We start from the raw sequence: 56,827 nt of genomic DNA on the forward strand, positions 1-56,827 counted from the left end.
GCGGGAGAATCGCAGGCGATCATGCAGCCGGAATGGCCGATCGATCCAGAATTCCATTGCAAGCGGCCTGATCACATAGCCTTGCCAATAGGGCGGGCGAGGGATCTCGCCGATCGCATATTTCGCCGCGTGAATCGCGACGGATTTTTCAAGCGCGAAGCGGCTTTCGAGAGGGCGAGATTGCTGGCTCGCCCAGGCGCCGATACGGCTGTCGCGCGGGCGGCTCGCGAAGTAGGCGTCCGCCGCCGCGTCGCTCATCGATTCGACCGGTCCGCGCAGGCGCACCTGACGCCGCAGCGACTTCCAGTGAAAGAGCGTGGCGGCGCGCATGTTCGACGCAAGCTGCATCCCTTTGGCGCTCTCGGCGTTGGTGTAGAAGACGAAGCCGTCTTCGCTCCATTCCTTGAGTAGCACCATGCGCGCGTCGGGCAGACCCTCCGCGTCGACGGTCGCGAGCGCCATCGCTTCGGGATCGTTGAGCTCCGTGCGTGCGGCCTCGGCAAACCAGTCCCGAAACAGGGAGAATGGCTCCGCGGCGGCGTCGAGGTCACTCGGCGTTAAGAGATTCAAGCGATGATTCCGTTTAGGACTGCGCCGCGGCTGCGGTCGACGTTTATAGAAGGTGGGGCATTTGCGTCGGTTTGCAGCGAGACATAGCGCCTCCGTGGCCAATCCTCAAACGCCACGCGCGATTTCGCTGCTGGGGCTCGCCTTGGCGAGCGCGCAGCTCGCGGCCTGCTCGATCGCCATGCCTTCGTCTCCGCACGGTGACGATTTACGCGCGGCCGCGGAGGCGACGGGCTCGATCCGCAAGCCCGCGCCGGAGATCGCTCGCGGTCTGGAGGCGGAAGACTCGCGACGCGCCAAGGCCGCGCTCGCCACCGCGCTCGACCCGCAGGGCTCAGGAGACCGGGTGGACTGGGACAATCCACAGACCGGCGCCAAGGGCGTGTTCACGCCGGTCGGCCAGGCCTATCCGAGCGACGGCCGGATCTGCCGCTCCTTCCTCGCCGAGATCGTGACGAGCCACAATGAGGAGCGCCTGCAGGGCACCGCCTGCCGCGACAAAGCCGCCGAGTGGACGCTGCTCGACGTGAAGCCCTGGAAGAAGGGGTAGCAAGGCGCATTGCGCTTTCGGCCCGCGCGCCCCATCTCCGATTGCAAAAGTCCGTCAGATTTTGCGGATTATGCGGAAAGGGGCAGGCTCATGCGACAAACGCTTGCGATTTTCGGCCCAACTGCGCCCCATTGGGTGGGCGATGGATTCTTCGTTGAGACTCTGCTTTCCCCGCAAGAGCAGGGACAGAGCGCCAGCCCCTTTCTGTTGCTCGACTACGCCGCTCCGAGGCATTTCGCGCCGACGGCGCAACAGCGCGGCGTCGGCGAGCATCCGCATCGCGGCTTCGAGACCGTCACGATCGTCTTTGCGGGCGAGGTCGCCCACCGCGACTCAACAGGCGCGGGCGGGGTGATTGACGCGGGCGACGTGCAATGGATGACGGCGGGCTCAGGGATTCTCCACGAGGAGTTCCACTCGCAAGCTTTCGCCAAAAGCGGCGGCGAGATGGAGATGGCGCAGCTTTGGGTCAATCTGCCGGCGAAGGATAAATCGGCGAAACCGCGCTATCAAACCCTCTCGAAGGCCGAAATTCCGACCGTAGAGCTGCCCGACGGGGCTGGGGTCTTCCGCGTCATTGCCGGCGCCTGCGGGGGCGTGAAGGGGCCGGCGCAAACTTTCACCGAACTCAGCCTGCTCGACGCGCGGCTCGGCGCCGGCAAGCGCGCAGTCTTCGACGTCCCAGACGGACATACGGTTTCGGTTCTTCTGCGGAAGGGCGCCGTGGCGCTCGGCGATGAAGCGCGTCTAAGCCCTGGCCAAGTCGCGGTGCTCTCCCGCGAGGGCGGTTCGGTCGCGATCACTGCAGAGCAAAATTCCGAGCTGCTGCTGCTCTCGGGCAAGCCGATCGGGGAGCCCATCGCGGCCTACGGCCCTTTCGTCATGAACACGGAAGCCGAAATTCGTCAGGCGATTTCGGACTTTCGCGCGGGGAGGTTTGGCGCAGGCCTGCCGGCCTGACGCGCAGCTTCATTTCGAGCGAAGGAGGTTTCGCGTGATCCTGCGTCTGCCTTGGACCAGACGCAGGATCATCACAGCGTCGTCGGCGACCATATATTCGTAAATTACAAGGTAGGGCCTTACGACGGCGATGCGCACGTCGTTTCCCAGCGCGGGCCTGGGGGCTCCGCTCTGAGGGAACTTCAGCAGACGCAAATAGAGCCGGTCGAAAGCCGCCGCATACTCCGACGCGCAGCGCAGCCCCGCTTTTTGCGCGAGGTCCGAAACAATGAAAGTGGCGTCCGCCTGCGCCGGCTTCGAGAAAATGAGTCGTGTTGTCACTTCTCGAGCGTCGAGAGCAGCTTCGCAATATGGGCTCTGTGGTCTTCGAGCGTCACGACCTCGCCGCGTGCGACCGCCTCGCGAGCCTCGTCGACGAGCGGCTTCGCCCAGGCCAGATCGTCCGTCTCGGCGTCGAGCTCCATGAGTCCGACGTCAATAAGCTGGCGCGCGGCCGCTTCGACCGAGGCGAACCGCCCGCCTTCGACATAGACCTGTAGAGAAGATTCCTGCTCGGGGGTCAGTCTGATCCGCATGGTTGGATCCTATCACGGTGGAGGCTCTCGACAAGCTCGCGCGTCATTTCGATTTCGATAGGGAAATCTTTGGCGCTGCGCCTTCGCCTAGGCCCTTTGTCAAGAACCGCCTCGTCCCTTTCTCTCCGCCGCGCCGTCCTTCCCCCGCCTTGCCGGTCCCCGCCGGTTGCCAGCTCGGCACGAGCTGATGCTTGCCGGGGCCAATGAGATCGGCGCGGCCCATAGCTTTGAGCGCGTCGCGCAGAACGGGCCAGTTCTCGGGATCGTGATAGCGCAGAAACGCCTTGTGGAGGCGGCGCTGACGCAAGCCCTTCACCGCCTCGACCTTTTCCGAGGCGCCGTGACGCACGGGCTTCAGCGGGTTCACGCCCGAATGATACATCGCAGTCGCGAGCGCCATGGGCGAGGGGAGGAAGGTCTGCACCTGGTCGGCGCGATATTTATTGCGCTTCAACCACAGCGCCAGATTCATCATATCCTCGTCGCGCGTGCCCGGATGCGCGGCGATGAAATAGGGGATGAGGAAATATTCCTTGCCGGCCGCGCGCGCCGCCGCGTCGAAAAGCTGCTTGAAGCGGTCATAGGCGCCGATGCCGGGCTTCATCATTTTCGAGAGCGGCCCGGCCTCGGTGTGCTCGGGGGCGATCTTCAGATAGCCGCCGACGTGATGCTCGACGAGTTCCTTCACATAGGCCGGGCTTTTCACCGCGAGATCGTAGCGCACGCCCGACGCCACCATCACCTTCTTGACGCCCGGCACCGCGCGCGCCTTGCGATAGAGGGCGATCAGCGCCTCATGGCTGGTGTTGAGGTTCTTGCAAATGTCCGGGAAGACGCAGGAAAGGCGGCGGCACACGGCCTCGGTCTCGCGATCCTTGCAGGCCATGCGATACATGTTGGCGGTGGGGCCGCCGATGTCGGAGATGATCCCCGTGAAGCCCTCGGTCTTGTCGCGGATCGTCTCGATCTCGCGCAGGATCGAGCCCTCCGAGCGCGACTGAATGATGCGGCCCTCGTGCTCGGTGATCGAGCAGAAGGAGCAGCCGCCAAAACACCCGCGCATGATGGTGACGGAGTGCCGGATCATCTCCCAGGCGGGGATCTTCGCGCCGGCGTAGGAAGGATGCGGGGCGCGCGCGAAGGGAAGCTCATAGACGGCGTCCATCTCCGCGCTCGTCAGCGGAATGGGCGGCGCGGTCAGCCAGATGTCCCGCGAGCCGTGGCGCTGCGTGAGGGGCCGCGCGTTGCCGGGATTGCTTTCCTTGTGCAGCACGCGCGAGGCGCGCGCATAGGCCTCAGGGTCGTTCGCGACCTGCTCGAAGGCGGGGAGCCTGACGACGATATTTTCACCCTTCCCGCCGCGGCCCTCATCGGCGGAGTCGAGATCTTCGGCATGCGCCTCCAGCCAGTCTTCAGGCGTTGCCTCCCGCAGCAGCGCGACGCCGCGCACATCCTCGAAATCCTGGCCTATCCCGCCCTTGGCGATCCGATGTGCGACCTCGACCAAGGCCCGTTCGGCGTTGCCGTAGAGGAGCAGATCGGCCTTGGCGTCGAGGAGGATCGAGCGGCGGACCTTGTCAGACCAGTAGTCGTAATGGGCGATCCGGCGAAGCGAGGCCTCGATCCCGCCGAGGACGACGGGCGTCGTCGGATAAGCCTCGCGCGCCCGCTGCGCATAGACGATCGTGGCGCGATCCGGCCGCTTTCCGCCTTCGCCGTTCGGCGTGTAAGAATCATTATGCCTGAGCCTTCGGTCGGCGGTGTAGCGGTTGACCATCGAGTCCATATTGCCGCTGGTCACGCCGAAGAAGAGATTCGGCTTGCCGAGCGCGGTGAAGGCCTGGGCGTCGCGCCATTCCGGCTGAGCGATGATTCCGACGCGAAATCCTTGCGCCTCCAACAGCCGGCCGACGATCGCCATGCCGAAGCTTGGATGGTCGACATAGGCGTCGCCGGTGACGAGGATCACGTCGCAGCTGTCCCAGCCGAGGCGCTCCATCTCGGCGCGCGTCATCGGGAGAAAGGGCGCGACGCCAAAGCGGTGCGCCCAATATCGGCGATAGGAGAAAAGGGGCTTGGCGCTCTGCGGCGCGGGGGCGTGCCTCATGACGGCGGCTGGGGGCGAGAGGAATAAGAAGGAGCCGCTTTGCAGGACAGCATTTCGATGCCCTGGCGGCGCGAGCCCGCCTTCTAGCACGAAACTCCCACCCGCTGCACGCGGCTTTGCCGCCTTGGTCCGCGCTCTATTTGAAGCCCCTGGCGCTGACTTGCCCGCGTAATGAAACGCGGGCAGTATCCGCGCGCCCCGGGTCGAGCCGGGAGTTTTCCAGCGAGAGATAAGAGGGCGTCATGAACACTCCTCCGGCGGGCACACCGATCCAATATCTCGATCGCGCCACCGGCGCGTTGCGCGATCTCGGCATCATGCCGCCGAAAGTGGATTTCACGCCGATCAACGTGCTTCTCGACCAGATCACCGAGCTCGACAAGGACCGCGTCGCCGTTATCGCGCGGACCCTCTCGCAAACCGAGGTCTTCAATGAGGTCGTCCGCGACCAGACGCAGGCGATGGACATCGGCCAGCGTTACGAGGATATCGCGAAGGCCTTCAATTCGATCCGCGACGACTCCAAGGCGATGGTCGACCAATTGGCGGACGGCAAGATCGACCTTTTCGAGCGGGTGGCGAATGTCTGGATGAAGATCGCCCGCGGCGACATCGCCTCGCGCTTCGAGGAAATTCGCAAGACTTATCTCGCGGTGACGAGGTCCACGAAGGACCAGATCGAGCGCGAAGCCAAGATCCTGCAGGCCTATCAAGATTTTCGCGGCGCCTTGAAACAGGCTCAGGTGTTGGCGCTCGAGGTCCTCAAAGAAGCCGACGGCAAGCTCGAAGGGGCCAAAGCTCAGCTCGCGAAAGCCGCGGAGACGCTCTCCCAATATAAGGGTGAGGATCTCGCCGAGCGCGCCAGATTGGAGCTCGGCCGCGACGAGAAGCTGCGCGGGGTGCAGGACGAGGACAAGCGTTATCAGATCGCCAAGGATCTCGCCGACAATTTGACGATTGGCTACAACACGTCGGAAGTGATCATGGCGCGGCTCAATCAGACGACGAGCGCCAAGGAGCGTGTCTATGCGCAGGCCGTGAGCTTCTTCGCAACCAACGACTCGGTTTTGACGGCGCTCAAGGCCTCTTTCACGGGCCTCGCCGGCCTGCACGAATCGACGCAGACGCTCGAGACGATGAAGGAAGGTGTCTCGCGCAGCATCGAGGTGCTCTCCGAGCTTGGCGACAAGGTGCAGGAGGCGGCGTTGCGCGCCGGTTACGGGCCGACCATCCGCTCCGACGCCGTCGTGAAGCTCGTCGACTCGATCACCAATTTCCAAGAAAAGACCTTCGGCATCGTCCAGGAGATGCGCAAGCTCTCCACGCAGAACGCGCATGAGATCGAGGCGGCGGTCGAGGACGGCCGCAAGCGCGTGGAGAAACTGATCCTCGACGGCAAGAATTACGGCCTCAATGTCTGACGCGGCGACGGCGGCGCAAAGCCCCAAGCTCGACGACCTGATGTTGGCGATGGATGTGGTCGATACGCTGCGCCACGATCAACGCGTCGTCGAGCGGGAGCTTTCCGCGAGCCTCAGCGACGAGGCGCTCATCGAACGTCTGCGCGAAATTTACAAGGGGCAGGGGATTCAGGTTTCCGACCAGGTGCTTCAGGAGGGCGTCAAGGCGCTGCGCGAGAAGCGGTTCTCCTATGTGCCTCCTGCGCCGGGCCTCGCGCGCTCGCTCGCGTTGATGTGGATCGACCGCGCGCGTTACGGCTGGATTCTTTTCGGCGTCGTGGCCTTCCTCGCGGCTTTCGCCGCAGGTCATTACTTTCTGGTGACGCAGCCGCAAGAGCAGGCTCGAGCCAGAGAGGCGCAAGAGATCACCGTCACCTTGCCGAAAGAGCTCAACGACGACTTCGCGGATGTAATGCGCGAGTCGAAAGTCGAGCAGGCGAAGAAGGCGGCCGCGCAGATTCTTGCCGACGGTAGGGCGGCGCTCGAACGCCGGGACTTGAGCGGCGCCCGGAAGGCCATCGCCGACATGGCGGCGCTGCTGAGCGAGCTGCGCGCCGTCTATGTGCTGCGTATCGTCAACCGGCGCGGCGAGGCGAGCGGCGTCTGGCGACGGCCACCCAACAATCCGGAGGGCCGCAACGACTATCTGATCGTCGAGGCGGTGACGCCGGACGGGCAGGTCCTGCCGCGCAAGATCATGAACGAAGAGACGGGCCAGTTGAGCACAGTCGACAAATGGGGCTTGCGCGTCAGCCGTCAGACTTACGAACGCGTCGCCGCCGAGAAGCGGCAGACCGGCATCATCGAGAGCAATATCGTGGCCAAGAAAGAGCGCGGCTATCTCGATCTCGACTATACGATCCCGGTCATCGGCGGCACGTTAACCAAGTGGTGAGGCGCGAGAATGCTGTCGGGCTTTGAGGCGCAGCAATCGATCGATCAGGTCTATGCGCAGATTCGAAACGAGGAGGCGCGTCTCGACTCGGCGCTGCGCGCAGCTTCGGACGATGCCGCGCGCCTGCGCCAGGAGCGGCTCAATCAGCTGAAGGCGCTGGCGGGCCTGAAGTTCAAGCTCCTCCAGAGCGGCGCGCTCGCCAGGGATCTCGACGCCGCGGAGCAGCGAGTCAAGGGGCTGCTGGAGCGCGCGCGCGCTGAGGTCAGCGCGGCGTCGCGGCGGCGGGACGACGCGCATCAGGCGATCCTCTCGGCCGAGGCCGCGCGTAATGGTTGCGCGGCGACGCTGGAGGCGGCGGTGCGCGCGCTCAAGACTTTTGAGGCGGACGTCGCGTCCCGCTATGCCGCCGACCCTGGCTGGCTCGCCTTGAAGACGGAATTGGAGACGGCGCAAAACACGCACGACGAGGCGGACAAAAAGGCGAAGCAAGCTGAGGACGACCGCGAGAAGAAGAAAATTCCCTACGAGAGCGACCCGCTGTTCATGTATCTTTGGCGTCGCCGGCTGGGAACGTCCAGCTATGCTTCCATCTTCCTCATTCGGCTCGTTGACGAGTGGGTCGCGAGGCTCGTGAACTATCGCGAGGCGCGCGCCAATTACGCGATGCTGAACGAGATCCCGGCGCGACTGCGCGCGCATGTCGAGGATCTCGCCGCGGCGCTGACGACGGCCAAGCAAAGGGTCGCGGCCTTCCAGCAGGAGAAGACCGCGGCCGCGGGCGGCGCGCCCTTGCAGAAGAAGGCCGCCGACGCCAAGGCGGCGCTTGACGCCGCGGAAGCCGAGGTGTCCCGCGCGCATCAGAGCTTCGAGGCGGCGGAGGCGCAATATCGAGCTGTCGCGGACAACGGCCAGAAGGGCGTCTACGCTCAGGCGATCGATCTCATGGTCGAGAACGACTCGCGCGACGACATCGCCACGCTCTTTCGCGAGGCGGCGCGCACCAAGAGCGACGAGGATCGGGCGATCGTCGAGAAGATCGACCAATTGACCAAGGGGATCGCCAGCGCGGATCGGCAGGTCGGGCAGCTGCGGGGCAGTCTCTCCGAAGCGGCGCAAAGGCGCGCCGAGATCGAGCGCGCGAGGGCTGAGTTCCTGCAACGCGGCTATAACAACCCGGGCGGCGGTTTCGGCAACGAGGCCTCGATCCACGACGTCCTCGGCGGCATTCTAAAGGGCGTGATCCAAGGCGCCGTGCTCGGACAAGTGATGCAACAGGGCTATCGCGGACCGCAGTCGGGCTGGGGACCGCGCGACGATGGCTGGGCGCAGCCGTCCGATTGGGGCGGCGGCCGGTCTTCGGGTCCAGTTTTTCCGGGAGGACTCGACGACGGCGGGTCGATGGGCGGCGGCGGCGACGATTTTTCGACCGGGGGGTCGTTTTAGAGTTCATTCCCCGCCTAGATCACGCTGCGTTCAGGCGGAACCGCCTGAACGCAGCGTGATCGGTTCTAAAAGTTTAGAGCGCGATTTGTGCGAAAAACCGGTTTCCACTTTTTCGCATCGCGCTCTAATGCGCCGCCAGCGCCGCGTCGAGAATCGCCGCTGCGGGCTCGACCACGCTCGCGTCGCGCGTGAAGATCAGCATGCAGCGCGCCGACTTGCCGGGATGCAACGCGCTCGCCGCGGCGCGGTATAGCGCGAGCTGACGAAGCTCCGAGGGCAGGGGCTTTGCGCGGGGTCGCCCCGTCTTGAAATCGGCGATCAAGATCTCCTCGTCCGTCACGGCGAAGCGATCGATGCGCCCGACGATCTCGCGCCTTCCGAGAGGCGTATCCACGCGCGCGACGATGTCCACCTCGGGCGCTGATTGGGGACCGAACAGCGGCGCCAGCGACCCGTCTTCCAGCACGCGCATCGCGGCGCGCGCCGCTTCTTCACGACGCGCCGGGTCAATGCGCGGCGCGCGCAGCGCGAGGAAGCGCAATGCGGAATTTAGGCGTTCCGCGCTCGCGAGCTGCGGCAAATGCTGCAGCATGGCATGCGTGAGCTTGCCGAGCAGCAGCGCTTCCCCCTCCCGGCGCGTCGCCGAGTCGGCCGAGAAGGACAACAGGTCGTCGGCGCCGGCGAGCGCGCTCGACGGCCGCAGCGGCGGCTCTTTTCCGCGTTCTTGCGGCGCGGGCGTGAGCGCGAAGGCGGGGAGCGCCGCGGGCGGCGGCGGTTCCGGGCGCTCATGAAGCCTGCGCGTGGCGGGCGGATTGCGGCTGCGCAAGATGCGCCGCTCTGCGTCGAGCGGGTCGGCCGCCTCTTCGAGGCCCTCCGCCAGCGCTGCGCGGATCATCGCGTGCCAGCATCCATCCGCCATGCCGCGCTCGCCGTGGAAGCCCGCGATATACAGCCGTTCTTCGGCGCGGGTCAGCGCCACGTAAAGGAGGCGGCGATGCTCGTCCTGCTCCGCCTCGCGCAGCTTTTCCCTCGCTCTGGTCGCGGCGGGCGGGTCGCAATCCTTACGCGGCGACCAGAGCAGGCTCGGCGTCCCCGCCGTCTCGTCGTCGAGGGTGAAGACCTTTGGATCGAAACGTCCGCTCGGCGCGCCGCAAGTGTCCGGAAGGAAGACGATCTTCGCCTCCAACCCTTTGGCGGCGTGGACGGTCATCACACGCACGGCGCCGCCAGCCGCTTCCATGTCGCGCTTGATCGAAATGTCGAGCGTCTCGATCTTGGCGAGAAATCCGATCAGCCCGCTGGCTTCTTCGCGCTCGAAGGCGAGCGCGAGCCTCAAGAACTCATCGATCGCGTCATTGGCTTCGAATCCCAACCGCGAGACAAGGCGCTTGCGTCCGCCTTCCGCGCCGAGCGCCCGCGCATAGAAATCGAAAGGCGAGAGATGCGCAGCCGATTGGCGCCACTCGTCGATTTGACGCGCCGCCGCCTGATGCGAGAGCCTGGGAGAATGGCTGAGCGCGTCGATGAGCGCGCCGTCGCGTCGCGGCGCGAGCGCGATGAGATCGTCGTCCTCGAGCCCAATGAGCGGCGACTTCAACAACGTCGCCAATGTCAGATCGTCCTGCGGCAGCAGCGCGGCGCGGCCTAGCGCGCACAGATCCATCACCGCGATATGAGATGCGAGATCGAGACGATCGGCGCCCGCGACCGGAATATGTTCCGCTTTCAATGCGCGGATGACGGCTTCAAAAAAGGTGTCGCGCTTGCGCACGAGAATGAGAATGTCGCCGGCATCGATCGGCCGAGGGCCTTCTTCGCTCTCGACCCATTCGCCTCCCGCATCGTCAAGCAGCCGCTTGACTCTTTTCGCCACTCTTTGCGCGCAGGTCGCGGCGGGATCGTTCGGGGCGACATAGTCGAGCGGCAGACGCCAATCCGAAGGCGCCTCCGTTTTATCGGGGCCGATCGGCTCCCAAATCTCGACGAGACCAGGCGAGTCGCTTTTCCAGGCGATATGCTCCGGCGCGGGTTCGGTGGGATCGAAGGAGAGACCGCGACGATTCTCCGCTCTGGCGAAGACGGCGTCGACGGCTTTGAGAATCTCCGGCGAGGAGCGGAAGGAGAGGGCGAGCCGCACGCTTTCGAAGCGAAGACCCGCGGCCATGAATCGGCTCTCGAAGGCGCGCCGCATCGCATCGAATTTCTCGGGCGCGGCGCCTTGGAATGAAAATATCGACTGCTTCTCGTCGCCCACCGCAAAGAGCGTGCGACGTCGCGTGGGATTTTGCTCCCGCGCGAACTCCGCGACGAGCGCAGCCAGAATCTCCCACTGCTCGTCGCTCGTGTCTTGCGCTTCGTCGACCAGCACATGGCCGATCTGATGATCGAGCCGATAGAGGATCCAGGAGGGGGATGAGCGGCTTAGCAAATCCCGCGCGCGCAGGATCAGATCGTCGAAATCCAACAGGCCGTGGCCAGCTTTCAACGCTTCATAGGCCGTGATGATTTCGCCGCCGAGTCGGTTGAGCGCGAGCGAGCGCTCTAACGCGCGTCCCGCGTTTCGCTTCTCGAGGAGCGCCGCGACGCGGTCGCGCTCGGTCTCCAACAGTTCCAATAGCGCGGGGTCAGCCACGCGGAGCCCCTTGGTGATGATCTTCTTGTCGCCGTTTCCGCGCGGCTCCAGCTTTTGGGTGAGGAAGACGGGCAGATAGTCGTCGAGCGCCGCAGCGTCGGGGGCGCGCGCGATGGCCTTTTCCAATTGCTTGGCGAGCTTCGCGTCATTATCGCTGCCTTGACGCAGTCTTTCGGCGATTCCCGGCCAAGAAGCGATGGGCAGGCCGCCGCTGAGCATTTCGTCCTCGATCGAAGCGAGAGTCTCGTTGCTTTCGAGCCCGAGCCGTCGGCGCAGCGCTTTTGCGCCCGCCTCGCTCGCGGCGTCCATGAGCAGGGCGCGCGCCTTGAGCAACTCGTTGAGAAGATCGCTGAAGTCCCCCTCATTCGTCTCGCGCGCCACAAGCCGTGCGGCTTCCATCAAGGCGCCGTTCTCGCGCATGGCGCGGCTTAGGGTTTCGCGCCGCGCGCGCACGAGGAGCTCCGCGCGCTCGATCTCGTCCAGCACGCGGAAGCCTGCCGGCGTATTCGCCTCGAAGGGGAAGCGGTGCAAGAGGCGTTCGCAGAAGGCGTGAATCGTCTGGATCTTCAAGCCGCCTGGGGTCTCGACGGCGCGCGCGAAAAGCTTCCGCGCGAAATCGCGTGTCCTTGGGTCGAGTCTTGGGCCTGCAACGGCTGCTACGGCCGCGTCGAGTGCGGCGTCGTCGAGCAACGCCCATTCGGCCAACACGTCGAAGATGCGCTTCGCCATGTTCGCCGCCGCTGCCTTGGTGTAGGTCAGACAGAGGATGCGCGAGGGTGGAACGCCTTCGAGCAGGAGACGCACGACGCGCTGCGTCAGCACATAAGTCTTGCCGGAGCCCGCATGCGCGGACACCCAGGCGGAAAGCTCGGGGTCTGACGCGCGCGCCTGCGCGCTCCGCGTCTGGGCGGGGATGGGTCGTCGACTCACGTCTCGTCTCCGCCTTCGCGCGACCATTCCTTGACGCGAGCGAGATGATCATAGTCGCCGTCGCGCCCGGCGAAGGCGACGAAGGGACGCGAGGGATAAGAGCGGCTCGGATCGCGGAACTGTTCGAGCAGCGTCTTGAGCTGTATGCGGTGCTCGATGACGAGCTCGCGAAAGCGAGCGCCATTCTTGGGCTTGATCCATCGCGCGTCGCCGTCGCCGCGCACCCGCACATAGGCGGCGCCTTCGACCTCGCGCCTGCCGACGCCCTCGAAAGCGCCGGCTTCGAGCATCGCGGCTTCGAGGGTGAGCTGCGGCGCAAATCCGACATGCACCTGCTTGTCGCTCGGAGGCTCGCCTGTCTTGTAATCGAAGACGAAGGCCGCGCCCTTGGCGTCGATCTCGATGCGGTCGGCGACGGCGGTGAGGCGGAACTCCGTTCCGTCGAAAAGAGGAAAGCGCCATTCGCCTCTTTCCTCCACATAAATCTTTGTCGCCGCCTCGCGACGACTTCGCTCGAAGCGCAGCATCTGTCGCAGTCCCTCCACCAGGCGCGGCCAGCGGAAAGTTTTGAAATCGGGATCAGTCAGGAAAGGCGCAAATTTTTCTTGCGCGAGCGCCAGGAGACGCTCGTCGGCGTCCGCGCTCAAAGGGCCTGTCGGCTGGGCTTGCACGAAACTCGCGAGCGTTTCATGCACGGCCGTGCCGATCTCCCGCGCGCCTCTTTGGCCGCCGAAAGGATCGAGCGGCGTGAGCTTTAATATGCGCTCCGCATAAAGCGAATAAGGATCGCGGCGCAGTCTCTCGATGCGCGTGACGCTGAGCTGCGTCGGGCGCAGCGCTACTGGCGGTCTCGGCTCTGGCCGCTTGCAAGGCTCGATCGCATCGGGCCTGTCGAGCGCCTTGGCGATCGCGAGCATCGCCTCGCCGCGCGCCTTGCAGGGCGCGAAGTCGTCGCCGGCGAGCGCCTCGAGCCGCGTCAGAAAGCGGGAGGCGACCGTTGGCGATCCATCGCGCTTCAGCGCGCGGCTCAGCACCACGCAAGGGGCGCCCAGCGCCATCTCGAAGTCATGGGCGCTCTGGCCGATGCGGCGCTCCGGCGGGGTCAGCCCCAGCGCCTCGCGCATCGCGCGGTTGAGAAAGGCGCCTGTTTCCGCTTGCGGCGGCCAGACGCCTTCGTCGAGACCGGCGAGCAGCACGAGATCGGCCTCCATGAGGCGCGCTTCGAGGGGGCCGAGAATTTTCAAACGCGGATGCGCGCGGCGCGGACCGCGCACCGTCGCTTCGAAGAGCAAGGCGTCGAGCAACGCCGCGAAGCCCGTTGCGTCGAACTCGAGGCTTGCTCCGGGGCTTCGAAGCCGATCGAAGAGCTCGAGCAGCTCTTCTGCGCCTCCGAGATCGCCGGCTTCGTTGCTTACTGTCACGGCTTCGAGCGCGCGCGCGAGCGCTTCGACCCGCGCCGCAAGCTTCGACTTGCGAGGTAGAGCCGCGAGCGGCGCCAAGGCGTCGTCGAGCCTTGCAAAAAGATCTTCGATCGCCTTCCATTGCACATCATTGACGCGCTGCGCCATGGGATGGGCGCCGGGCGCCTGCGCCATGTCGCGCGCGCGCGCCGCTCTTGCCGCGAAGGTCTCGCCGCTCTCCGGGACGACGCGCAGAACGGCTGCTTCGGCAAAAGGGAGAAGCGCCTCGATCTCTGAGCGCGCGAGGCCGAGGCGCGTTTGCGAATGCGAAAGCAGCGCGGCGGCGTCGAGGCAGGAGGCGCCGTCTTCCGTCATGGCGGCGAGGCGCCTGGCGAGCGAACCGAGCGGCGTCGAGGCGAGCGGCGCGCCGCCGGAATCGTCCACTTCGATTCCAAAACGCGCAAGCTCGGCGCAAACCCGGCGAGCCGCCTGCCGGTCCGGCGTGATCAGCGCTGCCGTGCGCTCCTTCGTTTCCAGCGCCTCGCGCATGAACAGTGCGAGCGCCAGCGCCTCCAGATTCTCATCCGGGGCTTCGACGAGGCTCACGCCCTCGAGCGCTGCAGGGAATTCGGCGCCGAGCGCCTCCCGAAAGCCTCGCCACATCTGTGTGGTGTCGGCGGGACGCAGCGCCTGCGACACGAAGCGGCGCCGCGCCGCGAGCGGCGTGCGAGCGTCCCCGAGCGGCTTGACTTCGGCGCGTTCGACGCCGAGCTGGCGCAGCAGACGCTTCAACATCGATTGCGGATGGGTGAAGGCCGGTTCGCCCCTTTCGCCGATCGCATCGCCGATGTGACGCCAGCCTTCGTCATCGATGTCCTGATCGAGGCCGGGCAGAACCGCGGCGCCGCGCGGCTTTTGCGCAATCGCGGCGAGAAGCCGCGCGGTCGTCGGATTGGAGCCGGTCGAGCCCAGCGCGATGACGGGCTCGGTCCAGCTTCCGGCGGAGATCGCCCTGATTTGCGTCTCGAGCAGCGCCTTGGCGCGCGCCGTGCGATCGGCGGCGCCACGTTCCTCCAGGAGCGCGGGCCATTGGCGCAGCGCGATCCCGAGAAAGTCGCGCGTGATCGCCCAGTAGCGGTCGAAGGACTCGTCCACGCAGCCAAGAACGCTCTCTGTCTCGACGTCCTCGATGACGAATTCGTCGATGAGCGCGCCGAGCTCCTTGGCGAGCGCGCAGGCGTTGACCGCGGTGGGAGCGATGAGGACCGCTTCACCGAGGCCCGCGCCGTCTGGAGAAACGACCGCGCCTTTGAGCGCGCGGGCCCAGGCGAGGATGAATTCCGCGAGCGTCAAGCGGCGGTCGATCTCATCGATCGTCGGCGCGAATGCGTCAAAGGACGCCTCGGCCTCGAAGGAAAGAAGCGCCGCGCTCTCGATCTCGTCGAGCGCGCCGAGCGGCAGGATGCGGGGCAGCAGCGCGGCCGGCCGGTCGAGCTTGAGCGCGAGTTCCACGGCAAGCGCGCGCGCCGCTCTGCGCGTCGGCGTGAAGATTGAAATGCGGGCGAGATCGAGGGGCGCGATCGTGCTGGAGACCCCTTCGACGATCTTGCCTTCGAGCAGCGCCGCAACGAAGGTCGCCAGAAAAGGTGCTCCCGGCGCGATCGTGAAGACGTGCCGCGCCATCGCAAGCCTAAGGAGCGTTGGCGCTCAGCGCGCGCTCGGCTTCCGCTATCGCGGCGACGGAGCCGACGTGCATCCAAAGCCCGCGCGCCGGCAGACCGAAAAGGCGCTCTCGTTTGGCCGCATCGAAAAAGAAAGGCGATAATTTGAAGACCTCTTCCGCAATATTCTCGAAGAGCCGGGGCGCCAATATGCCGACGCCCGTATAAACAAAGCGGCGGCGTCCGGGAGGTTGGTGAAGGCGACCGGATGCGTCGATCTCGAAATCCCCATCCCAATCGACGCCGAGGCTGCTCTGGGTTTCGGCGAGCAGAAGCGCGGCGTCCATTCTTTCGGCGTCATAGAAGCGCGCCAGGGCCCTGATGTTTTCCGCGCCCTCCTCGCGCCAGAAGGCGTCGGTGTTGCAGATATAGAACGGCGAGGAGCCCAGCAGCGGCAGCGCCTTTTTGATCCCGCCGCCTTGGTCCAGCAGCTTTGCGCGCTCGTCCGAAATGACGAGGTCGGGCGATCGCCGGGCCGCGAGATGCGCGATGATCTGGTCGCCGAGATGATGCACGTTCACGATCGCTTTCGCCACGCCCGCTCCGGAGAGCTGATCGAGCACATGGTCGAGAAGCGGCCGCCCACCCACCTGGACCAAGGGCTTGGGCGTGGTTTCGGTCAGCGGACGCATGCGGGTTCCCAGACCCGCAGCGAACACCATCGCCGCTTGGGGCAGGCTGACGGCTTCAGGCGTCATTGGCGAAGAGGTGGGGAAGGTGGGTCGCATACCAGCGCGCTATGTCTTGGAGGGCGGGATGGCGCAGGCCTTTCAGCAGGTAGCGTTGGACGCGCGGCATGTGAGCAAGATATTGAGGCTTGCCGTCGCGCTGATCCAAGCGCGCGAAGATGCCAAGAATTTTCGTCGCCCGCTGCGCCCCGAGAATCGCGTAGGCCCTGGCGAAGCTCGTCATCTCGAAGCTTTCGTCGAGCTGGCGGCGCTTCCTTGCGTAAGAGGCGATCAGGCGTAGCTCCAACTCGTCGGGAACGGTGACTCGCGCGTCCTGGGCGAGCGAGGCCACGTCATAGGCGGGATGGCCTAAGACGCAGTCTTGGAAATCGATCATTCCCACGCGCTGCACGCCCTCGCGCCCGGGCAGCCAGAGAAGATTGGGGGAGTGGAAGTCGCGAAGCGTCCAGGTCGTGCCGGCGGTGCAGCATTCGTTCAGCGCATGCCGCCAGAGCTTGATGAAGACAGCGCGCGCTCCCGAGGGGACGATCGTCTTGGCGGCCCGATCGACGTACCAGTCGAGAAGCAGCTCAACCTCGATCAGGAGCGCGTCGATGTCATAGGGAGGAATCCGGTAGGTTCCGCCGTCGGAGAGCGGCAGCACTGTCGGCAGCGAGCGCGAATGCAGAATCGCGAGCGCCTCGATCGCCCACTCGTACCGTTCCGGAATGGGGCCTTCCGCGTGGACGAGGCCTTCGCGTCCGAGATCCTCGACAATCGCGAGACCGGCGTCGAGGTCGCGCGCGATGATCTTCGGCGCGGAGAAGCCCTGCGCCGCGAGGCCTTCGGCGACCGCGACGAAAGCGCGGATGCTCTCGGCGAGGCGCGCGATGGCGCTGTATGACCTGCCGAAACGGATGGGCGGACCGTCTGGGCGAGCCGGCGAGATCATCAGGATCGCGCTTTCGCCGTTTGGCTTCCGCATGGTCTCGTATGACCTCGAGGAAGCGTCCCCTTGCAGGAAGGCGCGATGCGCGTCATCCCAGCCGGCTTGGCGCAGAAACTCACGCAATGATTTGAACGCTTCCAGGCGCTTCGCGAAGGCGCCGTGACCGGAGATGGTCACCATGCGCGCATTAGGCCCGATTTCGCTTGCATAGCTCAACGCCACGTCGAGGTGGTCGGCGTCCATGATTTCCTTGGAGCGCTCCGGCCATTCGACGAGCACGATCGCATCCTGCACGACGTCTTCCCAACCGAGCTCGGCGAGCTCGTGGACGGCTTCGATGCGATAAAAGTCAGCGTGCACGATCTTTCCGAAATCGCCTTCATAGACCTGCATCAAGGTGAAGCTAGGGCTCGGCGCTTCGATCGTCGGGTCCTTGGCGATCGCGCGGATGAGCGCGCGAGCGAAGGCGGTCTTGCCGACTCCGAGCTCGCCGCTCAAGGCGACGACGTCGCCGCCCCTCAGCAATGAGGCGAGGTCGGCGGCGATCGCTGCGGTCGCCGCCTCGCTGTCCGCCTCGATGCGCCATACGCTCTGCGTGGCGTCGTCGTTCATTGCGACTCGCTTCGCGTCGTCTGATCGGCTTCTCCGACGCAGCTCGCGAACACGCAACTGATCACGACGCCTTCGCCAGCGGCAAAATCGACCTGCATCCTGCCCCCGTTGGCTTCGACGATAGCCCGCGCCTCGCTAAGCGCGGCGTCGCTCTCCTGGACCGCATGGCGATGGGAGAGCTTGAAAGCGACTTCGCCCTCGCGGCGCAGCGCCGCGAAACTTATGGCTTCTCCGGCGCCGGCGCAAGCGAGCGCGCCGCGGAGCAAGGTCTCCAGCGCCCGGTTCACATCGCTCTCGTCGCAATGGATGTCTTCATCCGTGATTGTTGGAAGCACGCGCAGCTTCACGCCCCTGCTCTCGGCTTCGCCTCGCACTGCTTGGGTTGCGGCGTCAATCAGTCGTTTCGCGGAGACAAGCTCGCCCTTCGACTCCGAGGGCGCGTCGAGCGCGCGCTCCTCGCCGGGAAAGACGCATGTCACTGCCGTGCCTTCGCCCAGCGCGGAGTCGATCAGGACTTTGCCGCCATGCAGGTCCATGAAAGCCTTGACGATCGAGAGTCCGATGCCGAGGCCGCGATGGCGGGAGCCCGCGGTGTGCGACTCGAAGCGATCGAAGACGCGCTCGAGCACTTCGGGCGGAATGCCGCGTCCGCTGTCCACGACCTTGAAGATCACGTCGCCGTCCCTGCGCATCGCGGCGAGGGTAACGATCTGGCCGGGACGAGAGAAGCCGATCGCGTTCGAGAGGAGATTGAAAAGAATTTGCCGCACGCGCTTGCTGTCGCCGTGGAAGCTCCCTAGGTCGTCGGCTTCGACGATGCGCAGCTCGATCTGGTTTTCCACGAGCCGGTCCTGCACGCCCTCCACCGCGCCGCGTATCGCCGCGCGTGGATCGACGTCCTCGATCTCGAGCTCCAAGGCGTCCTCGTCGATTGTCGCGAGATCCAAAATGTCGTCGACAATAGCGAGCAGCGCGTCCGAGGATTTGCGCATGTAGCCTAAATACTCGAATTGGCGCGCGTTGAGCGGCCCGGTCGATTCCTCGCCGAGCAAATGCACGAAACCATTGATGTTGGTGAGCGGGGAGCGCAGCTCATAGCTGACATGGTGAATAAAGTCGTTACGCAGCCTCTCGGCGGCGAGCAGCGCCGTGTTGCGTTCGGTAAGAGCCCGTTCGACGTTCACGTCGGCGGAGACGTCGACAAAGGTCAGGAGGCTCGCGCCCTCCGGCAGCGGCTGCACGCTGAGATCGAGGACGAGGCCGTCGTTGCGCTCGACGCGGCGCGTGAAGCCCGCTCTCGACTCGCCAAGGCCTGTCACGACGCCGCGCAGGTCTCTCCACGTGGAGTCGCCTTTGTGCAGCAGAGCGCCGCAGTTTTCGGCGATGGCCTCGAAGCGCGGCTTTTCCGTGAGCAGGCTCGGCGCGAGCCGCCACAGCGAGGCGAAGGCCGGGTTTCCAAATCGCAGGCGACCGTCGGCGCCGAAGACCGCGACCCCCTCGCGCAAAGTGTCCAGCGTCTCCTTCTGCATTCGGTAGAGCGCGTTGAACCGCGACTGCAAATCATAGCGCTCGGTCATATCGTCATAAAGATAGGTCACGCCCCCTTGCAGACAGGGCATGATCGTGACGCAGATCGTGCGACCGTCGGGCATGTGCCAGAGGCGCTGAAGCTGCTCGGGCGAGCGATAGGCCTCGAGAAGACGAGCCTTCCAGTTGCGAAAATCGCCTTCGTCGGGAAGCCGCTGCGCAAGCCGCAGCCGATCGAGGATCTCGCCGTCCGAGGGCCGGGCGTCGAGGAAGACCGGCGAGAGGCGCCACAGCTTCTCATAGGTGGCGTTGCGGTAGATGAGCTGTTGCGAGCCGTCGAAGATCGCGACCGCGATCGGCAGCTGGTCTAGCGTGCGCGCGTGGGAGTCCTTCTGCTTTTGGAATTCTGCGCGCAGGTTCAGGATCTCTTGGCGGTCGAAGGCGATCGACGCGGCGCCTTTGAGAAAGGGAGCCTGGATCACACAAAGGCGTCGTCTTTCGCCGCCGACGACAGCCGTGATCTCGTCGCGCCAGAGAGCGCCTTTCGCGCGCGCCTCGGCGCAGGCGGCTCTCGCCGGCTCATCGAGCAGCTCGACTTGTCGTTCCACGCCGTCCTCGGCGTCTCGCGCCTCCACGGCCTGCGCATAAGCTTTGTTGACGAACACGATTCGGCCGGCGTTGTCGCGCAGCCAGACAGGAGTCGGCAACGCCTCGAGCAGGGCGAGGAGTCCCTCGCTATAAGCTTCGATTTCCGCGCAGCGTTCGCGCAGGCTATCGAGCTCGCGCCGCTCGCCGGAGACCTCGCGCAGCCGCAGCATGGCGCGTCCGCCGACCGCGCGCCCGTCGGCGTCGTATCGCCGCCCGGCGACGCCGGCGAGCGCAATGTGAAAAGCTTCTCCACGCTGGCGCAGCCGCGTGACGCCTCCGTCGAGCGCCTCGGCGGCCGCAGGCGTGAGCCAGGAGCTGAAATCGAGGATGCCCTGCGAGGGGGAGGCGTCGAGGAGCCGCTGCGGGGAGCCTTCGATCTCCGGCTCGCCGGAAGGACCATCCCAAGCGATGAAGACTTGCTGGTCGACGGAGAGAAAAAGCTCGGCGCGATCGCGTTGCGCGCGGGTCTGCTCGAGACTTGCCACAAGATGCGACTCGCGGCGCCGCCAATGCTTTCGTTCGGCAATGTATGCGAGGGCGAGAAAGACCGAAATCAGCGCCAGGCCCAAGGTGAGCGTGGCGCCGTAGAGCTCGACTCCCGGCGTAAGCTCTACGATAGCCCGGAGGTCTTGCGCCTGGGCGCGGCTCGTCCAGCCGCAGGCGGCAAGGAGGAGTGACAAGCGTCGCCCGCGCCGAGGGGAGTCGAGAAGCGCCAATCGCCCTACGATTCGCCAATCGCGTCGGCGCGCGTCTCGCTGCGAGATCATTCGGGTCCGTTCTCCGAGGTCGTTTTGAGGCACGCCTCCACGAACGCCTATGCCGCTCACGCGCGAGCGCGTCCAGAGACTGGGACGACGTCGCCGACGACGGGCTTGACGCCGGCCGCGGAGAACAAACAGCGATCCTGCGGCCCCCGCCCGAATCACCCCAATGTAAAGCGCGTTTTCAAAAAACGGAATCGTAAATCTCCAGGAGCGGCTCCGTTTCTTTGCGGACTTCGCCTTGTTGGCGCCAAGGTATGGCGCCAGCGCGTTTGGGCTTGCGTCGCCATGGCGCCAATTCACCGCGAATTGCGTTAAAGTCGACGTCATGAGCGAAAATGACGATCTCTTCGGCGCTGGCCCGCGCAAGGGCGCGGCCGCTGCCGGCAAGCCCGCGAAGTCCAGACAAGCGGACTATGACGCCCATTCGATCGAGGTTCTCGAAGGGCTCGAGCCGGTGCGCCGGCGCCCTGGCATGTATATCGGCGGGACCGATGAAGCCGCGATGCATCATCTCTTCGCCGAGGTGCTCGATAATGCGATGGACGAAGCGGTCTCGGGCCACGCCACCTTCATCGCCGTGACCGTGGAGCCGGGCGGCTGGCTCACCGTCGCGGATAATGGACGCGGCATTCCCGTCGGCATGCATCCCAAGATGAAGGACAAGACGGCGCTCGAGGTCGTGATGACCGTGCTGCACGCGGGCGGCAAGTTCGACTCCGGCGCTTACCAGACCTCCGGCGGTTTGCATGGCGTCGGCGTTTCGGTGGTCAACGCGCTCAGCGAGAAGCTCGAGGTGGATGTCGCCATCGACCAGCTTCACTATCGCCAGGAGTTTTCGCGCGGCCTTCCGCTCGGGCCGCTACAGAAGCTCGGCAAGGTCCAAAACAAGCGCGGCACCAAGGTGCGCTTCAAGCCCGACCCGCAGATTTTCGGCGCCGGCGCGCATTGGAAGCCGTCGCGATTGTTCCGCATGTCGCGCTCCAAGGCCTATCTCTTCGGCGGCGTCGAGATTCGTTGGCGCTGCGCGCCCGAGCTCATCGAGCCGGGCTCGAACATTCCCGCTGAGGCGGTGCTGCGCTTCCCCGGGGGCCTCAAGGATTATCTGGCGCGCGAGATCGAGGGCAAGGAGCTCGTCACCGAGCAGGCCTTCGCCGGCAAGGTCGAGCGCGAAGGCGGTCACGGCTCGATCGAATGGGCGGCGGCCTGGCTCGTCAATGAGGACGGCTTCGTCAATTCCTATTGCAACACGATCCCGACCCCCGATGGCGGCACGCATGAAGCGGGCTTCCGTCTCGCCCTGCTGCGAGGCTTGAAGGATCACGCAGAGCGCGTGAACCAGTCGCGTCGCGCCAAGGATCTGACGGGCGAGGATGTGATGGGGCAGGCGGCGGCGATGATCTCCGTCTTCATCCGCGAGCCGGAGTTCCAAGGCCAGAACAAGAGCCGGCTGATGAGCGCCGAGGCGCAGCGCGTGGTGGAGAGCGCGGTGCGCGACGCCTTCGACCATTGGCTCGCCGCGGCGCCGCGGCAGGCCGACGCGCTGCTCGAGTTCGCGATCACGCGCGCGGAGGAGCGGCTGAGGCGCAGGGCCGAGAAGGACGTGGCGAGAAAGAGCGCCACGCGCAAGCTGCGCCTGCCCGGTAAGCTCGTCGATTGCTCGAACACGACGTCGGTCGGCTCGGAACTCTTCATCGTCGAGGGCGATTCCGCCGGCGGCTCCGCGAAGGAGGGACGCGACCGCGTCAACCAGGCGATTCTGCCGCTGCGCGGCAAGATCCTCAACGTCGCTTCCGCAACGAGGGACAAGCTCGCGGCCAATCAGCAGCTACAAGATTTGACGCAGGCGCTGGGTTGTGGCGTCGGCTCGCATTTTCGCGAGGAGGATCTGCGCTACGAGAAGGTCATTGTGATGACCGACGCCGACGTCGATGGCGCGCATATCGCCTCGCTGCTCATCACCTTCTTCTATCGGCAGATGCCGAAGCTCATTGAGAAGGGCCATCTCTATCTCGCCGTGCCGCCGCTCTATAAGCTTACGCAAGGCGCGAAGACCGTCTACGCCCGCGACGACGCGCATATGGAAGAGCTGATCAAGAAGGAGCTGACCGGCAAGGGCAAGGTCGAGGTCTCGCGCTTCAAGGGCTTGGGCGAGATGATGGCCAAGCAGCTGAAAGAGACGACGATGGACCCCAAGAAGCGCACGCTGCTGCGAGTCATGATCGCCGGCGAGGAGAGGGAAGAGACGGCCGATTGCGTCGAACGGCTCATGGGCAATAAGCCCGAGGCGCGCTTCGCCTTCATTCAGGAGCACGCGGCCTTTTCGGCGGAGCTGCTGGATGTGTGAGGCGGTTTCCTGCTGACTCACTCGTGTCGCGCGTTCCCTACCCCGCAAGGGGCTACGGCATGCGCACATCTCCAAGCTCTCCAACGCCGTCATGGCCGGGCTTGTCCCGGCCATCCACGTCGGCCCGCTGCGGTATTCTGGGAATCGCCAGAAATTCTCAACCTTTCAGGCTTCGCCCGGAACCGCTTAATTGGCGAAGCCGCAATGCCCGAAATAGCCATCGAGTCTCGAAGGATGGCCACGTGTTCGCAGAAATCTCGCCGAAAACCTCGATGTCACGGCGTGGATGGCCGGGACAAGCCCGGCCATGACGAGCCCTGGAGATGTCTGACTCCCTTAGCCCGTAAGGGCTGAGGGAATACGCGTTAGGAAACGACCAACCGCAATTCGCATGAGCGGCAGGATGGGCGCAGGGGTCTGAGCGGATTGTCGGGAGCGTCGTAGCGGGCTGGCGTTGCGAGGATAAACGATTATGCGAAGCTCGGAATTGCCGGAGCTACGAGGCGGATTTCGAAATCTTCGCGTTTGGCCCGCGCCGCAGCAATTCTCCTTCGCGGCGCACAGGGTTCCGTAAGAGGCAGTTCCGCGAATCCGCGCCGCCCTGCCTTTCGGACTCGCGTAGGCGGCATTCTGAGGTCGCGGTAGCTGACGCCGCATTTGCAATACCAGCGGACGCGGACCCGAATGGTGTCGGTCGGGGAACGGCGGTTTTTGAAGCCGGACATGGCGGGCACCCCCGCGAAGTGATGCCAGTTTCACCGCCGGCCACGATCAATGCAACAGGGCCGCTCAGGCACGAGGGTCAAAATCAAGAGGCGTTTGCCCATTGCTGTCCAATATTAATTCGTCTATTTCAACTGCGGAATCATCAAGTATCCTAACCTCTTCGCGAGAAAGAGACAATATGAATTGTTGTGTCGCCATACGGCGTGATCTAACCCATTCCTGAGTTTTGTGACTACGTGTTTCATAGCAATATACTGTAACCGTTTTCATCGTGATGCTCCGTTTATATGGAATATTTCGTCAAGTTTGCGACGTTGCTCAAGAGAAAGAGCATTTTCACTTGAAATACCTGTGGTCGCTTTGATTGTGCTGGCATCTCCAGTCGTGGACTGTGGTGGAGCATTCGAGACGCTGATCAAAAATGCCAAACCACAAAAGCCGATCATGGCAAGGGCTATTTGAGCAGGCACACTGCCCCTGCTCGCATGGATTAATAATGCCAAAAGCCCGCCGACGGCTAAACCCGTGGCAAGCGCGGGAGTAGTGCTCGATCGATTGGAGTAAGACAGTCCCGAACCCGGTAGACTAATGGTCTGTCGAGTCCCCTTCTTGCCGATGTTCAAATGCAGACCTTGCTTACCTATCGAAACACTGCTTATTCCACGCCCCGTAATGTTAAGCCGTATGCCTGGCGCGAGTTTCGCGGACCTTCGATATCTGAACCCCATCAGGCATCCCTCCCAGACTTTTTGATCGACCAGCCTTTGGACGGCGTTCATTCGCCAACCGAGTATTAGAATGCGATTTTGGCCAATTCGCGCCCTTGAATCCATCGGCAACGGCCTAGAGAGTTTGCGTAAATCAAGATTTCTGAGGCAGCCAAAAGCCTTTGATTCCGAAAGCCTTTGTGACACAAAACTCAGGCGCGAAAGGCGCGTTCCAAATCGATCCTGCGCACCATCATCGCGCGGCGCGGATCGAAAGGGAGGTCTTGAAATCCCCAGCGGGCATAGAAAGCGCGCAGGCTGTCGTCGATGGGATGCGCGATGACGCTGACGCTTCCGACAATGAGGCGTGCACGCATATTCCTATTTGTGTTTGTGGTATAAAAGCGCATGCCCATCACGCTGACACTTACACCTGAGCAAGAGGCTTGGCTGCAAGCCCAGGTTGCGGCGGGAGACTTCGCCACGGTTGAGGAGGCGGCTCGCCGGCTCATCGACGACCGCATCGCCCAAATCGCCTCAGGGGACGAACACGATGATCTCGAGTGGGCGAAGCCGCTTCTCGATGAGGCGCGTGCGTCGATCGCCCGAGGGGACATTCTCACGCTCGAAGAGCATCGGGCTCGGAATGCGGTCCGTCGCGCCTCGCGCGGGAGATGAGGGCGCGGGTCGTCATCTCGCCTGAAGCGGACGCCGATTCCGCTGCCATTCTCCATGATCTTGCCGTCAAGGCAGGCGCAGAAATCGCCGACCGCTGTGAGGCGGCGTTCGATTCCGTTTACGAGCGCTTGGCTGAGTTTCCCGCGAGCGGGGCGCCACGTCCTCGTCTCGGAGAGCGTGTGCGGATTTGCCTCGTTTCGCCGTGCCTCGTTTTCTAGGAACTTGCGGCGGAAGGAACAGTCGTGATGATTCTGCGGATTGCTCACGGGCGGCGGCGGATCAGCCGCGATTTCCTCCGGTCGCCGACAGCCTGACCTCTTTGCTCGGCGGCGCCGTCGATGACCTCGTCCGTGAGGCCCCGGGCTTGGCGGAAAATGCCGATCAGCAATTTAGGCTGCCGCCCTTTCCCCATTGACCCCCCAGCCTCCCGCGCCTATCCCATTCGCGCCAGCCGGCCGGATGGCCGCCGCGCTTCCCGCGCGGAGGAAAGTCCGGGCTCCACGGAGACACGGCGCCGGATAACGTCCGGCGGGGGCGACCCCAGGGAAAGCGCCACAGAAAGCAAACCGCCGCGCGTCTCGCGCGGTAAGGGTGAAAGGGTGCGGTAAGAGCGCACCGCTCTCACGGCAACGCGAGAGGCATGGCAAGCCCCGCCGGGAGCAAGACCGAATAGGGGCGACCGAAGGCCTAAAAAACCTTCAACCCGTCTCCGGGCTGTCGCCCGGGTTGGTTGCTCGAGACGGCCGGCAACGGTCGTCCTAGAGGAATGGCCATCACGCGGGCGCAGGCGACTGCGTCCGCCATACAGAACCCGGCTTATAGGCCGGCTGGCGTTCAGCTCCCGAGCTTGCCCCGGCTTCTCGCATCGGCAGAGACGGGGCGCTTTGGCGTGACCTTGCGACCTGGCGGCCGTCCGCGGCTTCGTCCGTGCTTCGTCATAAATGTTAACAAAGCATTCACCATGTAGGTTCGCCGTTTACTGACTGATAACCACAACAGATGCTTTCAGTTTACGATAAAAATTCACCGTATATATTCACCATATCTCTCGAGTGCGCCGCAAAAGGGTAAAAACTCTCCTTTTCGCCCGAGAACGCGCTCTGGCTTTCTGAAATCGATCACGCCTTCGGCGATCCGGTGTTAGGCCGGAGCGCGGCGTGATCCAACGGTGGGCCTCTGCGTCCGCCTGAAACGGCGTCCTTCATGTTTTCGCGCACCTCCCTCCTCGTCCTCTTCGCAGCCCTCGTCGCCAGTGCGGCCCAGGCCGAGCCCATGGTCGTCGCCGGGCTTTACGACGATCAGCAGAGGTCGCGGGCGGTCGAAGCAGACCCCGTCGTCGAGCCCGTCGCTGAGGCCTCTCCGGACCTTGGGGGCGGCTTTCTCGAAATGCTGTTCACTGGCGGGGATGGCCAAGCCGAGCCCGGCCCGCTGCGGCGCAGCGGGCCCTCCGGCGCACAATACGCCTCCGCCGATCCGGGCGCGCTCGAAGCGCAGACCGAAGTCGACCCCGCCTTTCGGCGCGCCGAGGTCGATTATTCCGGCGCGGCGCCGGGCATGATCGTTATCGATACGGGCGAGCGATATCTTTATCTCGTGCAGCGCGGCGGCCGCGCGATCCGCTATGGGATCGGCGTCGGGCGGCCGGGCTTCGAATGGTCCGGGGTGAAGGCGATCAGCCGCAAGGCGGCGTGGCCCGATTGGACGCCGCCGGCTCAGATGCTCAAGCGCCGCCCGGACCTGCCGCGCTTCATGCGCGGCGGCCCCGATAATCCGCTCGGGGCGCGGGCGCTTTATCTCGGTTCGTCGCTCTATCGCATCCATGGCACGAACGAGCCCGATACGATCGGTCAGAACGTCTCCTCTGGCTGCATTCGGATGATGAACGAAGACGTCGAGGATCTCTACAACCGCGTTCACGTCGGCACGCGCGTCGTCGTACGGTAGGAGAGAGATCCACCGTCGCAATGCGCGGTTGCTTTCGGGACTGCTTCGGGCGATACGATGTCTGGATCTTTACTCCCCTATTGCAGAGGGTTTGCGCCGTGCCGAGCCTCGTCCGCTTCCTGACCATTCTCGCCGTGCTCGGCGCGATCGCCTATGGGATCATGCTCGCGCTCGTCTCCTTTGTGACGCCCGAGCCGCGGGAGATGACGCAGACGATCTCCCCGACGAAGCTCAATAAATAGAGACGCGCATGCGGGCTCCCACGAAAGCGGAGCGCCAGCTCGATTGCTTCCTCGAGATGCTTGCCGCCGAGCGCGGCGCCGCGCGCAACACCAGCGACGCCTATCGGCGGGATCTCTCCGACTATATCGCGCATCTGGCGCGCTCGGGGGCTGAGCCCGCGACAGCCACGCTCGAACATTTGCGCGACTATCTCGGCGCGTTGCAGCATCGCGGCATGTCGGCGGCGACGCAGGCGCGCCGCCTCTCGGCCCTGCGCCAGTTCCACAAATTCCTTTTCGTCGATCGTCATCGGAGTGACGATCCCGCAGCTTCCCTCGAGGGGCCACGCCGCGCAAAAAGCGCTCCCGGCGTGCTGAGCGCCGCCGAGATCGAGCGCCTGCTGGCCGCAGCCCGCCAGGGAGGAGATAGCCCGGACAGCTCCCCGGCCGAGAGGCTAAAGACTTTGCGGCTCTTGGCCCTGCTCGAAACGCTCTACGCGACGGGTTTGCGCGTCAGCGAGCTGCTGTCTTTGCCAAAGCTCGTGGCGCGCGCGCGCGACCCCTTCGTCTCGGTGAAGGGCAAGGGAGGTCGGGAAAGGCTCGCGCCGCTGGGCGCGCCGGCGAAGCAAGCGCTGGGCGATTACCGCGCGGCGCTAGAGGCGCTGCGTCCGGCGCTCGCCGCCTCGCCTTATCTTTTTCCGGCCGAAGCGGAGGAGGGGCATCTCACGCGCCAGGCTTTCGCGCGTGAGCTCAAGGCGCTAGCGGGGGCGGCCGGCCTTCCCGCCGCGGCCGTTCATCCGCATGCCTTGCGGCACGCCTTCGCAAGCCACATGCTGCAGAACGGCGCCGATCTGCGCGTCGTGCAGGAGCTGCTCGGCCACGCCGACATCGCGACGACGCAGATCTACACGCATGTGCTCGACGAGCGGAAGAAGGCGATGGTGCGTGATCTTCACCCGCTTGCCGACGAAAGCCAGTCCTGAAAGTCAGACGCGCGAGGGCGCAGCAGGGTCGACGCGCGCCGCGGAGGTTCTATCCTCCTTGAAACGGCCCGTAACCTCCTCTTGCGGCTTTGCGAAGAAAGGGAGAGTGGGCGGGCCTGGAGTCGACATGAGCCAAAGCCAAGATAGAGAAGCAGGAGGCGAGGCGAAAGGCCACGCCCTCTTCGTGCGCGTCACGCATTGGATCAACGCCCTTGCTGTCTTCATCATGATCGGCAGCGGCTGGCGCATCTATGACGCTTCGCCGCTCTTCAATTTCCGCTTTCCTCCCGATCTGACGATCGGCGGATGGCTCGCAGGCGCGCTGGCCTGGCATTTCGCGGCGATGTGGCTGCTCGTCGCCAATGGCGTCGCCTATCTCGCCTATGGCTTCGTCTCAGGGCGCTTTTGGCGAGGTCTGCCGCGCATTCCGCCTTCTTCTGCCTATCGCGATCCGCGTCCGAGCTGGGCGACGCTGACCCGGCATGAGATCGGCGCTTACAATCCAGTTCAGCGTGTCCTTTATACGGGCGTGGTGGCGCTGCTGATTTTGCTGGTCGCGAGTGGCGTCGCAGTTTGGAAGCCGGTGCAGTTCCAGCATCTGGCGGCTCTCTTCGGGGGTTACGAAGGCGCCCGTCACGCGCATTTTTACGCCATGGCGGCGCTTTGCGCTTTTATCGCGCTGCATGTGACCCTCGCTTTCTTTGCAGACGGGGTCTTGCGCTCGATGATCACGGGGCGCCCGCCGACCGCGGCGGCTTCGGGAGAGTGACGTCGATGCGCCGGCAGGAACAACGCGCGCGACCGCGCTTGTCACAGTTTCAATCGCAACTCGAGCGGATCGAGCGGCGTCTGTTCTTGAAGCAGGGCCTCTCGCTCGGCGCCTTGACCTTGCTGTCGGCGTGCAATCTCAAGGACGACGACGCCGTGGATCGCCTGCTCTGGTCGATCTCGCGTTGGAACGATCGCGTGCAGGAAGCGCTCTTCGATCCCAAGCGATTGGCGCCGACCTACACAGAGGCCGAGATCACGCGTCCGTTTCCCTTCAACGCCTATTATGAGGAGGCGCTCGCGCCTGTCATCGACGGCGAGTCTTATTGGCTCACTCTTTCCGGTCGCATCAAGGACAAGCAGCCTTGGAGCCTGAGAGACTTGCGGGCTTTGCCGCAGTCGAGCCAGATCACGCAATTCGTCTGTGTCGAGGGCTGGAGCGCGATCGGAAAATGGGAAGGCGTTCCCCTCCGTCTCTTTCTCGAGCGCGTCGGCGCAGATGTTTCGGCGCGCTACGTCGGCTTTCACTGCGCGGACAAATACTCCACGAGCATCGACATGGCGACGGCGTTGCACCCTCAAACGCTTATCGTGCTCGATTTTCCTGCGGCGCCCGGAGGAACCAAATACGGCTATCCGGTGAGACTGCGCATCCCGACGAAGCTTGGCTTCAAAAATCCCAAGTTCATCACCGAGATTTTCGTCAGCAACGATTATCCGGGCGGCTATTGGGAGAATCTCGGATACAACTGGTTCAGCGGCTCCTAGCGCATGCCATAGGCGCGGCTTGTCCGCTCAGATTTCCTTTTGGAAGAAGGCGGCGATGCGATCGATCGTCGATTCGTCCATCAGCAGGGGCGCATGGGCTTGTCCCTCGACAATATGCTCTTCCATGGCGGGGGCTGCGCTCTTCATTCGTTCGAGGATTTCGGAGGTGAGGATGTCGGAATTGGCGCCGCGCAGCGTCAACACGGGAACTTTCGCGAGGGCTTTGAACTCCATCCAATAGTCGAGAGGCTCCATATCAGGCCCAACCTGATCAAGCGTGTGCGAAATCGCCGGGTCGTAGCGCAGGACGACTCCCTGCTCTGTCTGCTTGAAGCTTCGCCGCGCATAGCGGTCCCATTGTTCGGGAGCGACGCCTGCAAATCCGCTCCCGGCGGTGAAGCGGGTAAGGCCGATGGCGTCATTGATTGACGCGAGCGGCGGGAGCATTCCGACATAGCCTTTGAGGCGGATGAGGCCGGAAAGATTGATCTCGGGGCCGATGTCGTTCAGGACCGCGGCGCGGATGAGGCCTGGATGACGATGGGCGAGCCGCATCGCATGTATGCCGCCCCGCGAGGTGCCGACGAACAAGGCGGTCGACACATTCTCGTTCTCCAGGACGCGCAAGATGTCGTCCTCCTCGATGTCGAGATCGTAATGCGTCCAGTCGTCGTCCCATTGCGAGTCGCCGCGACCGCGATAGTCGAGCGCAAGAACCCATAGGCCCCCGGCGCTGAGCTTGGCGGCCAGAGCCTCGAAATCCTCGGCGGGACGGGTCAGGCCAGGGAGGCAGATAACGGGCAGGCTCGCGCCCGACGCAGGAAAGTCCAGGTAGTGAAGGCGAAGTCCGTCATGGGCCTCGATGTAACGATGGGAAGGGCTTTTTGAGATCGCCTGCATGCCAGCCAGCCCTCGTTTCCCCTCCGGCGGCGCCGTTCAGAGCGCATTTATCGCAAAATGAGGGTATCGTAAAACGCCTGTGGAGGCCGGCGAGAGGCCGCGTGATTTCGCGCGATGTCTCGACTTGCCGCCGGCGCCGGCTATCTTTTCTTAACGCAGCGCGGCGAGCCGACTGGACGGCCGAGCGCGGATTTGGGGGCAAAACTTCTTGCGTCAAGCCGCGACGATCCTCTGCTTTGATACGCGTGGGCAAGGATTTTATCCGATCACGCCGGCGCTCGAGCGTTTCGTCGAAGAGCAGGGGATCCAGACGGGCCTGCTCACCATCTTCTGCCGCCACACTTCCGCATCCCTGCTGATCCAGGAAAACGCTGACCCCTCTGTGTTGCGCGACTTGCAGAAGTTTCTCGAACGTCTCGCGCCCGAAGGCCGCGCGCTCTACGAGCACGACAGCGAAGGCTTAGACGACATGCCGGCGCATTTGCGCGCAGCGCTGACGCAGACTCAGCTTGCCTTGCCGGTGATCGACGGCGCCTTGGCGATCGGAACTTGGCAAGGCGTTTTTCTGATCGAGCATCGCCGCCGTCCGCACCGCCGCGAGGCGGCGCTGCATCTCATCGGCGAGTAGCCGACCTCTGCCCCATTACGAGACGCGCGCCCAGGCCGGAGAGTAACGGACCGGCAAGCCTAATCAACGATAACTATGCCCCGACCGCTCGCGTCGCCTCATTCCCGCTGCGGAGAGAAGCGACGCTTCGAAAAATGGCGTCCAAGTCGGGTATCGCGCATGCGTCATAAATCGAGTGCGAGTTGGGCCGTTGGCGTTGTCGCGCCCTGGTGTCTCGGCGTCGGCCTTCTCGTTTCCTTTACGGCCTCCGCCGGGCAGGATCCTGTGTCCGCTTCGCGGCAAGCGCCGTTGACGGCGCGTATCGAGGCTTCCGTCGAGGGCGCGTCTCTCGCCTCGGCGCTTTTTGGCGAGCTGAACAGATGGCGCGCCGACGCCCCCATCCAGCTCGCGCGCCTTGACGCGGGCGGGCCCTACGATCTTCACACGGCGCCCGACGAACGCGAGCCGCGCGCGGAGTTGAAGCCCAACGCCGCGAATCTTCCCGAAGTCGACCGTTCGCATAAGAGCGATCCGCTCGTCTCGCAGCTTCGTCCGAGCTACGAAACCCGCCGGAACGGACCGGCAAAGAACGCCCAAGTTAACCCGCAGCGACAAAACCCAGGCAGCGAGGAGCCGCAAGTCACGACTCAGCACACCGCCTCGGCGGCGCTCCCCGATCAGTCGGGCTCCACGGCGACGCCCGCAGCGGCTGCTGCGTCCATGGAGGCCGTGAAGGAGCGCGCGCTTCACGGCGCGAGCCCGGCGACGCCGCGCGCCGTGGCGCTGGGCTCGTCGACTCCGGCGCAGCCCGATGCCGTGCCTATCGAAGTGGCGTCCTTCCCCCGCGTCACGCTTGGCCCCATGGCGACCCTGGCGCCGGGCCAGCCCGCGCGACCTGATTATGCCTCGCTGATCGATCCCGAGAAGATGAGCAGCGAGAAGCGTTGTCTCGCCGAGGCTGTCTATTTCGAAGCGCGCAGCGAGCCGGTCGAGGGGCAGGCGGCTGTGGCGCAAGTCGTGCTGAATCGGGTGTCGAGCGGACTGTACCCCCCGAGCATTTGCGGCGTGGTCTATCAAGGCCGGCGCCACTACATGGGGTGCCAGTTCTCCTTCGCCTGCGAAGGAAAGTCGTTGCGCATCACCGAGCCCGAATCCTGGTCGACCGCCGTGCGGGTCGCCGACGAGGTGCTGGCGGGGCAAACCTATCTCTCGCAGGTCGGCCGCTCGACGCATTATCACGCCGACTATGTGCGGCCCTATTGGGCGCACACGCTTCTCCGGATGGAGAAAATCGGGCATCACGTATTTTACAAGATCAAAGGCCGACCGGAGCTGACGCGCAGCGAATTCTAAGTCGCGCCGCGTTCGAGCGGATCGGCTCACCGCAAAAAGACAATCGACTACAAAAATCAACTCGGGCCTAGTCGCGCTTCGCGCGAAAGCCTGTCGCGAGCACATAGAGCTCCGCGGAATCGGGGCGGCTCGCGGCGGGCTTCAAATGACGCACTGTCGCGAAATCGCGCTTTAGTCGCGCGAGCAGTTCCCCTTCGGTCCCGCCTTGCAGCACTTTGGCGACGAAGAAGCCGCCGGGCTTGAGAATTTCCGCGGCGAAGTCGGCGGCGAGCTCGGCCAGCGCGACGATTCGCAGATGATCGGTCGCCCTATGGCCGGTCGCGTTGGCCGCCATGTCGGATATGACGCCGTCGGCGCCGCCGTTTAGCTTCGCCTTGATGAAATCGGGCGCGTCGGGGTCATTGAAGTCCTTGACCGAGAAGTCGACGCCGGGGACGGGGACCATCTCGAGCAGATCGACCGCGACGATCTGGCCCTTGCCCTCCGCGGCCTTGACCCGGCTGGCGGCGACTTGCGACCAGCCGCCTGGGGCTGCGCCGAGATCGACGATGCGCTGCCCCGGCTTGAACAGGCGGCAGCGCTCGTCCATCTCCATGAGCTTATAGGCCGCGCGCGAGCGGTAGCCCTCGCGTTTGGCGCGCGCCACGTAAGGGTCGTTGAGCTGCCGCTCGAGCCACAGGGTCGACGCGTGCGAGCGTTTCCGCGCCGTTCGAACGAATGTCTTGAGCGTGCGCGCGCCAGAGCCGCCGCCGTCCTCCTTGCTCAAGTCAACGCCTCCTCGCGCGGCGCAAACACGCCCTCCGCGTTCGCCGACATCACGAGATGACGCGTGTGCAGGGGCTTGAGCGTCGAGCGGTGGCCGATCGAGACCAGCGTGGTTCTCGGGAGACGCTCCCGCAGCATGTGGTAGATTTCATCCTCGAGCTTCTCGTCGAGCGCCGAGGTGGCCTCGTCCAGGAAGAGCCAGTCGGGCTTCGCCAGCAGCGCTCGCGCGATGGCGACGCGCTGCTGTTCCCCGCCCGAAAGCCGCTGTCCCCAATTGGTCTCTTCATCCAGCCGGTCGACGAAGGGCTCAAGCCTCGCCGCGACGAGGGCGGCCCGCATGTCGCGGCGGTCGTAGACTTTCGGCTCCCGCGGATAGGCGACGGCGGCGGCGAGCTTCCCCATCGGCAGATAAGGGCGCTGCGGAAGAAGCATGACCGACGCTTCGCGCGGAATCTCGATCCAGCCGTCGCGATGGGGCCATATGCCGGCGATGGCGCGGAATAGAGTCGATTTGCCTGAGCCCGAAGGGCCAGAGAGCAGGGTCGACACATGCGGCTCGAATGAGAGGCCCCGCGCGTCGACGATGGGTTCGCCGTCCGGCAGACGCAGCATCGCGTCGAGCGAAACGCGAGGGTCGGCGCCCGCGCGGCGCTCGCCCGCCCGCTGCAGCTCGACCTCCGCACGGCCTGCGGCCGCATCGAAGGATTCGAGTCGTAGCAGCACGGCGTGGAACTCGGCGAGAGAGGAATAGTAAGTGACAAAGAAGTTGAGCGCGTCGTCGACGACGCTGAAAGCGTCGGCCGTCTGGCGGATCACGCCGATCTTGATTTTTCCGGCGAGCACGAAGGGCGCCGTGAGCACGAAGGGGAAGATGGGCGACCACTGCCCATAGATGCTCGTGAACCAGAGGATCTTCTTTTGGCGGTCGACGATCGCAAGAAAATTCTGATAGATCGCCGAGAAGGCGCCGCGTAGCCCGGCGCTTTCTGTCTTCTCGCCCGACAATAAGGCGACCTGCTCGCCATATTCGCGCAGGCGCGCGAGGCCGAAGCGGAAATTCGCCTCGCGGCGCTGGCGTTCGAAGTTCAGCTTCGCCAGCGGCCGGCCGATGAGATGGGTCACGACCGTGCCGGCGGCGACATAGACGAGCGCGATCCAGAACAAGAGCCCCGGAATGGCGAGCTTGCCGTCGAAGAAGGTGAGCTGGCTCGAAATCTGCCATAGCACGATCGAATAAGAGACGAGCGAGCTCAGCGAGGAAATGAGCCGCATCGCGAAGGAGAAGATGCCGAGCCCCCCGTCGCCGCCGTCGATGAAAAAGTTCACGTCCTCGGCGATACGCTGGTCGGGGTTGTCGGCGAGGCCGCCCTCCAGCGTCATCACGTAATGCCGATGACCGCCAAGCCAGCGGTCGACAAAATGCTGCGTGAGCCAGCGGCGCCAGCGGATGACGAGATAGGAGCGCACCACATAATTCGTCACCGCGATGGCCACGTGAAAGAAGGCCCAGGGAATGAAGCCATAGAGCAGCTTCTCCCAGAAGACGGGTGCGTTGAGGTCTTGCAAGGCGCTGTAATAGTCGCGGCGAATGTAGCTGAGCCGCAGCGATATGCCCACGAGCACCTGTAGGAAGAGCACGAGCGTGACGATCATCGTCACCGCCATCGTCGCTTCGCGCGCCTGGAAGGCGGGCAGGGGCCAGATACGGAAGGCGTCGCGCGCGTCGCTGTCGAAATAAAGGTCGGTCAAGCGCATGATGCGTTTGACGATGGGGATGTGATCGGCGCCCCAGGCGAGGATCGAGAAGACGCCCACGGTGATTGCAAGCGTCGGCGGCGGCGCGGCGTCCGCATAGGCTTTCGGCCAATAGCCCAGAACGTCGACGAGGACGGCGAGACCGAAAAGGATCGTCTCGACCGAGAACAGGCCTACGAGGATTTTCAGAAAGCTCGAGATCCTCCGCGCGCGCCAGGTCGTGTAGGCGCAGGCCGCCGCTGTCGCTGCGAGCAGAAAGATTTCCGCATCCCCCGCCGTCGCTGCCGCCACGAGGGCGGCAAAGGCAAAGGCTGCGAGCCCGTAAGCTAAGATGTGCATTGGCGTTCCTTCGTCGCCGCGGCTCTGGTCGACTGCGGCCTTGCATTCATCTGCGCCGGATAGCGCGACTGAGCAGGGAAGGAAAGCGTCGCCACACGTCGGAGGGTTGACGCGCGGGGCGGCAGGCCGTCGAGCGCGGTCGAGGACGGCGAAGCGCCCCGGGGGCGTCTCGCCCGGCCCCGGACCGGTTATTCGCTAATCTGCCTCTTCTTCGGGCGCCATGTCGCCGTTTATGACGGCGACCAGGACGGGCGAAGCTTTGAAGGTTAGCACGCGCCGCGGCGTGATCGCCGCCTCGACCCCGGTCTTGGGGTTGCGACCGACGCGCGCGCGCTTCGCTCGGACGGTGAAGGTGCCAAACGAGCGCAGCTTCACCGGTTCGCCGCGCAAGAGCGCGCCACAGATTTCCTCGAAGGTCGCATCGAGGATTCGGCGCGCTTCGGACCGCGACAGCGTAGGGCAGCAGCCATACACCGCCTCGCGCAGCGCGGCGCGCGTCAACGCGCTCCCTTGCGGCTTCTCTCTAGTCACGGCGCGCCTGTTATGCGGCGGAATTCGACGTCAAATGGGATATGAGACACATTGACCACGATATACTCCCGCCCCCCGACTGCGCTTATTTCTATTGCCTACGGCCAAGCTTCAGTATCGCCTGTGCAGACCGTGTGCGCAGTTCCCATTGCTCAGATTAGTTGTAAATCCAAAAATTGCAAGCGTTCTAATGGGTTGCATGTGGTTTTGATCCGTACATTCCCTAACCGCGGCGCATCGGGTCCCGAATCCATTCTCCGATCCGCGTTAAGCTGAGAATGGCCCGTCAAAGCTTGACCTTATGCTTGGCGACAGGAATCATGGACCTGATCTTGCGGATGCGCTCGGCGTCGAGATGCGTCGAGACTAGACCCGCGCCTTCCGAAGCTTTGGCGACCACCTGTCCCCAGGGATCGGCGATGAGCGAGTTGCCGTAGCTGAAGCGCGTCTCGTGGCCCGCTTTGTGAGCGCCGGTCTGGGCGGGCGCGCAAAGATAGGCTTGCACCTCGATGGCCCGGGCCCTGCAGAGCACCTCCCAATGGTCTTTGCCGGTCACCAGGGTAAAGGCGGAGGGAAGCGCGATCACGTCGGCGCCCCGCTCGGCGAGGGCCTGGAAAAGGTAAGGAAAGCGCAGGTCGTAACAGATCGCGCATCCGATCGTCAGTCCCTCGCACTCATAGGTGACCACCTCGCCGCCTGGCTTGAAGGCGGCGCTTTCGTGATATTTCGCGCCGTCCGGCGCAGTGATGTCGAACATGTGGATCTTGCGGTACCGGGCCACTTCGACGCCGTCCCGGTTGAAGGCGACGCTGGTGTTGTGGATGCGGTCGTCGCCGGGAATTCGCTCGAGGATCGAGCCGGCGTGGATGTGCACCTTGTGGCTTTTGGCGAGCGACTGGCACATCTCATAGGCGGGTCCCCCGGGGAGGTCCTCGGCCGCGGCGATCTTTTCCGCACGCGTGCCGCCGATGAAGTCGAAACATTCCGGCAGGCAGATCCAGTCGGGCCGCTCCAACTCGATCGCCCGTTCGATCAGCGCGCGGGCCGCCGTGAGGTTGGCGGCTTTGTCGCCGACGGAATTCATCTGCACCAGAGTAACTTTCATGACCGATCTCATTTGCGCTGCGAGCAGCGCGCGAGGCGAAGCCGCCGATTGTCCGGCTGGCATAATACAAGAGCGTTCGGCTGCGTAAAGCGAAGGCCTGGGTGCTTAAGGCCTGGATGCTTGGCGCCGCGACGCGCGGCGCGTCTTCCGCTCGCAGAGACCTGCAGAAATTCGCTCAAGAGCAGGATGCGAAAAGCCCGAGCCGGTCTTGCCGCCGCGTGATCTAGAGACTGTCCCGACCCTCGTCGGCGCCGCGCATCCGCAGTAGGCATAGGGCGGCCCAGATCGCCAGCGCGGCCCAGGCGAGAATGGTCATCGAGCCGCCAATCGGCGCTGCATAAGGGAAGAGCTTGTGCTGCGCGAAGGCGCGAAGCGCAAGATCGGCGCAAAACAGTGTCGTCCCGCCCTGAAGCGCATAGACGAGGAATGCGAGAGCGGGCCCGCCCGGCCGCAGCGCTAGCAGCGCCGCGGCGAGCCCGGCGCCGGCCGCCGCGTGGATCATCAAAAATTGGCTTGCCGAGGCGAGCAAAGGACTCGCCTCGAGATGGGCTGCGGCGGCGGCGAGCGTCACGCCGCAGCCGCCGTGCAAGGCGGCGATGAAGAGCATAATGAGAGCGTGGCGGCGCATTCTTGAGCTTTCCCGAGGAGACGGCGTTGGCGCGAGCGTCACCATATAGGCGTCGCTCGGCGACGACGAGTCTTCGAGCCCCTGGGGCTCCAAGGTGCTTCGATTCGGTCCCCAAGCCTCATCGAAAAGAGGAGGGAGCAGGGGCGAGAGCCGAAGATTTTTATCAGGAGCTCCGATCCATTTGCCTAGATCACGATGCGTTTGAGCGGAGCCGCTCAAACGCAGATAACGTGATCGATTCCAAAGTTTTAGAGCGCGACTGGCGCGAAAAACCGGTTCCCACTTTTTCCCATCGCGCTCTATGCCGCAATTTGGCGCGCGATCTCAAGAAAAGGTCAACCTTAACCCCTCACAATGGCTGAAGCCGCGATTCTCCGGCGGAGGAGTGGAGAGACATGCCGAGCTTGCGCGAGAAGGTCATCGATGCGGGGATGCGTCTGCTCCGCGCGAGCGGCGCTCACGCGAACGCCTCGCTCGAAAGCGAGACTGCGCGGCCTTATCGCCCGAACGATTCCGCTCGAGCGGGAATGCGCTAGATTGCGGAGGCCGACCATTCGTTTCCACCTCTTCGATTCGGGCCGGGGGCGTCTCGCTTTGGGTCCGTCCTCGCGCGGCGTGGGGCTGCCCCTCACGGCGGCTTCGCTCGCGCTCGGCCTCGCCGTCCTCGCGCCTTTCCTTTTCGTCCTGCTCAGCGCGCGGCGGGAGCTCGCGGCGCTCGCGGTCGATCCGGCTCACGCCGCGTCGCTGCTCGAGCTGCACAAATCCCCCTTTCACGAGGCGGCGGCGGCGGGCGGGCGGTCGGTGCTGGCTGCGGCGTTTCTCGCGCAGACGCGCATCGCGGCCTTAGGCTTTTGCGCGATCGGAGCCTATTTCGCTTGGCGCGGCTACGCCAACCACCGGCCGCGCGCCTGGGGGCCTTTCTTCTGGGTTTCGGCCTTATGCCTGTTCTTCATTGCGCCCGTGCTGCTGCCAAAGCTCTCCGCGCAGCGCGCCGACTATGCCGTGACGGCGGTCGTGGGCGCGGCGCATGGCGTTGCAAAGCCGCGTCAGCAAGCCGTCGCCGTTCTGCCCCTGAAGCTCGATCCGACGACGGTGCTTGCAACCCGCGCGGGCCTCGCCGCCTTCGCCGCGGCTTTCCTTTCTTTGGCCTGCCACGACGCCGCTTTTCGCCTGCGCGAAGTGCTCATCGACCTCGGCTTGGCGGAGCCGGAGCCCCAAAAGCCCGGCTCGGGCGGCGCAGAGAACGAGGGAGTCGAGGAAAAGCTTCGCCGAGCCAAGAGAAAGCCGCAGGAACCGCGAAGAGAGGGGGAGGAAAGCCGGCCCGGACGACGAACTCGGGCGCGCAAGGCTGGAACGCCGGAAGACCCGCGGATTCGCGCTTTCGCGATGCTGGGCCTGCCCTCGGGCGCGAGCCGCGCCGAGATCGAAAAAGCCTTTCGCGCCAGGATCAAGCGCGCGCATCCAGACCATGGCGGCTCGGCCGAGCAGGCTGCGGCCTTGAACGAGGCGCGGAATCTCTTGTTGACTCACGGTTGAAGCCAGCGCCCCAGGCGGAGAAGTTTCGCGTGGCGTCGGCGAGGAGAGCGCCTATATTCAAAGCCAGCCTGCCGGAAAGCGCCGGCGCATCCGTCATGATCGGGATCGGAGCCTCAAATGAATTCCCTGGCCGTCGCAATATGCGGCGCAATCCTACTCTCCGCCGCCTTCGGCGTCTATTTGCGTCTGCGGCAGATCGCCTACGTCGGCGATCATCGAGGTGAGACACCGCCAGATTTCCGCGACAAAGTCACTGCGCAGGAGCATCGGCGGGCCGCCGACTACACTGTCGAGAACGCGAAGATCTCGATCGCCGAGACGCTTTACAGCGCTCTCGTCTCGCTCGCTTGGTTGCTCTTCTGGCTCGCGCCGCTCTATTGGGCGATCGCCGCGGTGACCGCCCCCGGACTTTGGCGCAGCCTCGCCATTACTCTGTCCTTCGCGGCGATCGCGAGCCTACTCGATCTTCCTTTCTCGCTCGCGCGCACCTTCTGGCTCGACGCGCGCTTCGGGCTGAACAAGCAGAGGCTCGGCGGCTTTCTTCTCGACTGGATAAAGTCCAGCGCGCTGGAGTTTGCGCTCGGCGCGCCGTTGCTCCTTGGGATGTTCGCGCTGCTCGCGGCTTTCCCCCACAATTGGTGGCTCTTCGCCTACGCCGGCTTCATGCTGTTCGCGCTGGCCATGACGATGGTGTATCCGAACTTCATCGCGCCGCTGTTCAACACATTCACGCCCATGCCCCAGGACGCGCTGCGCGAGCGTCTCGAGGCCTTGCTCAGCCGCTGCGGCTTCTCGGCGCAAAACCTTTACGTCATGGACGCTTCGACGCGTTCGACGCGCGGCAACGCCTATTTCGCGGGCTTCGGCAAGACGCGGCGCATCGTCCTGTTCGACACTTTGATCGCCAAGCATTCTCCCGACGAGATCGAGTCGATTCTCGCCCACGAGCTTGGACACTTCAAATTCGGCCACATCAAACAGTCGATGGCGCTGATGGCGGCCGTTGCGTTCGCGGGATTTGCCATTCTCTATTGGGCGCTCGGGCCCACGGGGCTTGCGTCCGCCTTTGGCTTCCCCTTCGAGCCGGCGATCGGATTCGCAATCATGCTGCTGGCGCGCGAGCCGGTCATGCATGTGTTGACGCCGATCTTCTCCTGGCGTTCGCGTCGCGCCGAATTCGAGGCGGATAATTTCGCCAAGGAGATGGTGGGCGAGGGCCCGATGATCTCGGCTCTGACGCGGCTGACGCGGGACAATCTCGCGACGCTGACGCCCGACCGGCTCTATGCGATGTTCTATTATTCGCATCCGCCGGCGCCGGAGCGCATCGCGCATCTGCGTGACGCGGCATGATCGGATGTGGAGCTGGAGCCGCGGCGCCTGTGCTCTCGATCGCGCTGCGTTCGGGCGGAATCGCTCGAATGCAGAAGGGGCTCCCGGACGTGCTCTAAGTTTTTGATTTGGAGCCTAGATCGTCTCGATCGCGTGATTGCGCGCGAACGAGACGCGCTTTAATGCGTCCCCGGCGCCAGCTTGACGCCGCGACGCTCGAAAGTCGCGTAGGAGAGCATCGCCGTCATCTTCGGATCGTCGGCGCCGAGCGGCTGGCCCTGGAGGGGATTGCGCAGGCACCAGTTCACCATCTCCCAGAGCTGCGCGACCTTGCCCAATTGCTTTTGGAACTTGGGATAGGTTTCCGGATGGGTGTTGGCGGCGTTGGGGTGGCATTGCGCGCAGGCGACGCCGTTGGTCCCCAGAGAGCCATCCGTCCAAAGCGTGCGGCCCTCGGCCACGACCTTCTGATATTCCGCTTGCCAGCGATCAATGTCGGCCTTGGTGAATTCGTCGGCTTTCGCCGGCGCTGAAGCCAGGACCGAAAGGGCGAGCAGGAATGCGGCGGCGAAAGAAAGACGCATTGTCGGCTCCTGATCAATAATGGGTTTGCGGCGGCCGGCGACGGCCGGGCTCCTGATAAGCGAGATCCACGGGCGCTCCCTTGGCAGGGTCGAAGCCGACGGTGCGCGGCTCATTGTCCCAAAGCTGGTAATGCGCCGTGACGCGTCCCGAATGTAGATCGACGAGCTGCCAGCCGGTGGCGTCGCGCTCAAAGAACGGGTCGCCTCGGTTCATCGGAACGGTCAAAACCGGCAGCTGGCTCTCGGCCTGCGCATAGCTCTGCGGATAGGGCCAGGGCCAAGCCGTGGCCATCACCGAATTGAAGGAGATGTTGCCGATCTGATTGTACTGGATCTGATGGACATGACCGTAGATCACATTGACCGAACGGAACGGTTGAAGCAGCGCCTGCACCTCCTCCGCGTCGTCGGTCCAGAAGTTCCAGCCCTTGTATATCTTTTGCAATGGCGAGTGCGAGAAGACGACGATCGGCGTGTCGTGACTGATCTTGGAGAGATCCTCTTTAAGCCAAGCGCGTTGTTTCTCGCCCACCATGAAGGGCGAGCCGTTGGGATTGTCGAGGTCCGCCATCTCGAGCATGCGCTGCTCTGCTGTCGGCCAGCGGCGGTGGGTCCAGTCGTCATTGACGATAATCGAGTTCAGCACGACGAAATGCACGCCCTTATGATCGAAACTGTACCAGTGATCCCCGTAAAGCTTGCTCCAATATTCGCCGAGATCGAGATAATAGTCGTGCTCGCCCATCACGCAGCGCAGCTTGGGCTTGAGCTGCGAGAGAATCTCCGCGCCATGGTCCAGCTCCTCGCGCTTGCCGAGCTGCGCCAGATCGCCGCCGAACATGACAAAGTCCGACTCAGGCTTGATCAGATTGGCTTCGGCCACGGCGCGCTTGAGGCCCATATCCCAGTTGCGCACGAAGCTCGCGCCTTTGATCTGCTGGATATGCGCGTCGGAGATGTAGGTGAAGGCGAAGTCCTCGCGCTCGCCTGCGAAAGCGAGCCGCACCATGCTGATCGGAAGCGTCGTCAGAGATCCTGCGACGCCGGCGGCTCCTGCCGCCATCACGCTGCGTCTCGTAATCAGTCTGCTCATTCTTCTGCCCCTCGAGTGGCGGTTCGCTTGTGGCGTCCGGAGTCACGTCCGCGTGGCGACGCGCGCCTCAGGGCGTCGCGCCTTCCCGCGTCTTGGCGTTCGCATATTGCGGGCTCGTCAAAGTCTCCAGGAAAGCGACGAGATCGTTGATCTGCTGCTCCGAGAGATTGAGCGGCCGGATGCCGCCTGAGAGATAGGGATTGATCGACGGGTCGCCGGCGCTCTTGCCGCCGTCGTTGTAATGCTTGACGACGTCCCGCAGCGTCTTCAGCGAGCCGTCGTGCATATAGGGTCCTGTGACGGAAATATTGCGAAGTGTCGAAGTCTTGAAGGCGCCGATTTCGTCGAAATGCGTCGTCACGGCGAAGCGGCCGAGATCCGAGACCTTTGGATCGGCCAGCACTGTGTTGTCGACCGAGGCGCCGGCGGCTTTGGCCTTCTGGAACTCGGCGGAGAGGCGCGGAACGTCGGGCTGGATCTTGTTGATCCCGACGCCGATGTTGTGGAAGCGGTTGTCGGTGAAGAGCGCGCGGTCCTGCTCGATCGTGTGGCAGGACACGCAGCGTCCCTGGGTGAGGAAGATCTGGAAGCCGCGTTTGGCGTCCGCGCTGATCGCCTCATTGTCATGCCCGAAATACCATCGGTCGAAAGGCGAGTCGCCCGAGACAAGCGTCCGCTCGAAGGCGGCTATCGCCTTCTTCACGTGCTCCATCGAGATCGAGGAGCCGCCCACGCCGAAAACCTTAATGAAGGCTGCCGTGTAAGCCGGGTCCTCCCGCACGATCTTGAGGATCGGCTCATGCGACGGGAGGCCCATCTCGACTGGGTTGAGAAAAGGAAACTGCGACTGGTCCTCCAGCGAGGAGGCGCGGCCGTCCCAAAAGAAGGAGTCGAAATAGGCGGCGTTGATGACGGTCGGCGCGTTGCGGGTCCCGAACTGGCCGGATATGCCGCGCGACGTCTTGAGAGGGGAATCGGTGAAGGCTTTGTTATCGTCGTGACAGGTGCTGCAGCTCTCCTTGCCGTCTCCGGAGAATCGCTTGTCGTGAAAAAGCTTCTGTCCGAGCGCGACCTTGTCGTCGGATTGCGGATTGTCTGCGGGTATCCGCACCGGGGGCAACCCGAGCGGCTCCGCGCGTGTTCCAAGCGGCTCCGCGCGTGCAGAGGCCGGAGCTGTCGCTATCCCCACCGCCGCCGCCAAGAGCAGCGCTTTTGCTCGATTGCGCCTCATTGCTCCCTCCCCAGTACGCCGACGGAGCCGGCGTCTTCCGCCGTTTTTTGTTTTAATCCGCGCGGCTCGCGTACCGGCGGCGCCGGCGGGACTGCATTATCTTGCTCTAGCTTTTCCGCTACGGCAAGCGACTTCACGATGAATTCGATCTTTCGTTTTTTCGCAAACGCACAGGATTTTCGTTTTTTGATCTCGAGCGCGAACAGAAACCGTTGAGGGTGATCGGGAAAAAATTCGAACTCTGTGCTCGGAGCTCCCGCAGTGACGCTGCGCTGATCTTCAGCTTTGCGGTCGTTGCGCGCTCGTGATAGTCCGTCGCGCGGCGATCATTGCGGCGCACAAGGCTCCGCGTCTGCACGCTTACGCCGAAGAGGGGAGTTATGACTCTACGAACTTTGATTTTCGCTCTCGCACTCGTTCCACTGGCTGCTCACGCCGATGACCTGCGACACGACGCGCTGGCCGCGTCGCTTGCGCCGATCGACGCCGCGTCGGCGCTCAAGGCGGTGAAGGGCAACGACGTGACTCCGGCGAAGATCGAGCTAGGGCAAAAGCTCTTCTTCGATCCGCGGCTCTCGAAGAGCCAGTTGATCAGTTGCGCCTCCTGCCACAATCTCTCGCTTGGCGGCGCGGACACAGGGTCGACCTCGGTCGGCCACGGCTGGCAGAAGGGCCCGCGGCGCGCGCCGACCGTTCTCAACGCCGTGTTCAACAGCGCTCAGTTCTGGGACGGGCGCGCGGAGGATCTGAAAGCGCAGGCCAAGGGGCCGATTCAGGCCGCCGTCGAAATGAGCAACACGCCCGCGGCGGTCGAGGCGACGCTGCGCAGCATGCCGGGTTATGTGAAGGACTTCGACGCCGCGTTTCCCCACGAAGCGCAGCCCGTCACCTTCGACAACATGGCGAAGGCCATCGAAGCCTTCGAAGCCACTCTGGTTACGCCGGGCGCCCGCTTCGACAAATTCCTCGCGGGGGACGACGCCGCGTTGAACGACTCGGAGAAGAAGGGGTTGCGGCTCTTCCTCGATAAGGGCTGCGCTTCCTGCCACAGCGGACCGAACATCGGAGGCGCGGCGTATTTCTCCTTCGGCGTCGCGAAAGCGCCCTCCGAAGAACTGCGCCCGATCGCGGACAAAGGTCGCAGCGCGGTCACCAAGAGCGCGTCCGACGACTTCGTCTTCCGCGCCGCGCCCTTGCGCAACGTCGCCCTGCGCGCTCCCTATTTCCACACGGGCAAAGTGTGGAGCTTGGACGAGGCGGTCAATTTGATGGCCGTCCATCAATTGGGGACCACGCTCAGCCCGGAGGAAACGCGGGAGATCGTCGCCTTTCTGGGAAGCCTGAACGGCGAGGCGCCGAAGGTCGCCTATCCGACCTTGCCCCCGCGCGCGAGCGAGACGCCGCGTCCGCAATACTGAGCGCAAAAGCTTCTTACTTCGGCGGCGCGCCGGCTCTCGAAGGAGGGCCGGCGCGTTTTCTGTCTTAAGGGCGTCATTTGGCCGGAGTTGGGTGTCACCGTTAGCTCGAACTTGACCCTATCATTCGGTGCGGTGCAGCACAAAATGTCGCAGCCTTTGCGGTTGAGGGCGCGCAGGGGGATGGCCAGGGCTCGAGGCTGCGACAGGATCGCTCTAGATTGCCCAGATTATCGAGAGATTTGTATTTCATTGCGCCTGCGAAAGGGATGAGGGGAGATAGGTCGTCTCGGGATAGAGGTGGCGGGAAACCTACCCGAATGGGTCGATAAGCCCCTTCGATAGATTGTCATCTCCAGTCCTATCGAGTATTGTTTTTGAACGCCCAAACGGAAATGGTCTGGGCACGCTGGGCTCATCCCCGGGCGGGATCCAGAGGAGGGTCGCGACAGGCGACATCCTCGGCGTTTCGCCTCGGGGCGGCTCCAAGCGGCGCGTCGGGCTCGTCGGCTTGAACGGCAACGAGAACGAAACAGAAAACAAAAAACGAGCAGAACCAAAAACAAAAACAAAAACGAGAGGGAAGGGCGCAGGGCTTCGCGCATTTCGTCAAAGAAGAAAGACATCGGACGGACGCCTCGGCGCGGCTCGCGCATGGGACGTTTGAAGTCCGGGCCGCTTTTGGAGCGAGGGGCGCCGTCTGGCGTTTCGAGCGCCAGGAGGCGAGAGACGAGATCGACAAAAGAATAAAGAAGAGCGAAGCGCGTCGAAACGCCAAAGAAGAGCCGAAACGCTTAAGAAGAGCAAGAACGAGCGTGAAGGCCTGGGATGTCGGGGGTTGAGAAGCCTTAAAAGCTCGAGCAGGACGGGGGCTGCGCCGCTTACTCTTTGGCGGAACGGCCGCAAGACGCGCAAATCTGAATAGAGAGCAGACTTAGGAGGACCAAGCATGAGTTCGACAACAAGCACGGCTGCTGGCGCAGCCGCTGGCACAGACACCATCGTCGATCTGAAGGGAATGTGGATCGGCCTTGCGGTGCTGAACGTGTTTTACCTGATCGTTCGCATCTATGAGCAGATCTACGGCTGGCGCGCGGGTCTCGACTCGTTCGCTCCGGAGTTCCAGACGTACTGGCTGTCGATCCTTTGGACGGAGATCCCGCTGGAGCTCGTCTCGGGCATCGGCCTTGCCGGTTACCTCTGGAAGACCCGCGACCGCAACGTTGACGCCGTGGCTCCTCGCGAGGAGATGCGCCGTCTGGTGGTTCTGGTTCAATGGCTGACGGTTTACGGCATCGCCATTTACTGGGGCGCGTCCTTCTTCACGGAGCAGGACGGCACGTGGCACATGACGGTGATTCGCGACACGGACTTCACGCCGTCGCACATCATCGAGTTCTACATGAGCTACCCGATCTACTCGGTGATCGCGGTTGGCGCGTTCTTCTATGCGAAGACCCGCATTCCGTATTTTGCTCATGGCTACTCGCTGGCGTTCCTGATCGTGGCGATTGGTCCGTTCATGATCATCCCGAACGTTGGCCTGAACGAGTGGGGCCACACTTTCTGGTTCATGGAAGAGCTGTTCGTTGCTCCGCTGCATTGGGGCTTCGTGTTCTTCGGCTGGATGGCGCTGGGCGTGTTCGGCGTCGTGCTGCAGATCCTCGGCCGCATCCATGCGCTGGTCGGCAAGGAAGGCGTCGCGCTGCTCGCCTGATCGGCTGCGCGCGAGAGATCGGAGGGTCGCGCCTTGGGGCGCGGCTCTCACCAGACAAGCGTAAAAACTGAAGAAGAAGACGACAATCCGGCGATGACAGCCGGAGCGTTGAATGACACCAAGGAGAAGAGAGATGTCGACATCGAAGAGCGGGGGAGCGGTCGGTCCGTTCCATTCCGTCGCGGAAGCGGCGGGATGCGTTCAGACCACCGATTGGATGCTTCTGACGCTGCTGTTTTTTGCGGTTTTGGGCGGCTACCACGTCCATTTTATGCTGACGGCGGGCGACTGGGACTTCTGGGTTGACTGGAAGGATCGTCGTATGTGGCCGACGGTTGTGCCGATTCTGGGCGTGACCTTCGCGGCGGCGTCGCAGGCCTTTTTCTGGGTGAACTTCCGTCTGCCGTTTGGCGCGGTGTTCGCGGTTCTGGGCCTGCTGATCGGCGAGTGGATCAACCGCTACGTGAACTTCTGGGGTTGGACCTATTTCCCGATCTCGCTGGTGTTCCCGTCGGCTCTGATGGTTCCGGCGATCTGGCTTGACGTGATCCTTCTGCTCTCGGGCAGCTATGTGATCACGGCGGTGATCGGCGCGCTGGGCTGGGGCCTGCTGTTCTATCCGAACAACTGGCCGGCGATCGGTCAGTTCCACCAGGCGACGGAGCAGCATGGTCAGCTGATGTCGCTTGCGGATCTGATCGGCTTCCACTTCGTCCGCACGTCGATGCCGGAATACATCCGCATGGTCGAGCGCGGCACGCTGCGCACCTTCGGTAAGGACGTTGTGCCGGTTGCGGCGTTCTTCTCGGGCTTCGTGTCGATGCTGGTCTACTTCGCGTGGTGGTGGCTGGGCCGCTTCTATTCGACGACGAAGGTCATCAAGGAAATCTAAGCCTGACGACGCGCTTCCTCGCGGACCTGTCCTCGTCTCGAGGCGGGACCGCGGGGAGGGGAAAAGAGCGGGGGCCGTAGGGCCTGCGAGAGCGGGTCCGGCCCCAAACGAAAGAAACTGGGAGGTTGTTGATGAAAGCCCTAGTCAAGCTGGCTGCGCTGGGCGCGGCGGCGGTGGTGGCGACGGTTGGAGCTGCGGCTCCGGCCTTCGCGCACGGCGAGAAGTCGCAGCAGGCGTTCCTTCGGATGCGCACGCTGAACTGGTATGACGTCGCCTGGTCGAAGACCTCGGTGGCGGTGAACGAAGAGATGGTGCTTTCGGGCAAGGTGCACGTGTTCTCGGCGTGGCCGCAGGCTGTGGCCAATCCGCGCGTGTCGTTCCTGAACGCCGGCGAGCCGGGTCCGGTTCTGGTCCGCACGGCGCAGTTCATCGGCGAGCAGTTCGCGCCGCGTTCGTTCTCGATGGTTCCCGGGAACGACTATGCGTTCTCGATCAACCTGCGCGGCCGTCGCGCCGGCCGCTGGCACGTTCACGCTCAGATCAACGTTGAAGGCGGCGGACCGATCATCGGGCCGGGCCAGTGGATCGAGATCAAGGGCGACATGAAGGACTTCACCGATCCGGTGACGCTCCTTGATGGAACGACGATCGACCTCGAGCACTACGGCATCAGCCGGGTTTACGCCTGGCATATGCCGTGGCTGATCGTGGGCGCGGCCTGGATCCTGTTCTGGTTCGTGCGCAAGGGCATCATCGCTTCCTATCTCCGCGTTGCGGAAGGCCGGGACGATGAGGCGACCACCGACGAAGACCGCCGCATTGGCGCGATCGTGCTGGCGCTGACGATCCTCGCGACGATCTTCGGCTACGCCTACACGAACTCGCAGTTCCCGCGCACGATCCCGCTTCAGGCCGGCTTGCAGAAGCCGCTGACGCCGATCACGAGCACGGGCACCGTGGGCGTCGGCAAGGATCAGGTGAGCGTTGACCTCGGCGGCGGCGTCTACAAGGTGCCGGGCCGTGAGCTGACGATCAACGTGAAGGTGAAGAACTCGACGGCTCATCCGCTTCGCCTCGGCGAATATACGACGGCCGGCCTGCGCTTCCTCAACCCGGACGTGTTCACGACGAAGCCTGAGTTCCCGGACTATCTGCTTGCGGATCGCGGTCTGTCGACGGATCCGACGCCGATCGCGCCGGGCGAGACGAAGGACATTGTCGTGAAGGTGCAGGACGCGCGTTGGGACATCGAGCGTCTGTCGGACCTGGCCTATGACACGGACAGCCAGATCGGCGGCCTGTTGTTCTTCTTCACGCCGGACGGTCAGCGCTACGCCGCGGAAATCGGCGGCCCGGTCATTCCGAAGTTCGTCGCGGGCGACATGCCCTGATCGACGCCTGACGTGACAATCAGCCGGCCGGAGAGAAACCTCTCCGGCCGGTTTTTTTTTGAAGTGAACAACCGCCTTGCGCAAAATTGCTCGTTATGCGATGCAATTTCACGCGCGCGTCGATTGGTCGCAATCACCGCTTTGGCTTTTTCCTGAAAACTGTAATTAAATCGGGAAGAAAGGGCCGGGCGGAACAGCGGTCCGGCCAATGGGGCGTCGGACGTGCACGCTGGCGGCTCAGCGATGCGGCGCATGCAAGCAAAGAAAGAAGAGGGAGAAACCCGAGGATGAGGCGAGCTTCAATTTTGTCGACGATCTTCGGCGCGCTGTTTCTCCTTTTCGCGCAGGGCCAGGCGCGCGCCGAGGGCGGCGCAGGTCCGGAAGCGATGACGATGGGAAATATGTGCATGGTCATGTTCGGCTATGACATGATCCACATCACCTCCTATCTGCCGGGAATGTCCCGCAGCGAATATTGCGAGGAGATACCGGCGACGGGGAAGGTCATCATGGTCTTCGATATCGAGAATCCCAGATTTCGGGATTTGCCGATCGAAATTCGCATCATTCGCGATCCGCTGACTCCGGTCACCAGCGACACGAAGCTCGATCCCCTCACCGAGGTGCATTTTCCGGCGACACGCTATCGGACCGGCACCTTCAGCTTCGAACATGATTATATGAACAATGGCCATTATATCGGCATGGTGACGCTGACCAAGGAGAGCGGGGAGCAGGAGACGCAGATCTTCAAGTTCTCGGTGGGCGAGACCCTGTGGCAGTATGTTCCCTATCTTCTGGGAGCCGTGCTGATCGGCATGCTCATCTTCTTCTACTGGCGGCACTCGCATCCGGCGGCCCGCAAAGAACCCCAGGCGGCGAGCTGACGCAAAGACGTTAGTGTCCCAACGTGTGGTCGAGAGGAACCAAGACCATGAGCAAGATTAAGCCTGCGCAAAATGGAAAGTCCTGGCGGGCGGCGGCGTTCGCGACGATCGCGACGCTTCTGCTCTTTTCGACCGCGCCGGCGCTGGCGCACTCCTTCCTCGTGGACGCCAATCCCTCTTCGAAGGACCACGTCGAGGCCATGCCGAAAGCTGTCAAGCTGAAATTCGGCGCTGGCGTCGAGCCCGCTTATTCGACGCTCTCCATCGAAACCAGCGACGGCAAGGTCCTCGCGAAGGGAGCGGTCGGAAAGCCGGAGACGCCGCGCGAGCTGACGCTCGATGCGCCGGCCGACTTGGCTCCGGGGCGTTACGTCATCCGCTATCGCGTGCTTTCGCAGGACGGCCACATCGTCGAGGGGAACTATGAATTCTTTCTCGACGCTAAGAAATAGCGGGTTCTGGCAGCGAGACACGCCGGAGCGAGTTCGATCGCGAAAGCTTGTCGAGCGCGATTCAAAGAAAGCGTGAGCGGCGTTTGGGATTGGCGCGCTCCGCCTTTTGGAAAGGATCGCGTTTTTCGCGTTCAAGTGAAGGCGCCTGAGCGCAGCGTGATGGCGCAGATGGCGGTCGAGACGACGTAGCGGGAAACCAAAACGAGATGTCCCAAACCTTCCTCCGCTTCTTCGAGGCGCTCCCGACGGCGCTCGCAGTCGGCTTGTTGCTGCTGCCGCTCCTCAGCGAGGAGAACGGCGCGCGCTTCAAACCGGCGATCGCCCTATGCGGCGTGTTGCGCGCCGTGCTCGGCTTCGGCCTCATCGTGCTGATCGCCAGAGCGATTATTCCCGCTGACGTTCCGCTCAGCTTCGACGGCCTCGTCACCTTCAGCACGAGCACGTCCGTCGGACGGGCGTGGGTCGCGACCGAGATCGTCGCTCTGCTTTTCGCGCTCGCGACTCTCCTTCGCCTGCGCGTCGATTCCGGCGTCTTCGACAAGGCGACGCTCGGCCTCGGCGGACTCGTTCTCGCTCTGACCTCCGTGACCGGTCATGCGATCGACGACAGCTTCCGCTGGTGGCAGCAAGCAAGCTTCCTCTTGCACACGGCCGCCGGCCTGACATGGCTGGGCGGTCTCATCGGCCTCGTCTGGTGGATGTTCACCGGGCGCGGGAAGTCGCCGGAGGTTGCGGCGAAGCTTTCGGAGCGTTGGTCGAACGTCGCCAAGGTCGCCATCGTGATCGTGGTGATTAGCGGGATCGTGATGGCGTGGGAGAATGTGGGCAGCTTCGCCAATCTGCTCGCCACGCCCTATGGGCGGCTGCTGACGATCAAGCTCGCTCTCTTCTGCGCATCCATGCTCGCGGCCCTGGCGCTGGCGCTATACCTCAACCGCCGGCCGGCCGATAAATTCGACTTCGATTGGTACGGACGTGTGGGCCTTGCGGAGGCGGTCGCGGCTGCCGGTCTCGTCTTCATCGCCGGATGGATCGCGGTCATCACGCCCGCCTCGCACGAGACAGATCTTTATTGGCCCCTCCCATTTCGCCTCTCTTGGTCGGCGACCTGGGGCTATGTCGGCGCGAAACTGCCGTGGATCGACGTCGCCAACTGGTATCTCGCGCCCGCATGGTCGGCCGTCGTCGCCGTCGTCTGCGCGGCGCTCGCCGCCTTCTTTTGGTGGGCGCCGCGCCTGCGTCCATGGCGACGCTTCTCGACGCCCGGGGCGCTGCTGCTTTCGGCGCTTTTCGTCGGCTCCTCCTTCGCCACCGTGGCTTACACCGACACCTACAACGATCCGGCTGTCGACTACACGGCGATGTCGGTCGTGCGCGGGCAAAAGCATTTCAACGCGAATTGCGTCGCCTGTCATGGCGTTTCAGGCGAGGGGAACGGCGAACTCGCCAGCGGGCTGAAGGACCTCAAGGGATTGCCGGTCACGCCCGCCGACCTGACCGCCCCGCATGTGGGCAACCACACGATCGGCGACATCTTCCACTGGCTGTCTTATGGCGGCACCAGCGGCGTCATGCCGGGGTTCAAGGAGACGCTCGACCCCGACGACCGCTGGGACGTGATCAACTTCCTCTTGATGATGTCCTATTCCAACCGCGCCCGCTTCATCGGCGCGCAGCCGATGGTGCAGTGGCTCATCGCCCCGGACTTCCAGCTCGTCGATCCCGAGGACAAGATCACGACTTTCTACGGGCTGCGCGGGACGCCGACCCTGCTTTCCTTTGCGCGCTGTAACGCGCCCGAGGTCGATGAACATGCGCTCGAAGCGTCTCTCGCCATTGCGGATGAAACCGCCAAAGCCGCGGGCGCCAACCATGTGACGGTCTATCAAGGCGGCTGCCCCGCCTCGCTCATGGCGCGCGCGCCCACCAATCCGCAAGCTGTCGAACGCGCCTATTCCATCATCAACCGCTATCCGAACGAGAAGCCCAGCGACGAGATCGCGGAAGCGCATTATCTCATTGATCGCTCCGGCTATCTGCGTGCGCGCTATCGGCATTTCGAGGACGGCGCCGGCCAGGCCGCGCAGCTCTCCGCCGCGATCGCGCAACTCGCCCGAGAACCTTTCATCATCGTGAGCCTGCACTCGCACTAAGGTGCGAAGAAAGGGCCATCCGCCCAATGCCGGATGGCAAATTAGGAGGAACGTAAGATGAAGCGGCGTGATCTTTTGCAGTCGACGGGCGCAATCCTCGCTGGGCTCGTGACGGGAAAGCTTTTTTCCGTCGGCGCGGCGAGCGCCCATGAATATGAGCTCGGCAAGCTGATCGTCGAGCATCCCTGGATCCGCTCGCCCAAGGAGGGCGAGACGAAGGCCTATCTCTATGCCTTCATCCACAATGAAGGGAATGAGCCCGATCGCTTGATCGGCGCGAAGGGCGAAAAATTCGGCAATTTCGAAATCTATCCCGACGCGCGGAGCGCCGCGAAAGCGACGGGCATTCCGATTCCTCCTCACGCCACGACGACTCTCGCGCCCGGCGGCGCCTATGTGCTGCTGCTCGACATCAAGAAGCACCTCGAGGTCGGCTGGGGTCTGGAGCTGACGCTCAAATTCGAGAAGGCCGGAGAGGTCGTCATCGACGCTGCGATCGAGGCGCCCGACGCCGCCCATGCGCATGATGCGGAGGCCCAGGCGCGCTGGGAAAAAGCGCAGGCTTCAGGCGCCGCGCCCGCCGCGCCGCCAGCGGGTCATGACCACGATCACGATCATCACCACTGAAGCGAGCGGACGCCGCAACGCGCGCGCCTCTCAACGGGCGCGCGCACTTAGATCACGCTGCGTTCAGGCGGAATCGCCTGAGCGCAGAAAACGTGATCGATTCTAAAAGTTTAGATCACGCTGCGTTCAGGCGGAATCGCTTGAGCGCAGAAAACGTGATCGATTCTAAAAGTTTAGAGCGCGATGCGAAAAACCGGTTTCCACTTTTTCGCATCGCGCTCTAGTGGAGTGGGCTCTCTCAGCGCTGAGGCGACGAAGTCTTTCACGGCGCCAGTCCGAACAACGCGGCCGCTTCTCAAGCGGAGTCGTGCGCGATTTCGAGCGTTAGATCGCGCGGGCGCTCAGGCGAAACCGCCTGAACGGAGAAATATGACTCATTCCGAAGGCGAGGTTACGTCTTAAGCGACAGGCCGATAGCTCGCTTTTCCGCGCCCTGAGAGGGCTCCCCCGCGTCATTTGCCTTGCGGGGGCGCCTCTTCGCTCTCCGGCGCGACTTCGCCCGGCATCGGCGCGTCGCCCTGGCAATTGACCATGAAGTTGTTGGCGAAGGACATCGGGATTTGGATGGCGATCCAGGCGCCGATCAGAATCCAGGCGAGCTTGCGCTTGCCCCTCCCATAAAAATACGCGCCGGCCACGGGTATGAGCAGGAGCAGGAAGGGCCAAGGACCGGCGACGATCTTGTCGCAATACCAGTTTTCCATGTTCTTTCACCTCGGCAGATCAGTTTCGCCCATCAGGAATTCGTCGATCGCCGCCGCGCATTGCCGTCCTTCGCGGATCGCCCAGACCACGAGGGACTGACCGCGGCGCATGTCGCCGCAGGCGAAAACCTTCTCGCGGGTTGCGGCATAGCTGTGCGTATCCGCCGCGACATTGCCGCGCGTATCGAGGGCGACCCCGAGCTTTTCAAGCATTCCGCCTTTGATCGGCCCGACGAAGCCCATTGCGAGCAGCACCAGATCGGCCCGCAGAGAAAAGGCGCTGTCGGGGATCTCGTTGAACTTGTCGTCCACCTTGACGCAGCGCAGCGCTTTCACCACGCCGTTCTCGCCGAGGAATTCGGAGGTCTTGATCGAAAATTCGCGCTCGGCGCCTTCCTCATGCGAGGAGGAGGTGCGCAGCTTCAGCGGCCAGTCCGGCCAGACTCGCAGCTTGTCCTCCCTGTCCGGGGGACGCGGGAGGATCTCGAGCTGAGTGATGGAGAGGGCCCCCTGGCGGCGCGAGGTGCCGATGCAGTCGGAGCCCGTGTCGCCGCCGCCGATCACGACGACATGCTTGCCCGTCGCGAGGATCGGCGCGCCAGGAGCCGTGGGTTCGCCTGAGACGCGGCGATTCTGCTGCGGCAGGAACTCCATGGCGAAATGGATGCCCGCGAGATCGCGTCCCGGAGTCGGGAGATCGCGCGGAGCTTCCGCGCCGCCGGCGAGCGCCAGCGCGTCATAGGTCCCGAGCAAGGCGTTGACGTCTTTGTCGAAGCCGACCGTGACATTGTAGTGGAAGACGACTCCCTCGGCCTCCATCTGCGCGACTCTGCGGTCGAGAAGATGTTTCTCCATCTTGAAGTCGGGAATGCCGTAACGCAGCAGCCCTCCGGCTTTGGCGCGGCTCTCGAAGACATGCGCTTCGTGGCCGGCGCGCGCCAGCTGCTGCGCGCAGGCCAGGCCGGCGGGACCCGAGCCCACGACCGCGACGCGCTTGCCGGTCTTGCGGCGCGGCGGCTCCGGAACGACCCACCCCTCGGCGAAGCCGCGGTCGACGATCGCACATTCGATCGATTTGATCGTGACCGGCTGGTCGGAGAGATTGAGGGTGCAGGCGGCCTCGCAAGGCGCGGGACAGACCCTTCCGGTGAACTCCGGAAAATTATTCGTCGAATGGAGATTGACGAGCGCTTTCCGCCAATCGCCCTCATAGACCAGATCGTTCCAATCGGGGATCTGATTATTGACCGGGCAGCCGTTGTGACAGAACGGAATGCCGCAGTTCATGCAGCGCGCGGCTTGGGCGCGCGTGGCTTCCTCCGAGAGCGGGATGACGAACTCGTCGTAATGGCGAATGCGATCGGCGGCCGGCTTATATTTGCGGTCCTGCCGGTCGATCTCCAGAAACCCCGTCGCCTTGCCCATGTCGCCTTTCGCCCCGCGCCGTCGGGCGCTTCATCGGATTTTCTCTGCGTTCGGACCTTCAGCCAGACGCAAAATCGTTTTTCTGCGGGCGGAAGCCGCCGCCCGAAGCTCGTTCGACTTCCTCTAAAGAGCCTTGAGGCCGCGTCGTCAAGCGGTAGGGAGGGCGCTCGCCTCTCTGTGCCCTTGTGCAGACCCCGGCGCGGGTCCTAAATTGGCTTCATCATGAGCCCAACGGAAAAGCGCGCGCTCGAGGAAGGCGCGGATTTCGCCCCCCGCTTCGACGCGCAGGGCCTCATCGTCTGTGTGACGACGGAGGCGATAACGCGTCAGGTCCTGATGGTCGCCTATATGAATCAGCTCGCTCTGGACAAGACCCTAGAAACTGGCGAGGCTCACTATTGGTCGCGCTCACGCCAAAGTCTGTGGCGCAAGGGCGAGTCATCGGGTCAGATCCAGCGCGTCCTGAGCTTGAGCGTGGATTGCGATCAAGATGCGCTTCTGCTCGAGGTCGAGCCCCAGGGCGACGGGGGCGCCTGCCATACGGGGAGAAAATCCTGTTTTTACAGGAAGTTGAAAGGCGGGCGGCTCGTCTTTGTCGAATGAGGCGAGGAGCGCGCGTTAGCAAATCCCTCACTTTCGGGGAGCAGGCTTCGATCCTAAATCTCTTTCGATAGCCAGCCGGCTAGCGGATTGGATCAGAGGCGAAGCCACGCAATGTTCTCCATGATGCGAAAGAGCTTTGACATGTCGGACGAGCGGTTGAGCGTTGTGCCGCCGCCTGCTTCGGGCAAAGCGGAAAACGGGCCGGCGCCGCGCCGCGTGAAGATCGGCCTGGCGCTGGGCGCCGGCGCCGCGCGCGGTTGGGCGCATATCGGCGTGCTCCGGGAATTGGAGGAGCGCGGGATTTTCCCCGACGTCATCGCCGGCACCTCGATCGGCGCGGTGGTCGGCGGCTGCTACGCCGCCGGGAAGCTCGATCAGATCGAGGCCTTCGCGCGCTCGCTAACCAAACGCCGCGTCTTCGCGCTGATGGATCTGTCTTTCTCCGGAATGAGCCTCATCAGCGGAGAGCGGTTGAAGACCTCGCTCGAGCACGAGGTCGGAGGCCTGCTCATCGAGAAACTGCCGATTCCCTTCGCGGCGGTCGCGACCGAGGTCGGGACGGGCCACGAGATCTGGCTGCAACGCGGCGCGCTCGATCTCGCCATTCGCGCCTCCTACGCGCTGCCCGGCATCTTCGAGCCCGTGCGCGTCGGCGACCGCTATTTGTTCGACGGCGCGCTGGTCAATCCTGTGCCCGTCACGGTGTGTCGGGCGCTCGGCGCGGAATATGTGATCGCCATCAACATGGCGAGCGACATGATGTATCGCTCGAAGGTCGTGGCCGACCAGCTCGCGGCCGCGACGGCAGGAGCGCCGGCCGAGGGACCTTTCGGGGGGCGGGGCAGCGCCGCCCTCGAGGTCGGCCTGTTGCCGCGCTTTTTCGAGCGAAGCGCCGCCGGATCGGCGCCCAATGTGGCGAGCGCGATGGTCGACGCCTTCAACATCGTGCAGGATCGGATTCTGCGCTCCCGCCTCGCTGGCGACCCGCCGGACGCCATCGTCAACGCCCGCGGCGACGAGATCGGCATGTTCGACTTTCACAGAGCCGAGCAGGCGATCGCCATGGGACGCGACGCGGCCAAGCGCGCGCTGCCGACCATCTTCTCGCACATTCCGGCTGCGGCGCTCTCAAGCTGACGGACGGGGTCGCGCCCTGGATCGCGCCTCCAGCCCGGGCGTTATCGCGAAGGGCTTGCCGGCCGCCGGCGCGGCTCGAACCAGCCGTAGAGCATCAGCCCCGCGAGAAAACCGCCGA

The 56,827-nt window shown here is 63.9% G+C and carries 50 protein-coding genes and 1 other RNA gene (2 of these 51 only partly in view); 28 read left to right on the top strand and 23 right to left on the bottom strand.

Features of this window, described 5'->3' with window-relative positions; genetic code table 11:
* Positions 1-570 carry the 5' portion of a pyridoxamine 5'-phosphate oxidase gene (gene pdxH / locus QMG80_RS11105; protein ID WP_085772886.1) on the bottom strand. Its footprint begins 45 nt before the window's first position, so the window shows 570 of its 615 coding nt (coding positions 1-570); its start codon is at positions 568-570; its stop codon lies off the left edge, out of view.
* 94 nt (positions 571-664) lie between these two features.
* Here pdxH and QMG80_RS11110 point away from each other — a divergent pair, with 94 nt between their 5' ends.
* Complete coding sequence (locus QMG80_RS11110; RefSeq protein ID WP_245299974.1) at positions 665-1,117, top strand: RT0821/Lpp0805 family surface protein; 453 nt, start codon at positions 665-667, stop codon at positions 1,115-1,117.
* A 90-nt stretch (positions 1,118-1,207) separates the two neighbouring features.
* Complete coding sequence (locus QMG80_RS11115; protein ID WP_085772887.1) at positions 1,208-2,077, top strand: pirin family protein; 870 nt, start codon at positions 1,208-1,210, stop codon at positions 2,075-2,077.
* A 9-nt stretch (positions 2,078-2,086) separates the two neighbouring features.
* Here QMG80_RS11115 and QMG80_RS11120 read toward each other — a convergent pair whose 3' ends face one another.
* From QMG80_RS11120 to QMG80_RS11130, 3 genes are read right to left on the bottom strand one after another with little or no spacing between them, the layout of a single operon-like run.
* Complete coding sequence (locus QMG80_RS11120; protein ID WP_158658854.1) at positions 2,087-2,398, bottom strand: type II toxin-antitoxin system RelE/ParE family toxin; 312 nt, start codon at positions 2,396-2,398, stop codon at positions 2,087-2,089.
* Positions 2,395-2,652 carry a hypothetical protein gene (locus QMG80_RS11125; RefSeq protein ID WP_085772889.1) on the bottom strand — a complete coding sequence of 86 codons (258 nt, stop codon included), beginning with the start codon at positions 2,650-2,652 and terminating at the stop codon, positions 2,395-2,397. Before QMG80_RS11125 ends, QMG80_RS11120 begins: the two co-directional genes overlap by 4 nt.
* Positions 2,653-2,695: 43 nt before the next feature.
* Entirely contained in the window at positions 2,696-4,759 is a 2,064-nt protein-coding gene (locus tag QMG80_RS11130) for a YgiQ family radical SAM protein (RefSeq protein ID WP_085773826.1), read from the bottom strand.
* A gap of 242 nt (positions 4,760-5,001) precedes the next feature.
* Between QMG80_RS11130 and QMG80_RS11135 the strand changes: the two genes are divergently transcribed.
* Genes QMG80_RS11135 through QMG80_RS11145 form a run of 3 tightly spaced genes read left to right on the top strand, consistent with a single transcriptional unit; the run spans position 5,002 to position 8,557 of the window.
* On the top strand, positions 5,002-6,180 hold the full coding sequence (locus QMG80_RS11135) for a cell surface protein (protein WP_085772890.1): 1,179 nt from the start codon (positions 5,002-5,004) through the stop codon (positions 6,178-6,180).
* Positions 6,173-7,114, top strand: a complete 942-nt coding sequence (locus QMG80_RS11140; RefSeq protein WP_085772891.1) for a DUF6384 family protein — start codon at positions 6,173-6,175, stop codon at positions 7,112-7,114. The genes QMG80_RS11135 and QMG80_RS11140 overlap by 8 nt, the downstream gene beginning before the upstream one ends.
* A 9-nt stretch (positions 7,115-7,123) precedes the next feature.
* Entirely contained in the window at positions 7,124-8,557 is a 1,434-nt protein-coding gene (locus tag QMG80_RS11145; protein ID WP_085772892.1) for a coiled-coil domain-containing protein, read from the top strand.
* A 124-nt stretch (positions 8,558-8,681) separates the two neighbouring features.
* Here the strand turns inward: QMG80_RS11145 and addA are convergent, their stop codons facing one another.
* The 5 genes from addA to QMG80_RS11170 are packed head-to-tail and all read right to left on the bottom strand — an operon-like array spanning position 8,682 to position 20,324.
* On the bottom strand, positions 8,682-12,119 hold the full coding sequence (addA, locus tag QMG80_RS11150) for a double-strand break repair helicase AddA (protein WP_245299975.1): 3,438 nt from the start codon (positions 12,117-12,119) through the stop codon (positions 8,682-8,684).
* On the bottom strand, positions 12,116-15,202 hold the full coding sequence (gene addB / locus QMG80_RS11155; protein WP_085772894.1) for a double-strand break repair protein AddB: 3,087 nt from the start codon (positions 15,200-15,202) through the stop codon (positions 12,116-12,118). The genes addA and addB overlap by 4 nt, the downstream gene beginning before the upstream one ends.
* Positions 15,203-15,209: 7 nt before the next feature.
* Entirely contained in the window at positions 15,210-15,902 is a 693-nt protein-coding gene (locus QMG80_RS11160) for a nucleotidyltransferase family protein (protein ID WP_085773827.1), read from the bottom strand.
* 25 nt (positions 15,903-15,927) lie between these two features.
* Positions 15,928-17,469, bottom strand: a complete 1,542-nt coding sequence (gene tsaE / locus QMG80_RS11165) for a tRNA (adenosine(37)-N6)-threonylcarbamoyltransferase complex ATPase subunit type 1 TsaE (protein ID WP_085772895.1) — start codon at positions 17,467-17,469, stop codon at positions 15,928-15,930.
* Positions 17,466-20,324, bottom strand: a complete 2,859-nt coding sequence (locus QMG80_RS11170; protein WP_342586554.1) for an ATP-binding protein — start codon at positions 20,322-20,324, stop codon at positions 17,466-17,468. Before QMG80_RS11170 ends, tsaE begins: the two co-directional genes overlap by 4 nt.
* 409 nt (positions 20,325-20,733) lie before the next feature.
* On the opposite strand from QMG80_RS11170, the gene parE reads away from it, so the two are divergent.
* Entirely contained in the window at positions 20,734-22,752 is a 2,019-nt protein-coding gene (parE, locus tag QMG80_RS11175) for a DNA topoisomerase IV subunit B (protein ID WP_085772896.1), read from the top strand.
* 992 nt (positions 22,753-23,744) lie between these two features.
* Here the strand turns inward: parE and QMG80_RS11180 are convergent.
* Together QMG80_RS11180 and QMG80_RS11185 are read right to left on the bottom strand one after the other, a co-directional pair.
* A complete protein-coding gene (locus tag QMG80_RS11180) occupies positions 23,745-24,311 on the bottom strand; it encodes a DUF4236 domain-containing protein (protein ID WP_342586581.1) in 567 nt (188 codons plus the stop codon).
* A gap of 86 nt (positions 24,312-24,397) precedes the next feature.
* Positions 24,398-24,562: a hypothetical protein gene (locus QMG80_RS11185; RefSeq protein WP_199768989.1), complete on the bottom strand. Its 165-nt coding sequence runs from the start codon at positions 24,560-24,562 to the stop codon at positions 24,398-24,400.
* A gap of 31 nt (positions 24,563-24,593) precedes the next feature.
* Between QMG80_RS11185 and QMG80_RS11190 the strand changes: the two genes are divergently transcribed.
* The 8 genes from QMG80_RS11190 (at position 24,594) to QMG80_RS11220 (ending at position 29,547) form a co-directional block, all read left to right on the top strand.
* A complete protein-coding gene (locus QMG80_RS11190) occupies positions 24,594-24,863 on the top strand; it encodes a hypothetical protein (protein WP_245299976.1) in 270 nt (89 codons plus the stop codon).
* Positions 24,860-25,081, top strand: coding sequence for a type II toxin-antitoxin system RelE/ParE family toxin (locus QMG80_RS21720; protein WP_085772897.1), 222 nt, complete (start codon positions 24,860-24,862; stop codon positions 25,079-25,081). Before QMG80_RS11190 ends, QMG80_RS21720 begins: the two co-directional genes overlap by 4 nt.
* Positions 25,082-25,310: 229 nt before the next feature.
* Positions 25,311-25,698: RNase P RNA component class A (gene rnpB, locus QMG80_RS11195), an RNA gene on the top strand.
* 368 nt (positions 25,699-26,066) lie between these two features.
* Complete coding sequence (locus QMG80_RS11200; RefSeq protein ID WP_085772898.1) at positions 26,067-26,807, top strand: L,D-transpeptidase; 741 nt, start codon at positions 26,067-26,069, stop codon at positions 26,805-26,807.
* Between the two features lie 98 nt (positions 26,808-26,905).
* Positions 26,906-27,049: an oxidoreductase gene (locus QMG80_RS11205; protein WP_085773831.1), complete on the top strand. Its 144-nt coding sequence runs from the start codon at positions 26,906-26,908 to the stop codon at positions 27,047-27,049.
* 8 nt (positions 27,050-27,057) lie between these two features.
* On the top strand, positions 27,058-28,011 hold the full coding sequence (locus QMG80_RS11210) for a tyrosine recombinase (RefSeq protein WP_085772899.1): 954 nt from the start codon (positions 27,058-27,060) through the stop codon (positions 28,009-28,011).
* A gap of 127 nt (positions 28,012-28,138) precedes the next feature.
* Positions 28,139-28,780 (top strand): cytochrome b/b6 domain-containing protein, encoded by a 642-nt coding sequence (locus tag QMG80_RS11215; RefSeq protein ID WP_085772900.1) that lies wholly within the window; start codon positions 28,139-28,141, stop codon positions 28,778-28,780.
* 5 nt (positions 28,781-28,785) lie between these two features.
* A complete protein-coding gene (locus QMG80_RS11220) occupies positions 28,786-29,547 on the top strand; it encodes a molybdopterin-dependent oxidoreductase (RefSeq protein WP_085772901.1) in 762 nt (253 codons plus the stop codon).
* 27 nt (positions 29,548-29,574) lie between these two features.
* Here QMG80_RS11220 and QMG80_RS11225 read toward each other — a convergent pair whose 3' ends face one another.
* Positions 29,575-30,447, bottom strand: coding sequence for an alpha/beta fold hydrolase (locus tag QMG80_RS11225; protein WP_085772902.1), 873 nt, complete (start codon positions 30,445-30,447; stop codon positions 29,575-29,577).
* A gap of 208 nt (positions 30,448-30,655) precedes the next feature.
* Here QMG80_RS11225 and QMG80_RS11230 point away from each other — a divergent pair, with 208 nt between their 5' ends.
* Both QMG80_RS11230 and QMG80_RS11235 read left to right on the top strand, forming a co-directional pair.
* The gene (locus tag QMG80_RS11230; protein ID WP_085772903.1) at positions 30,656-31,075 is read left to right on the top strand and encodes a secondary thiamine-phosphate synthase enzyme YjbQ; all 420 of its coding nucleotides are present in this window, start codon (positions 30,656-30,658) and stop codon (positions 31,073-31,075) included.
* Between the two features lie 159 nt (positions 31,076-31,234).
* A complete protein-coding gene (locus tag QMG80_RS11235) occupies positions 31,235-32,407 on the top strand; it encodes a cell wall hydrolase (RefSeq protein WP_085772904.1) in 1,173 nt (390 codons plus the stop codon).
* A 67-nt stretch (positions 32,408-32,474) separates the two neighbouring features.
* On the opposite strand, the gene QMG80_RS11240 is transcribed toward QMG80_RS11235, so the two are convergent.
* The 5 genes from QMG80_RS11240 to QMG80_RS11260 all read right to left on the bottom strand — a co-directional run bounded on the left by QMG80_RS11240 (position 32,475) and on the right by QMG80_RS11260 (position 37,530).
* Positions 32,475-33,173 carry an RlmE family RNA methyltransferase gene (locus QMG80_RS11240; protein WP_085772905.1) on the bottom strand — a complete coding sequence of 233 codons (699 nt, stop codon included), beginning with the start codon at positions 33,171-33,173 and terminating at the stop codon, positions 32,475-32,477.
* Complete coding sequence (locus QMG80_RS11245; protein WP_085772906.1) at positions 33,170-35,266, bottom strand: ABC transporter ATP-binding protein/permease; 2,097 nt, start codon at positions 35,264-35,266, stop codon at positions 33,170-33,172. Before QMG80_RS11245 ends, QMG80_RS11240 begins: the two co-directional genes overlap by 4 nt.
* A gap of 195 nt (positions 35,267-35,461) precedes the next feature.
* Positions 35,462-35,797, bottom strand: a complete 336-nt coding sequence (locus tag QMG80_RS11250; RefSeq protein WP_085772907.1) for an integration host factor subunit alpha — start codon at positions 35,795-35,797, stop codon at positions 35,462-35,464.
* Positions 35,798-36,083: 286 nt separating this feature from the next.
* Entirely contained in the window at positions 36,084-36,902 is an 819-nt protein-coding gene (locus tag QMG80_RS11255) for a carbon-nitrogen hydrolase family protein (protein WP_085773832.1), read from the bottom strand.
* Positions 36,903-37,125: 223 nt separating this feature from the next.
* Positions 37,126-37,530 carry a DUF423 domain-containing protein gene (locus tag QMG80_RS11260; RefSeq protein ID WP_085772908.1) on the bottom strand — a complete coding sequence of 135 codons (405 nt, stop codon included), beginning with the start codon at positions 37,528-37,530 and terminating at the stop codon, positions 37,126-37,128.
* Between the two features lie 537 nt (positions 37,531-38,067).
* Here QMG80_RS11260 and QMG80_RS11265 point away from each other — a divergent pair.
* Positions 38,068-39,066, top strand: coding sequence for a J domain-containing protein (locus tag QMG80_RS11265; protein WP_085772909.1), 999 nt, complete (start codon positions 38,068-38,070; stop codon positions 39,064-39,066).
* A gap of 117 nt (positions 39,067-39,183) precedes the next feature.
* The gene (locus QMG80_RS11270; RefSeq protein WP_085772910.1) at positions 39,184-40,419 is read left to right on the top strand and encodes a M48 family metallopeptidase; all 1,236 of its coding nucleotides are present in this window, start codon (positions 39,184-39,186) and stop codon (positions 40,417-40,419) included.
* Between the two features lie 158 nt (positions 40,420-40,577).
* Here QMG80_RS11270 and QMG80_RS11275 read toward each other — a convergent pair whose 3' ends face one another.
* The 3 genes from QMG80_RS11275 to QMG80_RS11285 all read right to left on the bottom strand — a co-directional run bounded on the left by QMG80_RS11275 (position 40,578) and on the right by QMG80_RS11285 (position 43,306).
* Positions 40,578-40,982, bottom strand: a complete 405-nt coding sequence (locus QMG80_RS11275) for a cytochrome C (RefSeq protein ID WP_085772911.1) — start codon at positions 40,980-40,982, stop codon at positions 40,578-40,580.
* A 13-nt stretch (positions 40,983-40,995) separates the two neighbouring features.
* Positions 40,996-42,075 (bottom strand): metallophosphoesterase family protein, encoded by a 1,080-nt coding sequence (locus QMG80_RS11280; RefSeq protein ID WP_085772912.1) that lies wholly within the window; start codon positions 42,073-42,075, stop codon positions 40,996-40,998.
* Positions 42,076-42,142: 67 nt separating this feature from the next.
* Entirely contained in the window at positions 42,143-43,306 is a 1,164-nt protein-coding gene (locus QMG80_RS11285) for a cytochrome-c peroxidase (RefSeq protein ID WP_085772913.1), read from the bottom strand.
* A 380-nt stretch (positions 43,307-43,686) separates the two neighbouring features.
* Between QMG80_RS11285 and QMG80_RS11290 the strand changes: the two genes are divergently transcribed.
* The 8 genes from QMG80_RS11290 (at position 43,687) to QMG80_RS11325 (ending at position 52,840) form a co-directional block, all read left to right on the top strand.
* Positions 43,687-44,724, top strand: coding sequence for a cytochrome-c peroxidase (locus tag QMG80_RS11290; protein WP_085772914.1), 1,038 nt, complete (start codon positions 43,687-43,689; stop codon positions 44,722-44,724).
* Positions 44,725-45,670: 946 nt separating this feature from the next.
* Complete coding sequence (amoC, locus tag QMG80_RS11295) at positions 45,671-46,438, top strand: bacterial ammonia monooxygenase, subunit AmoC (RefSeq protein ID WP_085771887.1); 768 nt, start codon at positions 45,671-45,673, stop codon at positions 46,436-46,438.
* 133 nt (positions 46,439-46,571) lie between these two features.
* A complete protein-coding gene (amoA, locus tag QMG80_RS11300; RefSeq protein WP_085772257.1) occupies positions 46,572-47,330 on the top strand; it encodes a bacterial ammonia monooxygenase, subunit AmoA in 759 nt (252 codons plus the stop codon).
* Positions 47,331-47,461: 131 nt separating this feature from the next.
* On the top strand, positions 47,462-48,721 hold the full coding sequence (gene amoB / locus QMG80_RS11305; protein ID WP_085772258.1) for a bacterial ammonia monooxygenase, subunit AmoB: 1,260 nt from the start codon (positions 47,462-47,464) through the stop codon (positions 48,719-48,721).
* A gap of 287 nt (positions 48,722-49,008) precedes the next feature.
* Entirely contained in the window at positions 49,009-49,608 is a 600-nt protein-coding gene (locus QMG80_RS11310) for a hypothetical protein (protein ID WP_085772916.1), read from the top strand.
* 47 nt (positions 49,609-49,655) lie between these two features.
* Complete coding sequence (locus tag QMG80_RS11315) at positions 49,656-50,060, top strand: copper resistance CopC family protein (RefSeq protein WP_085772917.1); 405 nt, start codon at positions 49,656-49,658, stop codon at positions 50,058-50,060.
* Between the two features lie 206 nt (positions 50,061-50,266).
* Complete coding sequence (locus tag QMG80_RS11320) at positions 50,267-52,213, top strand: CopD family protein (protein WP_085772918.1); 1,947 nt, start codon at positions 50,267-50,269, stop codon at positions 52,211-52,213.
* Between the two features lie 57 nt (positions 52,214-52,270).
* Positions 52,271-52,840: a copper chaperone PCu(A)C gene (locus QMG80_RS11325; protein WP_085772919.1), complete on the top strand. Its 570-nt coding sequence runs from the start codon at positions 52,271-52,273 to the stop codon at positions 52,838-52,840.
* Positions 52,841-53,292: 452 nt separating this feature from the next.
* Here QMG80_RS11325 and QMG80_RS11330 read toward each other — a convergent pair whose 3' ends face one another.
* Positions 53,293-53,544, bottom strand: coding sequence for a hypothetical protein (locus tag QMG80_RS11330; RefSeq protein WP_085772920.1), 252 nt, complete (start codon positions 53,542-53,544; stop codon positions 53,293-53,295).
* A gap of 6 nt (positions 53,545-53,550) precedes the next feature.
* Positions 53,551-54,969 (bottom strand): glutamate synthase subunit beta, encoded by a 1,419-nt coding sequence (locus tag QMG80_RS11335; RefSeq protein WP_085772921.1) that lies wholly within the window; start codon positions 54,967-54,969, stop codon positions 53,551-53,553.
* 222 nt (positions 54,970-55,191) lie between these two features.
* Between QMG80_RS11335 and hisI the strand changes: the two genes are divergently transcribed.
* Together hisI and QMG80_RS11345 are read left to right on the top strand one after the other, a co-directional pair.
* Positions 55,192-55,572 (top strand): phosphoribosyl-AMP cyclohydrolase, encoded by a 381-nt coding sequence (gene hisI / locus QMG80_RS11340; protein ID WP_085772922.1) that lies wholly within the window; start codon positions 55,192-55,194, stop codon positions 55,570-55,572.
* A gap of 141 nt (positions 55,573-55,713) precedes the next feature.
* A complete protein-coding gene (locus tag QMG80_RS11345) occupies positions 55,714-56,709 on the top strand; it encodes a patatin-like phospholipase family protein (RefSeq protein WP_102938220.1) in 996 nt (331 codons plus the stop codon).
* 41 nt (positions 56,710-56,750) lie between these two features.
* Here QMG80_RS11345 and QMG80_RS11350 read toward each other — a convergent pair whose 3' ends face one another.
* Positions 56,751-56,827 carry the end of a rhomboid family intramembrane serine protease gene (locus QMG80_RS11350; RefSeq protein ID WP_158658855.1) on the bottom strand. 730 nt of this gene lie beyond the right edge of the window, so 77 of the gene's 807 nt are visible here — the last part of the coding sequence; its start codon lies beyond the right edge, outside the window — the gene reads right to left on this strand; it ends in the stop codon at positions 56,751-56,753.

Origin of the sequence: Methylocystis bryophila (assembly GCF_027925445.1) — a bacterium.
Lineage (GTDB): Bacteria > Pseudomonadota > Alphaproteobacteria > Rhizobiales > Beijerinckiaceae > Methylocystis > Methylocystis bryophila.

Bases quoted from the DNA above. Each gene is read 5' to 3' on its own strand.
- amoA (WP_085772257.1), top strand. From the start codon at position 46,572: ATGTCGACATCGAAGAGCGGGGGAGCGGTCGGTCCGTTCCATTCCGTC.
- QMG80_RS11260 (WP_085772908.1), bottom strand. From the start codon at position 37,530: ATGCGCCGCCACGCTCTCATTATGCTCTTCATCGCCGCCTTGCACGGC.
- parE (WP_085772896.1), top strand. From the start codon at position 20,734: ATGAGCGAAAATGACGATCTCTTCGGCGCTGGCCCGCGCAAGGGCGCG.
- QMG80_RS11320 (WP_085772918.1), top strand. From the start codon at position 50,267: ATGTCCCAAACCTTCCTCCGCTTCTTCGAGGCGCTCCCGACGGCGCTC.
- addB (WP_085772894.1), bottom strand. From the start codon at position 15,202: ATGGCGCGGCACGTCTTCACGATCGCGCCGGGAGCACCTTTTCTGGCG.
- QMG80_RS21720 (WP_085772897.1), top strand. From the start codon at position 24,860: ATGAGGGCGCGGGTCGTCATCTCGCCTGAAGCGGACGCCGATTCCGCT.
- QMG80_RS11335 (WP_085772921.1), bottom strand. From the start codon at position 54,969: ATGGGCAAGGCGACGGGGTTTCTGGAGATCGACCGGCAGGACCGCAAA.
- QMG80_RS11325 (WP_085772919.1), top strand. From the start codon at position 52,271: ATGAAGCGGCGTGATCTTTTGCAGTCGACGGGCGCAATCCTCGCTGGG.
- QMG80_RS11310 (WP_085772916.1), top strand. From the start codon at position 49,009: ATGAGGCGAGCTTCAATTTTGTCGACGATCTTCGGCGCGCTGTTTCTC.
- QMG80_RS11290 (WP_085772914.1), top strand. From the start codon at position 43,687: ATGACTCTACGAACTTTGATTTTCGCTCTCGCACTCGTTCCACTGGCT.
- QMG80_RS11180 (WP_342586581.1), bottom strand. From the start codon at position 24,311: ATGGATTCAAGGGCGCGAATTGGCCAAAATCGCATTCTAATACTCGGT.
- QMG80_RS11215 (WP_085772900.1), top strand. From the start codon at position 28,139: ATGAGCCAAAGCCAAGATAGAGAAGCAGGAGGCGAGGCGAAAGGCCAC.
- QMG80_RS11115 (WP_085772887.1), top strand. From the start codon at position 1,208: ATGCGACAAACGCTTGCGATTTTCGGCCCAACTGCGCCCCATTGGGTG.
- QMG80_RS11345 (WP_102938220.1), top strand. From the start codon at position 55,714: ATGTCGGACGAGCGGTTGAGCGTTGTGCCGCCGCCTGCTTCGGGCAAA.
- tsaE (WP_085772895.1), bottom strand. From the start codon at position 17,469: ATGAACGACGACGCCACGCAGAGCGTATGGCGCATCGAGGCGGACAGC.
- QMG80_RS11145 (WP_085772892.1), top strand. From the start codon at position 7,124: ATGCTGTCGGGCTTTGAGGCGCAGCAATCGATCGATCAGGTCTATGCG.
- QMG80_RS11130 (WP_085773826.1), bottom strand. From the start codon at position 4,759: ATGAGGCACGCCCCCGCGCCGCAGAGCGCCAAGCCCCTTTTCTCCTAT.
- QMG80_RS11245 (WP_085772906.1), bottom strand. From the start codon at position 35,266: ATGCACATCTTAGCTTACGGGCTCGCAGCCTTTGCCTTTGCCGCCCTC.
- QMG80_RS11185 (WP_199768989.1), bottom strand. From the start codon at position 24,562: ATGCGTGCACGCCTCATTGTCGGAAGCGTCAGCGTCATCGCGCATCCC.
- QMG80_RS11280 (WP_085772912.1), bottom strand. From the start codon at position 42,075: ATGAGCAGACTGATTACGAGACGCAGCGTGATGGCGGCAGGAGCCGCC.
- QMG80_RS11160 (WP_085773827.1), bottom strand. From the start codon at position 15,902: ATGGTGTTCGCTGCGGGTCTGGGAACCCGCATGCGTCCGCTGACCGAA.
- QMG80_RS11200 (WP_085772898.1), top strand. From the start codon at position 26,067: ATGTTTTCGCGCACCTCCCTCCTCGTCCTCTTCGCAGCCCTCGTCGCC.
- QMG80_RS11210 (WP_085772899.1), top strand. From the start codon at position 27,058: ATGCGGGCTCCCACGAAAGCGGAGCGCCAGCTCGATTGCTTCCTCGAG.
- hisI (WP_085772922.1), top strand. From the start codon at position 55,192: ATGAGCCCAACGGAAAAGCGCGCGCTCGAGGAAGGCGCGGATTTCGCC.
- QMG80_RS11270 (WP_085772910.1), top strand. From the start codon at position 39,184: ATGAATTCCCTGGCCGTCGCAATATGCGGCGCAATCCTACTCTCCGCC.
- QMG80_RS11140 (WP_085772891.1), top strand. From the start codon at position 6,173: ATGTCTGACGCGGCGACGGCGGCGCAAAGCCCCAAGCTCGACGACCTG.
- QMG80_RS11285 (WP_085772913.1), bottom strand. From the start codon at position 43,306: ATGAGGCGCAATCGAGCAAAAGCGCTGCTCTTGGCGGCGGCGGTGGGG.
- QMG80_RS11275 (WP_085772911.1), bottom strand. From the start codon at position 40,982: ATGCGTCTTTCTTTCGCCGCCGCATTCCTGCTCGCCCTTTCGGTCCTG.
- QMG80_RS11315 (WP_085772917.1), top strand. From the start codon at position 49,656: ATGAGCAAGATTAAGCCTGCGCAAAATGGAAAGTCCTGGCGGGCGGCG.
- QMG80_RS11255 (WP_085773832.1), bottom strand. From the start codon at position 36,902: ATGAAAGTTACTCTGGTGCAGATGAATTCCGTCGGCGACAAAGCCGCC.
- QMG80_RS11135 (WP_085772890.1), top strand. From the start codon at position 5,002: ATGAACACTCCTCCGGCGGGCACACCGATCCAATATCTCGATCGCGCC.
- QMG80_RS11190 (WP_245299976.1), top strand. From the start codon at position 24,594: ATGCCCATCACGCTGACACTTACACCTGAGCAAGAGGCTTGGCTGCAA.
- QMG80_RS11220 (WP_085772901.1), top strand. From the start codon at position 28,786: ATGCGCCGGCAGGAACAACGCGCGCGACCGCGCTTGTCACAGTTTCAA.
- amoB (WP_085772258.1), top strand. From the start codon at position 47,462: ATGAAAGCCCTAGTCAAGCTGGCTGCGCTGGGCGCGGCGGCGGTGGTG.
- QMG80_RS11225 (WP_085772902.1), bottom strand. From the start codon at position 30,447: ATGCAGGCGATCTCAAAAAGCCCTTCCCATCGTTACATCGAGGCCCAT.
- amoC (WP_085771887.1), top strand. From the start codon at position 45,671: ATGAGTTCGACAACAAGCACGGCTGCTGGCGCAGCCGCTGGCACAGAC.
- QMG80_RS11125 (WP_085772889.1), bottom strand. From the start codon at position 2,652: ATGCGGATCAGACTGACCCCCGAGCAGGAATCTTCTCTACAGGTCTAT.
- QMG80_RS11330 (WP_085772920.1), bottom strand. From the start codon at position 53,544: ATGGAAAACTGGTATTGCGACAAGATCGTCGCCGGTCCTTGGCCCTTC.
- QMG80_RS11235 (WP_085772904.1), top strand. From the start codon at position 31,235: ATGCGTCATAAATCGAGTGCGAGTTGGGCCGTTGGCGTTGTCGCGCCC.